Source organism: Pseudomonas sp. zfem004 (assembly GCF_032621715.1).
GTDB classification, from domain to species: domain Bacteria; phylum Pseudomonadota; class Gammaproteobacteria; order Pseudomonadales; family Pseudomonadaceae; genus Aquipseudomonas; species Aquipseudomonas sichuanensis.
Window position 1 is genome coordinate 112,298 of sequence record NZ_JAVYJF010000012.1, and the last position, 44,463, is coordinate 156,760.

At 65.0% G+C, this 44,463-nt stretch carries 44 protein-coding genes; 20 read left to right on the top strand and 24 right to left on the bottom strand.

The window, feature by feature from the left end; all coding sequences use genetic code 11:
- Positions 1-174 precede the first annotated feature (174 nt).
- The gene (locus RTH46_RS14970) at positions 175-528 is read left to right on the top strand and encodes a hypothetical protein (RefSeq protein WP_316905997.1); all 354 of its coding nucleotides are present in this window, start codon (positions 175-177) and stop codon (positions 526-528) included.
- 45 nt (positions 529-573) lie between these two features.
- Here the strand turns inward: RTH46_RS14970 and RTH46_RS14975 are convergent, their stop codons facing one another.
- Positions 574-1,473 (bottom strand): bestrophin family protein, encoded by a 900-nt coding sequence (locus RTH46_RS14975; RefSeq protein ID WP_316905998.1) that lies wholly within the window; start codon positions 1,471-1,473, stop codon positions 574-576.
- Positions 1,474-1,495: 22 nt separating this feature from the next.
- The gene (gene moaA, locus RTH46_RS14980; protein WP_316905999.1) at positions 1,496-2,500 is read right to left on the bottom strand and encodes a GTP 3',8-cyclase MoaA; all 1,005 of its coding nucleotides are present in this window, start codon (positions 2,498-2,500) and stop codon (positions 1,496-1,498) included.
- 315 nt (positions 2,501-2,815) lie between these two features.
- Between moaA and RTH46_RS14985 the strand changes: the two genes are divergently transcribed.
- Positions 2,816-5,146 (top strand): FdhF/YdeP family oxidoreductase, encoded by a 2,331-nt coding sequence (locus RTH46_RS14985; RefSeq protein WP_316906000.1) that lies wholly within the window; start codon positions 2,816-2,818, stop codon positions 5,144-5,146.
- 109 nt (positions 5,147-5,255) lie between these two features.
- On the opposite strand, the gene RTH46_RS14990 is transcribed toward RTH46_RS14985, so the two are convergent.
- The gene (locus RTH46_RS14990; protein WP_110992455.1) at positions 5,256-5,714 is read right to left on the bottom strand and encodes an Lrp/AsnC family transcriptional regulator; all 459 of its coding nucleotides are present in this window, start codon (positions 5,712-5,714) and stop codon (positions 5,256-5,258) included.
- Positions 5,715-5,868: 154 nt separating this feature from the next.
- Here RTH46_RS14990 and RTH46_RS14995 point away from each other — a divergent pair, with 154 nt between their 5' ends.
- Positions 5,869-7,044, top strand: coding sequence for a trans-sulfuration enzyme family protein (locus RTH46_RS14995; protein ID WP_110992456.1), 1,176 nt, complete (start codon positions 5,869-5,871; stop codon positions 7,042-7,044).
- Positions 7,045-7,130: 86 nt separating this feature from the next.
- Here RTH46_RS14995 and RTH46_RS15000 read toward each other — a convergent pair whose 3' ends face one another.
- A complete protein-coding gene (locus RTH46_RS15000; protein ID WP_153787163.1) occupies positions 7,131-7,367 on the bottom strand; it encodes a YdcH family protein in 237 nt (78 codons plus the stop codon).
- Positions 7,368-7,483: 116 nt separating this feature from the next.
- On the opposite strand from RTH46_RS15000, the gene RTH46_RS15005 reads away from it, so the two are divergent.
- The 5 genes from RTH46_RS15005 to RTH46_RS15025 all read left to right on the top strand — a co-directional run bounded on the left by RTH46_RS15005 (position 7,484) and on the right by RTH46_RS15025 (position 12,262).
- Positions 7,484-7,852, top strand: a complete 369-nt coding sequence (locus RTH46_RS15005) for a 5-carboxymethyl-2-hydroxymuconate Delta-isomerase (protein WP_153787162.1) — start codon at positions 7,484-7,486, stop codon at positions 7,850-7,852.
- 160 nt (positions 7,853-8,012) lie between these two features.
- Complete coding sequence (locus RTH46_RS15010) at positions 8,013-9,650, top strand: phosphoethanolamine--lipid A transferase (RefSeq protein ID WP_316906001.1); 1,638 nt, start codon at positions 8,013-8,015, stop codon at positions 9,648-9,650.
- Positions 9,651-9,830: 180 nt separating this feature from the next.
- Complete coding sequence (gene rnd / locus RTH46_RS15015; RefSeq protein ID WP_153787160.1) at positions 9,831-10,964, top strand: ribonuclease D; 1,134 nt, start codon at positions 9,831-9,833, stop codon at positions 10,962-10,964.
- A complete protein-coding gene (locus tag RTH46_RS15020; protein WP_153787159.1) occupies positions 10,961-11,254 on the top strand; it encodes a YcgL domain-containing protein in 294 nt (97 codons plus the stop codon). Before rnd ends, RTH46_RS15020 begins: the two co-directional genes overlap by 4 nt.
- Before the next feature lie 75 nt (positions 11,255-11,329).
- Complete coding sequence (locus RTH46_RS15025) at positions 11,330-12,262, top strand: D-2-hydroxyacid dehydrogenase (protein ID WP_316906002.1); 933 nt, start codon at positions 11,330-11,332, stop codon at positions 12,260-12,262.
- A gap of 132 nt (positions 12,263-12,394) precedes the next feature.
- Here RTH46_RS15025 and RTH46_RS15030 read toward each other — a convergent pair whose 3' ends face one another.
- The gene (locus RTH46_RS15030; protein WP_153787157.1) at positions 12,395-12,988 is read right to left on the bottom strand and encodes a nitroreductase family protein; all 594 of its coding nucleotides are present in this window, start codon (positions 12,986-12,988) and stop codon (positions 12,395-12,397) included.
- 145 nt (positions 12,989-13,133) lie between these two features.
- On the opposite strand from RTH46_RS15030, the gene RTH46_RS15035 reads away from it, so the two are divergent.
- From RTH46_RS15035 to gabP, 3 genes are all read left to right on the top strand, one after another.
- Complete coding sequence (locus tag RTH46_RS15035; RefSeq protein ID WP_153787156.1) at positions 13,134-13,583, top strand: YcgN family cysteine cluster protein; 450 nt, start codon at positions 13,134-13,136, stop codon at positions 13,581-13,583.
- 42 nt (positions 13,584-13,625) lie between these two features.
- Positions 13,626-14,834, top strand: coding sequence for a hypothetical protein (locus RTH46_RS15040; RefSeq protein WP_153787155.1), 1,209 nt, complete (start codon positions 13,626-13,628; stop codon positions 14,832-14,834).
- Positions 14,835-15,154: 320 nt separating this feature from the next.
- Positions 15,155-16,552 carry a GABA permease gene (gabP, locus tag RTH46_RS15045; protein WP_316906003.1) on the top strand — a complete coding sequence of 466 codons (1,398 nt, stop codon included), beginning with the start codon at positions 15,155-15,157 and terminating at the stop codon, positions 16,550-16,552.
- A gap of 118 nt (positions 16,553-16,670) precedes the next feature.
- On the opposite strand, the gene RTH46_RS15050 is transcribed toward gabP, so the two are convergent.
- The 6 genes from RTH46_RS15050 to RTH46_RS15075 form a co-directional block, all read right to left on the bottom strand.
- Positions 16,671-17,711, bottom strand: a complete 1,041-nt coding sequence (locus RTH46_RS15050) for a GlxA family transcriptional regulator (protein ID WP_316906004.1) — start codon at positions 17,709-17,711, stop codon at positions 16,671-16,673.
- A 62-nt stretch (positions 17,712-17,773) separates the two neighbouring features.
- Positions 17,774-18,628, bottom strand: coding sequence for an ABC transporter permease (locus RTH46_RS15055; protein WP_153786672.1), 855 nt, complete (start codon positions 18,626-18,628; stop codon positions 17,774-17,776).
- Positions 18,615-19,466 carry an ABC transporter permease gene (locus tag RTH46_RS15060; protein WP_279847801.1) on the bottom strand — a complete coding sequence of 284 codons (852 nt, stop codon included), beginning with the start codon at positions 19,464-19,466 and terminating at the stop codon, positions 18,615-18,617. The genes RTH46_RS15055 and RTH46_RS15060 overlap by 14 nt, the downstream gene beginning before the upstream one ends.
- Positions 19,463-20,557, bottom strand: coding sequence for a glycine betaine/L-proline ABC transporter ATP-binding protein (locus RTH46_RS15065; RefSeq protein ID WP_316906005.1), 1,095 nt, complete (start codon positions 20,555-20,557; stop codon positions 19,463-19,465). Before RTH46_RS15065 ends, RTH46_RS15060 begins: the two co-directional genes overlap by 4 nt.
- 75 nt (positions 20,558-20,632) lie before the next feature.
- On the bottom strand, positions 20,633-21,484 hold the full coding sequence (locus tag RTH46_RS15070) for a glycine betaine ABC transporter substrate-binding protein (RefSeq protein ID WP_279847800.1): 852 nt from the start codon (positions 21,482-21,484) through the stop codon (positions 20,633-20,635).
- 153 nt (positions 21,485-21,637) lie between these two features.
- Entirely contained in the window at positions 21,638-22,330 is a 693-nt protein-coding gene (locus RTH46_RS15075) for a GntR family transcriptional regulator (protein WP_153786676.1), read from the bottom strand.
- Positions 22,331-22,738: 408 nt separating this feature from the next.
- Between RTH46_RS15075 and RTH46_RS15080 the strand changes: the two genes are divergently transcribed.
- From RTH46_RS15080 to RTH46_RS15100, 5 genes are all read left to right on the top strand, one after another.
- Positions 22,739-23,464, top strand: coding sequence for a GntR family transcriptional regulator (locus tag RTH46_RS15080; RefSeq protein ID WP_110992473.1), 726 nt, complete (start codon positions 22,739-22,741; stop codon positions 23,462-23,464).
- Between the two features lie 88 nt (positions 23,465-23,552).
- Positions 23,553-24,872: an FAD-binding oxidoreductase gene (locus RTH46_RS15085; protein ID WP_316906006.1), complete on the top strand. Its 1,320-nt coding sequence runs from the start codon at positions 23,553-23,555 to the stop codon at positions 24,870-24,872.
- Positions 24,873-25,058: 186 nt separating this feature from the next.
- A complete protein-coding gene (locus RTH46_RS15090) occupies positions 25,059-26,387 on the top strand; it encodes an MFS transporter (protein ID WP_316906007.1) in 1,329 nt (442 codons plus the stop codon).
- A gap of 66 nt (positions 26,388-26,453) precedes the next feature.
- Positions 26,454-27,356, top strand: a complete 903-nt coding sequence (locus tag RTH46_RS15095; protein ID WP_316906008.1) for a dihydrodipicolinate synthase family protein — start codon at positions 26,454-26,456, stop codon at positions 27,354-27,356.
- A gap of 2 nt (positions 27,357-27,358) precedes the next feature.
- The gene (locus RTH46_RS15100) at positions 27,359-28,849 is read left to right on the top strand and encodes an aldehyde dehydrogenase (protein ID WP_153786680.1); all 1,491 of its coding nucleotides are present in this window, start codon (positions 27,359-27,361) and stop codon (positions 28,847-28,849) included.
- A 129-nt stretch (positions 28,850-28,978) separates the two neighbouring features.
- Here the strand turns inward: RTH46_RS15100 and RTH46_RS15105 are convergent, their stop codons facing one another.
- The gene (locus tag RTH46_RS15105; protein ID WP_046856681.1) at positions 28,979-29,449 is read right to left on the bottom strand and encodes an RNA methyltransferase; all 471 of its coding nucleotides are present in this window, start codon (positions 29,447-29,449) and stop codon (positions 28,979-28,981) included.
- A gap of 71 nt (positions 29,450-29,520) precedes the next feature.
- Positions 29,521-29,886, bottom strand: coding sequence for a YajD family HNH nuclease (locus RTH46_RS15110; protein ID WP_110992478.1), 366 nt, complete (start codon positions 29,884-29,886; stop codon positions 29,521-29,523).
- A 132-nt stretch (positions 29,887-30,018) separates the two neighbouring features.
- Between RTH46_RS15110 and RTH46_RS15115 the strand changes: the two genes are divergently transcribed.
- A complete protein-coding gene (locus RTH46_RS15115) occupies positions 30,019-30,297 on the top strand; it encodes a hypothetical protein (RefSeq protein ID WP_279847794.1) in 279 nt (92 codons plus the stop codon).
- On the opposite strand, the gene RTH46_RS15120 is transcribed toward RTH46_RS15115, so the two are convergent.
- The 4 genes from RTH46_RS15120 to cysK all read right to left on the bottom strand — a co-directional run bounded on the left by RTH46_RS15120 (position 30,294) and on the right by cysK (position 35,169).
- Entirely contained in the window at positions 30,294-30,767 is a 474-nt protein-coding gene (locus RTH46_RS15120; protein WP_153786682.1) for a cyclic nucleotide-binding domain-containing protein, read from the bottom strand. The two genes, RTH46_RS15115 and RTH46_RS15120, sit on opposite strands and share 4 nt — an antisense overlap.
- Positions 30,768-30,926: 159 nt before the next feature.
- A complete protein-coding gene (locus tag RTH46_RS15125; protein ID WP_316906009.1) occupies positions 30,927-32,963 on the bottom strand; it encodes a S9 family peptidase in 2,037 nt (678 codons plus the stop codon).
- Positions 32,964-33,091: 128 nt separating this feature from the next.
- A complete protein-coding gene (locus RTH46_RS15130) occupies positions 33,092-34,027 on the bottom strand; it encodes an aspartyl/asparaginyl beta-hydroxylase domain-containing protein (protein WP_316906010.1) in 936 nt (311 codons plus the stop codon).
- A gap of 167 nt (positions 34,028-34,194) precedes the next feature.
- Entirely contained in the window at positions 34,195-35,169 is a 975-nt protein-coding gene (cysK, locus tag RTH46_RS15135; protein ID WP_316906011.1) for a cysteine synthase A, read from the bottom strand.
- A 294-nt stretch (positions 35,170-35,463) separates the two neighbouring features.
- Between cysK and RTH46_RS15140 the strand changes: the two genes are divergently transcribed.
- Positions 35,464-36,309 (top strand): AAA family ATPase, encoded by an 846-nt coding sequence (locus RTH46_RS15140; protein ID WP_110992491.1) that lies wholly within the window; start codon positions 35,464-35,466, stop codon positions 36,307-36,309.
- A gap of 13 nt (positions 36,310-36,322) precedes the next feature.
- Positions 36,323-37,501 (top strand): vWA domain-containing protein, encoded by a 1,179-nt coding sequence (locus RTH46_RS15145; protein ID WP_153786691.1) that lies wholly within the window; start codon positions 36,323-36,325, stop codon positions 37,499-37,501.
- 114 nt (positions 37,502-37,615) lie between these two features.
- Here the strand turns inward: RTH46_RS15145 and RTH46_RS15150 are convergent, their stop codons facing one another.
- The 4 genes from RTH46_RS15150 to RTH46_RS15165 are packed head-to-tail and all read right to left on the bottom strand — an operon-like array spanning position 37,616 to position 41,319.
- The gene (locus RTH46_RS15150; protein ID WP_316906012.1) at positions 37,616-38,554 is read right to left on the bottom strand and encodes a biotin-dependent carboxyltransferase family protein; all 939 of its coding nucleotides are present in this window, start codon (positions 38,552-38,554) and stop codon (positions 37,616-37,618) included.
- Positions 38,551-39,246: a 5-oxoprolinase subunit PxpB gene (gene pxpB / locus RTH46_RS15155; protein WP_153786689.1), complete on the bottom strand. Its 696-nt coding sequence runs from the start codon at positions 39,244-39,246 to the stop codon at positions 38,551-38,553. The genes RTH46_RS15150 and pxpB overlap by 4 nt, the downstream gene beginning before the upstream one ends.
- The gene (locus tag RTH46_RS15160) at positions 39,243-40,022 is read right to left on the bottom strand and encodes a 5-oxoprolinase subunit PxpA (RefSeq protein WP_153786688.1); all 780 of its coding nucleotides are present in this window, start codon (positions 40,020-40,022) and stop codon (positions 39,243-39,245) included. Before RTH46_RS15160 ends, pxpB begins: the two co-directional genes overlap by 4 nt.
- Before the next feature lie 10 nt (positions 40,023-40,032).
- Positions 40,033-41,319: an MFS transporter gene (locus RTH46_RS15165; RefSeq protein ID WP_153786687.1), complete on the bottom strand. Its 1,287-nt coding sequence runs from the start codon at positions 41,317-41,319 to the stop codon at positions 40,033-40,035.
- 128 nt (positions 41,320-41,447) lie between these two features.
- Here RTH46_RS15165 and RTH46_RS15170 point away from each other — a divergent pair, with 128 nt between their 5' ends.
- Positions 41,448-42,359 carry a LysR family transcriptional regulator gene (locus RTH46_RS15170; protein ID WP_316906013.1) on the top strand — a complete coding sequence of 304 codons (912 nt, stop codon included), beginning with the start codon at positions 41,448-41,450 and terminating at the stop codon, positions 42,357-42,359.
- Positions 42,360-42,445: 86 nt separating this feature from the next.
- Here the strand turns inward: RTH46_RS15170 and RTH46_RS15175 are convergent, their stop codons facing one another.
- Genes RTH46_RS15175 through RTH46_RS15185 form a run of 3 tightly spaced genes read right to left on the bottom strand, consistent with a single transcriptional unit; the run spans position 42,446 to position 44,276 of the window.
- Positions 42,446-42,967 carry a DUF2937 family protein gene (locus RTH46_RS15175; protein WP_153786685.1) on the bottom strand — a complete coding sequence of 174 codons (522 nt, stop codon included), beginning with the start codon at positions 42,965-42,967 and terminating at the stop codon, positions 42,446-42,448.
- A gap of 9 nt (positions 42,968-42,976) precedes the next feature.
- On the bottom strand, positions 42,977-43,750 hold the full coding sequence (locus RTH46_RS15180) for a class II glutamine amidotransferase (protein WP_110992483.1): 774 nt from the start codon (positions 43,748-43,750) through the stop codon (positions 42,977-42,979).
- Positions 43,751-43,766: 16 nt separating this feature from the next.
- Positions 43,767-44,276, bottom strand: coding sequence for an MFS transporter (locus RTH46_RS15185; protein ID WP_316906014.1), 510 nt, complete (start codon positions 44,274-44,276; stop codon positions 43,767-43,769).
- Positions 44,277-44,463: the final 187 nt, after the last annotated feature.

Genomic DNA, 44,463 nt, shown 5'->3' on the forward strand with positions numbered 1-44,463 from the left:
TAGGACCATGGTCGACCCGGCAAAGTTGCCTGCCGTTCATACCTTTGTCGCACCAGATGTTGTTGTCCACGGCAATGCCTGTGTTGTGCAACATAGCCGTTGGGCCATGATTTTGCCTTACATCGGCCCCTGAGCGATCATTCACGCTTTCGATTGCCGCTATTGGAGAACCGGATGTCCCGTTCGTGGCCGCTGATTGCCTTGCTGCTGTTCCTGCCGCTGTGGCTGGCCGCCAGTTATGGCGTGCGTTATGGCTTGATGGAAGCGCCCCAATGGGTCGGATTGTGTGCGCAGCCGGGGGAAATCTGGCAGTGCCAAGTGCGCTCGCTGCTGGGGTTGGGCATTCATTTCCAGGTGATCGCCTGGAGCGCGTTGGGGCTGGCGCTGGTCGCCCAGCTGATTGCGGGCCGTCTGGGGTGGTGGCTTGCAGTGCTGGCGCTGGTGTTCGGGTTGCCGGCGCTGGTGCTGTATACCGCGAGCATCGCGGTGTTTGCGGTGGTGCTGGCAGGTCTGCGCCTGGTCAGGTGATTACCGGCTTGCTGGGTCGGGCCTGGAGGGTGGCGGGCTGAAATCTCAACTCAGCACGTGATCCACCGGCTCCAATGCCGGCGGCAAAGGCTCATGCCCCAGCGCCGCCAGCACATCGCGCTCGAGGGTGCGCACCAGCGCATCGGTCGGCAGGTCGTTCTCATCCCGGCCGAACGGGTCTTCCAGCTCGTTGCCGATGGCATCCAGGCCGAAGAACGTGTAGCTGACGATGGTGGTGAACAGCGGCGCCAGCCAGCCCAGCGGTTCGGCCAGGGCGAACGGCAGCAGCAGGCAGAAGATATAGATGGTGCGGTGCAGCAGCAGGGTGTAGGGGAATGGCAGCGGCGTACCCTTGATCCGCTCGCAGGTTGCCTGCACCTCCGAAAGGCCCGCCAGGCGCTGTTCCAGGATGGTGTAACGGAACTCGCTGATCAGCTGTTGCTGCGCCAGCCGCGAACATTGCGCACCGATGTCCTGGAGGATGCCGTTGCACAGATTGTGCGGGGTCAGCGGTGCTTGCTCGGCCAACCAGGGGCGGGCGGCGTGCAGTTCGTCCTCATTGCGCAGCCGGGCATTCAGGGCATGGGCAAAACCGCACAGGCTGCGCAACATCGCCGCGCGCAGTTGCGCATCCTCGATCACCACGCTTTCACGCACGAACGAACGCACCTCGATGATCATCCGCCCCCAGGCCTTGCGCCCTTCCCACCAACGGTCGTAGCAGGCGTTGTTGCGAAAGCTCATGAAGATCGACAGCGACAGCCCGAGCAGGGTGAACGGGGTGGCGCTGACCGGGTAGAACAACGCCGGGTAGTGCCGCTCGATCAGCACGATCAGTGCGGCCAGCAGGGTGACCATCAGGCAGCGCAACGCGATGCGCTTGACGATCGAGCCCCTGAGGGTGAACAGCACGCGCAGCAGGTCGGGGCGGGAGTGGACGATCAAGAGGGGTTCCCGAGGCGGCCGTTCAGCCGCCGGTCATGTTCATGAAACGCAGGATCTGCACCTCGCCACCCACTTCGAAGTGGTGGCGCCAAGGCTTGAGCTGCATGGCCTCGCGGATGGCCTTGTCGAGGCGGGCACTGTCGCTGGGGTGCTGGCGCAGCACCTGCTTGAGGTCCAGCGAGTGCTCGTTGCCCAGGCACAGCAGCAGGCGGCCTTCGACGGTCAGGCGCACGCGGTTGCAGGTGGCGCAGAAGTTGTGGCTGTGGGGCGAGATGAAACCGACCCGGGTGTTCGGCGCTTCGGCCAGGCGCCAGTAGCGGGCCGGGCCTTGGGAGGATTCGGCCGATTCGATCAGTGTGAAGTGCCCGGCCAGGCGCTCGCGCACATCGTCGCTGGAACAGTAGGACTCGCCGCGCTGGTGTTCGCTGATCACCCCCAGGGGCATTTCCTCGATGAACGAGATGTCCAGCTCGCGGTCGATGGCGAAGCGCACCAGGTCGACGATCTCGTCGTCGTTGCGGCCCTTGAGCACCACGGCGTTGAGCTTGGTGCGACGAAAGCCGGCGGCGCGCGCGGCATCGATGCCGGCGATCACCTGCTGCAGGTCACCGGTGCGGGTCAGGGCACGGAAGCGCTCGGGGTCGAGGCTGTCGAGGCTGATGTTCAGGCGCGACACGCCGGCATCGAACAGCGGCTGGGCCAGGCGGCCGAGCTGCGAGCCATTGCTGGTCAGGCACAGTTCACGCAGGCCGGGCAGGGCGGCGATACGTTCGCAGAGCCCGACGATGCCCTGGCGGACCAGGGGTTCACCGCCGGTCAGGCGGATCTTGCGGGTGCCCAGGGCGACGAAGCGTTCGGCCACCTGATAGAGCTCTTCGAGGCTGAGGATCTGCTGGCGCGGCAAAAACTGCATGTCCTCGGCCATGCAGTAGACGCAACGGAAATCGCAACGATCGGTGACCGACATCCGCAGGTAGTCGACCTTGCGGTTGAAACCGTCGATCAGGGCCTGGGGGTTCTGTTCCACGTGGGCGCTCGAAGGGCTGGGGGCTATGCAATCCAAGCTATCGCCTGGGGCCAGACCCGTCAAATCGCTTTCCCTGACCGCTTGATCAATGGCCTCTATCAAGGGCCAGGCAGATGCGCATACGGCATTCTCGTGGGAGCGGGCTTGCCCCGCGAAAGGTCTATTACAGACACCTAAAACCCATGATCGACACGGCCTATCACCCCGTCAGACATTTCGATTGGACGCCCCCACATCACCCTCCATAGGCTGGAAAAAAGCAGCGGGCAACGTGATCCGCCGCACCTTTACCATGCCCGCGTGAGGATTGACCGCATGAGCCAGGACGAACACATCAGGGACTACAAGGGGCCGGCCGCCGGCTGGGGCGCGCTCAAGAGCGTGACCAAGAGCTGGCTGGGCAGCGAGAACGCCTTCAAGAACCTGCGGGCCATGCTCAAGACCAACCAGAACGGCGGCTTCGACTGCCCCGGTTGCGCCTGGGGCGAGTCGCCGGAAAGCGACATGGTCAAGTTCTGCGAGAACGGCGCCAAGGCGGTCAACTGGGAAGCTACCGGCCGCTCGGTGGACCCGGCTTTCTTCGCCAAGTACAGCGTCAGCGCGCTGCTGGAACAGACCGACTACTGGCTTGAGTACCAGGGCCGGCTGACCCACCCGATGCGCTATGACGCGGCCACCGACCACTATGTAGAAACCAGCTGGGACGAGGCCTTCGCCCTGATCGGTCAGCACCTGAACAGCCTCGAGTCGCCCGACCAGGCCGAGTTCTACACCTCGGGCCGGGCCAGCAACGAGGCGGCGTTCCTCTACCAGCTGTTCGTCCGCGCCTACGGCACCAACAACTTCCCTGACTGCTCGAACATGTGCCACGAAGCCAGCGGCGTGGGCATGTCGCAAACCCTCGGCGTGGGCAAGGGCACCGTGGTGTTCCATGACCTGGAGCTGGCCGACGCGATCTTCGTCATCGGCCAGAACCCCGGCACCAACCACCCGCGCATGCTCGAACCGCTGCGCGAGGCGGTCAAGCGCGGTGCCCAGGTGGTGTGCTTCAACCCGCTCAAGGAGCGCGGGCTGGAACGCTTCCAGCACCCGCAGCACCCGCTGGAGATGCTCAGCAATGGCTCCGAGTCCACCAGCACCGCGTACTTCCGCCCGGCGCTGGGCGGGGACATGGCGGCCATGCGCGGTATCGCCAAGTACTTGTTGCAGTGGGAACGCGAAGCGCAGCTCAACGATGAGCCGCCGGTGTTAGACCATGCCTTCATCGCCGAGCACACCAGTGGGGTCGAGGATTACCTGGCCGTGGTCGATGCCACGCCCTGGGCGCATATCGTCGAGCAGTCCGGCCTGACCAAGGCCGAGATCGAGCTGGCGGCACGCATGTATCGCAAGGCCGAACGGGTGATCATGTGCTGGGCCATGGGTGTGACCCAGCACCGCCATTCGGTGGCGACCGTGCAGGAAATCGTCAACCTGCAACTGCTGCGCGGCAACGTCGGCAAGCCCGGCGCCGGCCTGTCACCAGTGCGTGGCCACAGCAACGTGCAGGGCGACCGCACCATGGGCATCGACGAAAAACCCAAGGCGCAACTGCTTGACGCCCTGGAAAAGCGCTTCCAGTTCAAGGTGCCGCGTGCCCATGGCGACAACGCCGTGCTGGCGATCAAGGCCATGGAGGAGGGGCGGGCCAAGGTGTTCGTCGCCCTGGGCGGCAACTTCGCCCAGGCCACCCCGGACACGCCACGCACCCACGCGGCGCTGCGCAACTGCGCGCTGACCGTGCAGATTTCCACCAAGCTCAACCGTTCGCACCTGGTGACCGGGCGCGACGCGCTGATCCTGCCGTGCCTGGGCCGTACCGAGATCGATATCCAGGGCGAGGGCCCGCAGGGGGTGACGGTCGAAGACACCTTCAGCATGGTGCACATCTCCCATGGCCAGCTGAAGCCGCGCTCGCCGCACCTGCGCTCGGAGCCTGCGATCGTTGCCGGCATGGCCAAGGCCACCCTGGGCAACACGCCGATCGACTGGGAATACGCGATTGCCGACTACGGCCGCATCCGCAGCATGATTGCCGATGTGATTCCGGGCTTTGCCGATTTCAACGAGCGCTTGCAGCATCCGGGCGGTTTCCACCTGGGCAACAACGCGGCAGACCGCAGTTTCCGCACCGCCACCGGCAAGGCGTGCTTCACCCCCAGCGCATTGCCCGAGCAGCTGGTCAACGACCAGGTGCTGGCCCGTGGCGACAAGCCCGACCTGATCCTGCAGACCCTGCGCTCCCACGATCAGTACAACACCACCCTGTACGGGCTGGATGACCGCTATCGCGGGGTGTTCGGCCTGCGCGAAGTGGTATTCGTCAACGAGGCCGATATCCGCCGCCTGGGTTTCGAGCCGGGTGAGCAGGTGGACCTGGTGTCGCTGTGGGCGGATGGCCGCGAGCGGCGGGTGTCGGGGTTCCGTCTGGTGGCCTATGACGTGCCCGAGGGGCAGGCGGCGGCGTACTACCCGGAGACCAACCCCTTGGTGCCGTTGGAGAGTTATGGCGACGGCACTTACACGCCGACGTCGAAGTTCGTGGCGATCAAGCTGGAGAAGGCCAGCGCGGGGAACCGGATCGCGGCGTCGAACACCTCTGCGTGATGTTGTGGGAGCGGCGGTGCGCCGCTGCGACTTGCCCCGCGATGGCGATGGTGGGTTCACTGATGTCATCGCGGGGCAAGCCCGCTCCCACGCGATGTGGTCGCGCGCCTCAGCGATGCACCGGATACGCCGTGGTGTACTTCATCTGTTCCATGGCAAAGCTCGAGGTGATGTTCGACAGCCCGTCGGTGCTGGTGATCAGTTTCTTGTAGAAGCGGTCGTAGGCGGCGATGTCGCCCACCACCACCCGCAGCATGTAGTCCCAGTCGCCGGACATGCGGTACACCTCCATCACCTCCTCGAACGCGGTCACCGTGGCGGCGAACTGCGCCAGCCAGGCGCTGTCGTGGCGCTGGGTCTTGAGCTGGACGAACACCGTCAGGCCCAGGCCCAGGCGCTGGGGGTCGAGCAGGGCGACGCGGCCGCGGATATAGCCTTCATCTTCCAGGCGTTTGACCCGCTTCCAGCAGGGGGTGGTGGTCAGGTTGACCGCTTCGGCCAGGTCCTTGAGGGAGATCGAGGCGTCGCGCTGGAGCAGGGTGAGGATGTGCTGGTCGAAACTGTCCATGTCGTTGTTGGGCTCCAGGCGAGAAAAAGTTTCCCGAGATTAGCCGTTGGCGGTGTTGCTTGGAATCGCCATGGCTCGCACAAGGTAAAAATCTTCTGGTTGGCGCCGGTCGGTGGCGCGATATGAGATAGTTGCGCTTTTCCACCCCTAGTCAATGGACCCGACCATGTCCGAAAAGCCGCGCAATTTCGCCACCCGCACCATCCACGCCGGCGAGCAGTCCAGCGTTGCCGACAACGCCATCTTCCCGGCCATCGTCACCTCCAGCTCGTTCATCAAGCGTGGCCTGGACGACAACCCCGAATACGCCTACAGCCGCGTCAGCAACCCCACCCGGCATGCCTATGAGACCTGCGTGGCGGCCCTTGAGGAGGGTGTCGGCGCGGTGGCCTGTGCATCTGGCGTAAGCGCTACGGCCACGGTGCTCGAGCTGTTGTCCAAGGATGCCCACGTGGTGGTGATGAACGGTGTCTACGGCGGCACCTTCCGCCTGCTGGAAGACTACCGCGGGCGCACCTCGGGGCTGACCACCACCTACGTCGACCTCAACGACGTCGAGGCCGTGGCCGCGGCGATTCGCCCGGACACGCAACTGATCTGGATCGAGTCGCCGACCAACCCGCTGCTGCACCTGGTGGATATCAAGGCAGTCTGCGACCTGGCCCGTGCACGCGGCATCATGACCTGCATCGACAACACCTTCTGCTCGCCGTGGAACCAGCAGCCGATCACCTTGGGCGTGGATCTGGTAATGCACTCGGCGAGCAAGTACATCGGTGGCCATTCCGACCTCACCGGCGGCGTGGTGGTGGCGGCCAACGACGAGCTGCTGGGGCGCCTGCGCAAGATCAGCATGGCGGTGGGGGCGATCCAGGGGCCGTTCGATTGCTACCTGGCACTGCGCGGGCTGAAGACCCTCGACGTGCGCATGGAGCGCCAGAGCGCCAACGCCCTGCGCGTGGCGCAGTACCTGGAAGGCCACCCGCAGGTCGAGCAGGTGTATTACCCGGGGCTGGAAAGCCACCCGCAGCATGCGCTGTGCAAGCGCCAGATGCGCACCGGCGGGGCCGTGGTGGCCATTCGCATCAAGGGTGACCGGGCTGCGGTCAACCGCCTGGTCGAGGCGCTGCAGATCTTCGTCCTGGCCGATTCGCTGGGCGGGGTGGAGAGCATGATCAACCATTCCTGGAGCATGTCGCACAACTCGCTCAGCCCAGAGCAGAAGGGCGTGATGGGGATCAGCGAGAACCTGGTGCGGTTGTCGATGGGGATCGAGGATTATCGGGACTTGATCGAGGACCTGGATACGGCGCTCAAAGCATCCGCTTGAGGGCTGCTGACGTCATCGCGGGGCAAGCCCGCTCCCACGCATGTGGGGGCGGGCTTGCCCCGCGATCATTTTGAAAGGTTTACCGTTCAGGACTTGGGCGGATGGATGATCCGTTCGATCTTGTCCTTGATCAGCAGCCGCTCCTTGCGTAACAGGGTGACCTTGTCATCGGCGCTGCCGTTGCCTTCGGCAGCCACCACTTCCTTGTCCTTGGCGTTGTAGTCCTTGTGCAGCTTGTGCAGGTCCTGATTCTTGTCGATCAGGGCCTGGAACTGGTCGGCGCTAACGTGCAGGTCGGCGAGCAAATCGTGCGGAACTGGCATTTCTTCACCTCTTTCAGGGTTGGCGAACGGGCCTGAACCATGAGGATAGTCGCCTTTGCCCCAATGGGGGACTGGAGTAGGCTGTAGCGCATCCTCCCTCAGCCGGAACCTGCGCCATGCCCCACCTGAACCTGGAATACAGCGACAACCTGGGCGAACTCAACGTCGACCTGCTGCTGTTGCGCCTGAATCACGCCCTGGTGGGCAGCGGCCAGTTTGCCGACGAAGCCGACATCAAGAGCCGCGCCCAGGCCTTCGCCAAGTACCGGGTGGGCACGGCACCGGGTGAGCGTGCCTTCGCCCATGTACGCCTGGCGATCCTCAGCGGGCGCTCGGAGCAGGTGAAGCAGCAGTTGTCGGGCAGCCTGCTGGCGGTGTTGCAGGAAGCCATCCCCGCCCAGGCCGGGCTGGATATCCAGCTGTGCGTGGAGGTGCTGGACATCGACCGTGAGCCCTACGCCAAGCTGCGCCTGCCGGCTGAATAAACGCTGAATGAAACTTGTTTAATTGATGAAAGCTGCGTTCCGACCAATTGTTACCAAGTTTTTCACAAAAAATTGATGCTAGCCTTCCTAGAGTTCGGCCAACTTCCCAAGGTGCCCGCCCGGGCACCCTGGCCGCTCATGAACTCTACCTGCGAATGCCATGCTCAACATCAAATCCCTGCGGACTGAATGGGTCACGCTGCTGGCCAGCCTTTACCTGTTGATCGGCCTCAACGCCTTCCTCTGGCAGCACCTGCAAGCCATTGTGCCGCCCGGCATGGTGGGGCTGTGGCTGGGCTTGGCATTCGCCGTGATGATGTTGTTCGCCTTCAATCTCATATTGACCTTGTTGGCATTCAAGTATGTGTTGAAACCGATATTGATCCTGTTGTTCATGAGCGGCGCGGGCGTTGCCTACTTCATGAATCAATATGGCGTGCTGATCGATACCGGCATGTTCCGCAATGTCGCGGAAACCAACGTTACGGAAGTTCGCGACCTGCTGTCGATCAAGTTTGCGCTATATATCGTGCTGCTTGGTGTGCTGCCGTCGCTGTTGGTATGGAAGGCAAAGATCGCCTATCGCCCCTGGTACCGCGAAGTGCTGGGCAAATTGGTGGTGACGGGGGCCTGTGTGGCGGCGCTGGGCTCGGTGGCACTGGTCAACTACCAAGGGCTTGCATCGCTGTTTCGCAACCACCACGAACTGCGCCTGATGCTTACCCCTAGCAATATCGTCGGCGCGTCCATCGGTTATGTCAGCGAACAGTTGGGTACTGCGGCGCGGCCGTTCCAGCCCTACGGCACCGATGCCCGCCGCGATGCCGCCTGGCAGCACCATGAGCGCAAGTCGCTGACCGTGCTGGTGGTGGGTGAAAGTGCACGCGCCGAGAACTTTGGCCTGCTTGGCTATGCCCGCAACACCACGCCGAATTTGGCCAAGCAGCAGGGCCTGTTGAGTTTTACCGATGTGCACTCGTGCGGTACCGAAACCGCCGTGTCTGTGCCGTGCATGTTCTCCGGCATGACCCGCAAGGACTATGACGCCCGCGTGGCCAAGAACCGCGAAGGCCTGCTCGACATCCTCCAGCGCGCCGGCCTGGCCGTGCAGTGGCGTGACAACCAGTCCGGCTGCAAGGGCACCTGCGACCGCGTGCAGTTCATCGACGTGAGCAACCTCACCGACCCGACCCTGTGCGCCAACGGCGAGTGCCACGACGAGATCCTCCTGCAGGGCCTGGGCGAGCTGATCGACAACCTCGACAAGGACACCGTGCTGGTGCTGCACCAGATGGGCAGCCACGGCCCCGAGTACTTCAAACGCTACCCGGCAGGCAGCGAGCCGTTCACCCCGGTGTGCCGCAGCAATGCGCTGAACCAGTGCAGCCAGGCGGAAATCGTCAATGGCTATGACAACACCCTGGCCTATACCGACAAGGTGCTGGGCTCGCTGATCGATACCCTGCGCAGCAAGCAGGACAAGGTCGACACGGCGATGATCTACCTGTCCGACCACGGCGAGTCGCTGGGTGAATACAACCTCTACCTGCACGGCACCCCCTACGTGATGGCGCCAGACCAGCAAAAGCACGTGCCGCTGTTGACCTGGTTCTCCGACAGCTACAAGCAGGACTTCGGCCTGGATACCGACTGCCTGGCCAAGCTGCGCGACGCACCGCTGTCGCAGGACAACCTGTTCCACTCGATGCTCGGCCTGTTGCAGGTACGCACCGAGGTCTACCAGCAGTCGCTGGACATGTTCGCCAGCTGCCGGCCGTGGCTGGCGGCGGGGCGCTGAAGCACGGTGTAAACGCCATCGCGGGGCAAGCCCGCTCCCACGCCAACCCTGGAGAGCGTGGGAGCGGGCTTGCCCCGCGATGGAAAAGCCGGCAACCGCCCGGCACCATGGATGGCGCGAGGTTTCACCCCCAGGGGCCGCGCCGTATATACTGCGCGCCAATGTTAGTGGGAGAGCCTCGTGGCCATCGAAATTCACTGGATCCGTGACGACCAGACCCTGGCCGAGCACTGCCAAAGCTGGCGCGAACTGCCCTTCGTGGCGCTCGACACCGAATTCATGCGGGTCGACACCTTCTACCCGAAAGCCGGCCTGATCCAGGTGGGCGTCGGCGAGCACGCCTACCTCATCGACCCTTTGCTGATCAAGGACTGGCAGCCGCTGGCCGAGCTGCTCGACGACACTGCCGTGGTCAAGGTGCTGCACGCCTGCAGCGAAGACCTCGAAGTGCTGCTGCGCCTGACCGGCAAGCTGCCGCAGCCGCTGTTCGACACCCAACTGGCTGCCGGTTACCTGAACATCGGCTTCTCCATGGGCTACTCGCGCCTGGTGCAGGAAGTCCTGGGGCTTGAACTGCCCAAGGGCGAAACCCGCTCCGACTGGCTGCAGCGCCCGCTGTCCGATACCCAGGTGAGCTACGCCGCCGAGGATGCCGTGCACCTGGCCGAGCTGTTCAGCGCGCTGCGCCCGAAATTGTCCGACGACAAGTACGCCTGGGTCCTCGAGGACGGCGCCGAGCTGGTCGCCGCGCTGCGTCGTGAAGTCGAGCCGGAGACCCTGTACCGCGACGTCAAGCTGGCCTGGAAGCTGGGCCCTCAGCAGTTGGCCGTGCTGCGCGAGCTGTGCGCCTGGCGCGAGCGTGAAGCCCGCAGCCGCGACGTACCGCGCAACCGTATCCTCAAGGAACACTCGTTGTGGCCCATGGCCAAGGGCCAACCCGGCAACCTGCCAGCCCTGGGCAAAATCGAAGAGATGCACCCGCGTACCATCCGCCAGGACGGCGAGTTCCTCATCCAGCTGATCAAGCGCGCCGCCGGCCTGCCCGCCGAACAGTGGCCGCAGCGCCTGCCTGAGCCGCTGCCGATCGAGGCCGCCGGCATTCTCAAGCGCCTGCGTGCCATCGGCCAGGCCGAAGGCGAGCGCCTGCAGATCGCCCCGGAGCTGATGCTGCGCAAGAAGACCCTCGAGGCCCTGCTCAAGAGCGGCTACCCCGACGGCCCCTATCAACTGCCCGATTCGCTGCGCGGCTGGCGTCGCGAGCGTATGGGCCAGGCCCTGCTGGACGACCTGGCAGGCGCCGGAGAAGCTCAATGAAACGTATCTGCTCGATTTACAGAAGCCCACGCAAGAACGGCATGTACCTCTACGCGCTCAAGGCCGACGGCCTGGAACGCATCCCGGAAGGCCTGTTGCCGTTCTTCGGCACGCCGGTGCATGCCTTCGACCTGGTGCTGACCCCGGAGCGCAAGCTGGCCCGCGAGGACATCGTGAAAGTGCTGGAGAACCTCGACAGCCAGGGTTACCACCTGCAGATGCCGCCGCCGGACGAGGAGTACATCGAACACCTGCCCGAAGAGTTGCTGCGCCGCAACGACCCGGTCTGATTCGGGCGCGCTCACCCTCATAGCTGCGGCCCGCCTGGCGGGCCGCTTTCGTTGTTTGCCAAGGTTGTGTTTCACATGCGCGTACTGATCGCTGAACAGGATCATGCCAACTACGCCCGCCTGCTCGGTGAGGCGGCACCGGACCTGGAGGTCCTGACCAGCGGCGACTCCGCCGAGCTGGCGCGCTTCGCCGCCGACTGCCCGGTGTGGCTGGGCCAGCCGGACCTGCTGGCCAGCCTGCTGCGCCAGGGCCATAAACCCGAGTGGATGCAATCGACCTGGGCGGGCATCACCCCGCTGCTGGCCGATGCGCTGCCGCGCGACTACCGCCTGACCCGGGCGGTGGGCATCTTCGGCCAGGTGATGGCCGAGTACATGCTCACCTACATGCTGGTGCACGAGCGCGAAGTGTTGTCGCGCCTGGTCAGCCAGGTCGAGCGGCGCTGGGACGACCGCCCCGGGCGCAGCCTGGAAGGGCGCCGGGTACTGGTCGTCGGCACGGGCGACATCGGCCAGCGGGTCGCCGAGTTCCTCGTGCCCTTTGGCGTGACCCTGTACGGCGTGGCCAGCACTGCGCGCGAGCAGGCACCCTTCGTCGAGGTGGTCGGGCTCGACCAGTTGCCGCGCATGGTCGGGCAGGCCGATTACGTGCTCAACCTGCTGCCCGATACCCCGGCTACCCACGATCTCTATGACGCGGCGCTGTTCAAATGCTTCCAGCCCAGCGCATTGTTCATCAACGCCGGGCGTGGCGCGGCGGTGGTCGATGCGGACCTGGTCGCGGCGCTCAAGGAAGGCCATCTGGCCGGTGCGGTGATCGATGTTTGCCGGCAGGAGCCGTTGCCTCAACGGCACCCGTTCTGGACGGCCTGGGGGCTGCTGCTGACCGGGCACAGCTCGGCGCCGACCTCGCCACCGGCGATGGTGCGCTTGTTCGTCGAGAATGTGCGGGCCTATGCAGCGGGGCAGGGGTTGCGCGGCGAAGTGGATTTCGCTCGGGGGTATTGATTCATCTTTAACCTGTCCCGGCCTCTTCGCGGGTAAACCCGCTCCCACAGGTCCTTCACTGCCCTCAAGAACAGTGAGGGTCCTGTGGGAGCGGGTTTACCCGCGAAGAGGCCAGGGCAGCCAGCAGAAGGCTTACAGGCTGAACTCACCCTCAGCCGCCAACTCGCTCAGCGGCCGGCGCGGGCTCGGTACTTCGCGGGCCTGCAGGCCCTCGGCCAGGGTCGCCTTGTCGCCCAGCTTGCCGATCGCCACCATCGCGTGCAGCGCGTAGCCTTCGGGGATCTTCAGCTCGCTGCGGGCCAGGTCCTGGTCGAAACCGGCCATGCCATGGGTGTGCCAGCCGCTGATGCTGGCCTGCAGCGCCAGGTGGCCCCAGGCGGAGCCGGTGTCGAAGGTGTGCCACAGCGCCGGCTTTTCTTCCTCGGAGCCCGGTGCGGCGAAGGTGGTCTTGGAAATCACCAGCACCAGCGCCGAAGCCTGCTGCGCCCAGCTGCGGTTGAACTCGTTGAGGATGCCCAGGTAGCGCTCCCAGCTCGGCGTGTCGCGGCGCGCATAGAGGAAGCGCCAAGGCTGCGAGTTGTAGGCCGACGGCGCCCAGCGCGCGGCTTCAAGGAAGCTCAGCAGGGTTTCCTGGCTGATCGGCTCGGCGGTGAAGGCGCGAGGCGACCAGCGGTTGATGAACTGCTCGTTGATGGCGTAGTCGGCGATACGAGGGGTGGCGCTCATGGCTGCTCCTGCAGTGGGCGGGGTAAAGACCGCACGCTACTGCGTCCGGCAAGCACTGACAAGCGGTCTGGCGTTGCCGCCGGACAGCCTCTAGACTGGCGCCGCCGCGCGCCGCGGATTCAAGTTGATTGCAGGAATACGTGTGATGATCGCCGACACCGCGCCCTTCTGGCGGCGCAAGACCCTCGAACAACTCGACCCGCGCGAGTGGGAGTCGCTGTGCGACGGCTGCGGCCTGTGCTGCCTGCAGAAGCTCGAGGACGAAGAAGACAACAGCGTCTATTACACGAGCATCGCCTGCAAACTGCTCGACCTCACCACCTGCCAGTGCAGCGACTACCCCAACCGCTTCGCCCAGGTGCCCGACTGCATCCAGCTCACCCCGGGCAAGGCCGACCAGTTCAAGTGGCTGCCGCCCACCTGCGGTTACCGCCTGGTCAGCGAGGGCAAGGACCTGCCGGCCTGGCATCACCTGGTCTGCGGCGACCGCGAGCAAGTCCACGAGCAGCGTATTTCCCGGTCCGGACGCATGCTCAGTGAAAACGATGTGGATGAAGACGACTGGGAAGATCACCTGATTTTCCGCGCTGGTTGAATCGCCCGGGCTTTCGCCTCTGGGGAACAAGGAGTTTTCTGTATGCGTCGCCCGCTGTTGCTGCTGCTTGGCCTGCTGGCCAGTTCCCAGGTACTGGCGAAGAAAGTCGACCTCGATTACCAGGTGCGCCTGCTGCCCCAGAGCGGCCAGGCCGAAGTGCGCCTGACCCTGGCCGACGGTAGCGTGGTACGCAGCCTGGACTTTGACCTGGGCCAGGGCGGCGCCTACAGCGACTTCCTCGCCGACGGCCAGTGGCAGGCCCAGGGCGGGCGCGGCGTGTGGCGCCCGGCCCCAGGCAAGACCAGCCTCAGCTACCGGGTGCTGCTCGATCAGGCGCAGCCTGGTGCCAGCCATGAGGCCCGTATTACCGCGCAGTGGGCGCTGCTGCGCGGCGAGCAACTGGTGCCGCCGGCGCGCCTTGACCAGCAGGACGGCACCGAACTGGTGGCGCGCCTGACCTTCGAATTGCCCGCAGGCTGGAAGAGCGTGGAAACCGCCTGGCCGCGCATCGGCCGGCAGAAATTCCGTATCGACGATGTTTCGCGCCTGTTCGACCGGCCCACGGGCTGGATGCTCGCCGGCAACCTCGGCAGCCGCCGTGCGCGCCTTGGCGAGACCGAGGTCACCGTGGCCGCGCCGCAGGGGCAGGGCATGCGCCGCATGGATACGCTGACCCTGCTGACCTTCGTCTGGCCGCAGCTGCAGGCGGTGTTCCCGCGCAACCCGCCCAAGCTGCTGCTGGTCGGCGCCCGGGACGGCATGTGGCGCGGCGCCCTGGCCGGGCACAACTCGCTGTACCTGTACAGCGGCGCCGCGCTGATCAATGACAGCGGCACCAGCCCTCTGCTGCGCGAGGTGGTGCAGTTGTTTGCGCAGATCAACGACCGCGATGGCAGCGACTGGCTCGGCGAGAGCCTCACCGACTACTACGCCACCGAACTGCTGCGCCGGGCCGGTGGCATCAGCGATGACCGCTACCAGGCCTTGCAGGCCCGCCTGCACAAGCAGGGCGCCAAGGTGACCCAGCTCAAGGGCGCCAAGGCCGACGCCGCGCAGGTCGCCCGTGGGGTGTTGCTGTTGCAGGCGTTGGACCGCGAGATCCGCCTGCACAACCACGACAAGCGCTCCCTGGACGATGTCGCGCGGGCGCTGATGCGCCTGTCCAGCGTGAGCACCGAAGAGTTCGTGCAGATCAGCGAGAACGTGCTCGGGCGCCAGTCCGAGGTGTTGCAGAGCAAGCTGTTGCGCTAGATCAGATTACGTTTGCCTGTACCGGCCTCTTCGCGGGTAAACCCGCTCCCACAGGGGGCGCGACTGGCTACTGGTTTAATGAGCTGGCGCGCTCTCTGTGGGAGCGGGCTTGCCCCGCGAACACGGGCGCAGCCCGTGCCAGACTCCGCACTGTCCCCCTTCGATCCCACCGCACAACCGCTCTGGCATGACCTTCCTGGCCAAGTCCAGGTCCGCCTCGGGCAATCTGTCCCGCTGGCGCTCGCTTAGCTTGGATTGGCGCCAGGCCCTCTACATCCCGGCCTGGCGCGCTCCCATAACAACTCCAAGAAGGGATCAGGATGACCAATCCAAGCGCGGGACATGCCGGCGGCCAGCTGGCGCAAGGTTTCAAACCCAGGCACGTAACCATGCTGTCGATCGCCGGGGTGATCGGCGCCGGGCTGTTCGTTGGCTCGGGGCACGCCATCGCCGCAGCCGGCCCGGCGGCCATCGTCGCCTATGCCCTGGCCGGCACCCTGGTGGTGCTGGTGATGCGCATGCTCGGCGAAATGGCGGTGGCCAGCCCCGACACCGGCTCGTTCTCCACCTACGCCGACCGCGCCATCGGCCGCTGGGCGGGCTTTACCATCGGCTGGCTGTACTGGTGGTTCTGGGTGCTGGTGATCCCCATCGAGGCCATCGCCGCCGGGGTGGTGCTGAACAACTGGTTCCCGCACATCGAACCCTGGTTCTTCGCCCTGGCGATGACGGTGCTGCTGACCTTCACCAACCTGTTCAGCGTGGCCAAGTACGGCGAGTTCGAGTTCTGGTTCGCCATGCTCAAGGTCATCGCCATCATTGCCTTCATCGCCCTCGGCGCGTTTGCCCTGGCCGGGGCCTTGCCCGCGCGCGAGGTCAGTGGCCTGGCGCGGTTGATGAGCGAGCATGGCGGCTTCATGCCCAACGGCTGGACGGCGATCATCGGCGCCTTGCTCACCACCATGTTCAGCTACCTGGGCACGGAAGCGGTGACCATCGCCGCCTCCGAATCCTCGGACCCGGCGCGCAACATCGCCAAGGCCACCCGTTCGGTGATCTGGCGCATCAGCGTGTTCTATCTGCTGTCGATCTTCGTGATCATCTCGGTGGTGCCGTGGAACGACCCACTGCTGCCGGTGCAGGGCTCGTACCAGCGGGCGCTGGAGATCATGCAGATCCCCTACGCCAAGCTGCTGGTGGACATGGTGGTGCTGGTGGCGGTGGCCAGCTGCCTGAACTCGTCGATCTACATTTCCTCGCGCATGCTGTTCTCGCTGGCCAAGCGCGGCGACGCACCGGCGGCCATTGGCCGTACGTCCAAGGTCGGGGTACCGCGGGCGGCGGTGATCGGCAGTACGCTGATCGGCATGCTCACCACCGTGGTCAATTACTTCGCGCCGTCCGAGGTGTTTGCCTTCCTGCTGGCCAGCTCGGGCTCCATCGCGCTGCTGGTGTACCTGGCGATCGCCTGCTCGCAGTTGCGCATGCGGGCGTTGCTTGAGCGGCAGAGCCAGCAGATCGCCTTCAAGATGTGGCTGTACCCCTGGCTGACCTGGGCGGTGATCGGTTTCATCGTGTTTGCGTTGGGGGTGATGTTCGTGATGCCGCAGCATCGCTTGGAGGTGTCGTTGACCCTTGGGTTGGCGGTGGTGATTCTGCTGGTTGGGGTAGTCAAGCAGCGGCGGCATGCCTTGGCGCCGATAGCGCGCCCGGCGTGACGCCCATCGCGGGGCAAGTCGCAGCGGCGCACCGCCGCTCCCACGTGCTCCCAAGCCAATTTTTGGGGGCGGAGCGTGGGAGCGGCGGTGCGCCGCTGCGACTTGCCCCGCGATGCTTTCAAGTGTTTTCGCGCTTGGGCGCTTTCACACAGCCAAACCGCTTCTCCCGCGAAGGGCTGTAGCCAAAGAACGACGCATAGCACTTGCTGAAATGGCTGGCCGAGACGAACCCGCAGGCCACCGCCACATCCAGGATCGGCAGGTCGGAATACTGCAGCAGCCGTCGGCTTTCGGTAATCCGCAGCTCCAGGTAATAACGCACCGGCGTGGTGCCCAGTTGATGCTGGAACAACCGCCCGATCTGGCGCTTGGAGCGGCCCACATAGTCGGCCAGTTGGTCCTGGCTCAACGGCTCTTCAAGATTCGCGCTCATCAGGTTGATCGCCTCGCGCAGGGGCTCGCTGATGTTGGCCTGCGGCGCCGGCGTGGCGCGCTTGTAGCGTGACGCCTCGAAGGCCAGGATCGCGCCGATGCCTTCGGCCAGCTCGCTGCCACGCAGACGGCCGAGCCATTCCTGCACCATGCCGAATGCCCCGCCGGGGCTGGCGGCGCTGAGGCGGTCGCGGTCAACCACGAAACTGTCGCTCGAAACCTGGCTGTGCCGGGCGATCTCGGCCACCGCGCCGCGATGCTCCGGGTGCACGGCGCAGCGGTGGCCGTCGAGCAGCCCGGCCTGGCCGAGGAACCAGGCACCGTTCCACAGCCCGCCCAGGGCCACGCCTTTGCGTGCCAGGGCCTGCAGCAGGCCGGCCAGTTCCGCTGATGCCGTCAGCGCGGTGCGCAGCCCGCCACACACCACGAACAGGTCCAGCGGCTGTTCCAGGCTGTGGGCCATGGCCCCGGCGGGGCAGATGACGATGCCCAGGTCGCTGGTGACCGAGCTGCCATCCAGGCTGAAGGTCGTACTTGCGCAGGCGTCGGGCTGGATCAGGTTGGCAGTGACCAGCGTGTCCAGGGCCTGGGTAAAGGCCGGCAGGGAAAAGTGCTCCAGCAGCAGAAAACCCACGCGGGCCTGCTGGCCGGTGGGCTGTACTGCGTTGCCGGTGAACCGTGAGTTGTGCCCTTGCAGGGCGCTGCTGAAGTGTCGTGTCGGGAGCAACGGGTGTTTCTCTTGCTGGCAGGTTGAAAGACGGCGGGCACTGTCGCCCGCCGCGTGTAGGTTCAATGGGCGGGCAGGGCTCCCCGGCGTCGTTGCAGCAGGCCGCGGGACAAGCGGTCGAGCAGCAGCGCCACGGCCACGATGGCCAACCCCGCGCGCAGGCCCAGACCCATTTCCATGCGGGTCAAGCCGCGGGTCACTTCCGCGCCCAGGCCGCCGGCACCGACCAGCCCGGCCAGCACCACCATGGCCAGCGACAGCAGGATGCACTGGTTGAGGCCCACCAGCAGGGTGGGCAGGGCGCTGGGCAGTTCGATCTTGAGCAGGATGGTGCGTGGCGTGGCGCCGGTGGCCTGGCCGAGTTCGAGCAGGTCCTTGGGCACCTGGCGAAAGCCCAGGCTGGTCAGGCGCAGCATCGGCGGGATGCCATAGATGATGGTGGCGATGATCGCCGGCACCTTGCCCAGGCTGAAGATGATCACGGCCGGGATCAGGTACACCCAGGGCGGCACGGTCTGCATGATGTTCAGCAGCGGGCCGATGGCGTTGTCGAAGCGCTTGACCCGCGCCGCCAGGATGCCCAGCGGGAAGGCGATGGCCACGGCGATCAGCACCGCTACCGAGACCAGGGCGATGGTCTGCATCGACGCGGTCCAGAAACCGCTGCCCCAGCAGAAGCCCAGCAGCACGCCGGCCAGCAGCGCATTGCGCAGGCTGATGAACAGCGCGGTGAGCCCGCACACCATGGCGATCAGTGCCCAGGCCGGCGGCAGCAGCAGCGCCGCTTCGATGGCGCCGAGCACCGTTTCGACGAAGTGGCTGATGGCGACGAACAGGCCGTGCAGGTTGGCGTTGAGCCAGTCGAACACGGGGGCCAGGTAGGCGCCGGGGGAAAGGTTCAGCTCAGTGAGTGTCATGGCCGGTCTCCTGGCGGGTGCCGCTCTGGGCGAGGCGGTCGAGGATCAGGGTCAGCACCACGATGGCGATGGCGGCGTTGATCGAACGGGCGATGTCCAGGGTGCGGATGGCGGTGTAGATCACTTCGCCCAGCCCGCCGGAGCCGACGATGCCGGCGATCACCACCATGCCGAAGGCCATCATCAGGCTCTGGTTGATGCCGGTCATGATGCTCGGCAGGGCGAACGGCAGGCGGATCTTGACGAACTGCTGCCAGCCGGTGGTGCCGCTGGCATGGCCCAGCTCGATGAACACCTTGGGCGTCATGCGGATGCCCAACGCGGTCAGGCGCACCACCGGCGGCACGGCGACGATGAAGGTGGCCACCAGTGCGGTGCCGGCGCCATAGCCGAGCAGGGCGATGGCCGGCAGCAGGTAGATGTACGGCGGCAGGGTCTGGATCAGGTCCATCACCGGTTCGCTGATGCGGTACAGGGTGGGGGACAGGCCGGCGGCCACGCCGCAGGGGATGCCCACCAGCAGCGCCAGGCTGGTGGCGGTCAACACCAGCGCCAGGGTGCTCATGGTCTGCGGCCACAGCCCCATCAGCGCGCACAGCAGCAGCGCAGCCAGGGTGCCGAGGGCAAAGCGCCGCCCGGCCAGGCGCCAGGCCAGCAGGGCGAACAGCACGGCGACGACATAGAAGGGCGCCAGGGTGGTCACGGCCAGCACCGCTTCGTACAGCGCCTTGAGCACGTCGTTGACTGCGTCGAACAGCTGCGAGGCGTTGTCCGACAGCCACATCAGGCCGTTGTCGACGGTTTCGTCGAAGGCAGCGGCAAAGTCGGCGGGGTTCATGCCGAGCCCTCCCGCGAGGTGGGCACCGCGTGCAGCGGGGTTTCCGGCGGCACGCCCTGCACCGCGCGCAGCAGGGCGCGCTGGCTGATCACGCCCACCAGCACGCCGTTGTCGCGGATACCCACGGCATCCTGCCCCGAGCGGATCAGCAGGTTGATCAGGGTGTCCAGGTCGCTGTCGGGGCTGGCGCATTCCAGGTGGTCGAGGCTCTCGCCACGGGGCGGCGGCTGCATGATCGAATGGGCCTTGACCAGGTGCAGGCGCGAGATGCCGGCGACGAACTCGGCCACGTAGTCGTCGGCCGGGCTGAGCACGATGTCCTCGGCGGTGCCTTCCTGGATGATCACCCCGTCTTTCATGATGGCGATGCGGTCGCCGATGCGGATCGCTTCCTCCAGGTCGTGGGTGATGAACACCGCCGACTTGCCCAGCGACTTGGTCAGTTGGCGGAATTCGTCCTGCAACTGGCGGCGGATCAGCGGGTCGAGGGCGCTGAACGGCTCGTCCATGAGGATCACTTCCGGGTCGGAGGCGATGGCCCGGGCCAGGCCGACGCGCTGCTGCATGCCGCCGGACAGTTCTGCCGGGTAGCGATTGGCCCAGTCGCTCAGGCCCACCTTGGCCAGCGCACGGCCGGCCACCTCATGGCGCTCGGCCTTGCCCACGCCTTGCACTTCAAGGCCGAAGGCGGCGTTTTCCAGCACCGTGCGGTGCGGCAACAGAGCGACGCTCTGGAACACCATGCCGATGTGTTTGGCGCGCACGTCGCGCAGGGCGGCGGCATCGAGCCTGGCGATATCCCGGCCCTTGACCAGCACTTCGCCGCTGGTGGGGGTGATGAGCCGGTTGAGCAGGCGGATCAGCGTGGACTTGCCACTGCCGGACAGGCCCATGATGCAGAAGATCTCACCGCGGCGGACCTGCAGGCTGACGTTCGAGACGCCCACCACGCAGCCGTATTCCTGGAGGATCTGGGTCTTGCTCAGGCCGCGCTCGCGGTAGGCCTGCAGGGCGGCCGGCGCGCGGTCGCCGAAGATCTTCCAGACGCCGCGGCAATCGACCAGTGTTTCAACAGCATGTTCAGTATTCATAGGTGCACCCGAACCAGAGTCTTCTGGTGTGTTCTTGTTTCAAGTTCGGCAGTGGCGAAAAGGCTGTGGCGTGAATCAGTATTTTTTGATGTTTTCCCAGCGCTTGAGCAGGTCGGCATGTTTGTCGGCCCAGTCCTTGACCGCGTCGTCCATGGTCTTGCCATCCTTCACCGCGCCGTTGATGGCGGTGATGTCGGCCAGGGGCACATAGACGCTGGCGATCACTTCACGGGCCTGAGGATTGGCGGCGGAGAAACCTTTCTGGCCGACCCAGTAGTAGCCCTGGGGTGGGGCGAAGGCGCCTTTGGGGTCCTTGAGGAACTTGATGTCGTATTTCTGCGCCATCCAGGACGGCTCCCACAGGGTCACGGCCACCCATTCCTTACGGTCGACGGCCGACTTGAGCGCGGCAGTCATGGCCGCGGTGCTGCCTTCGAGCAGGTTGAGCTTGAGGTCGTAGGCCTTCACCGCGTTGGCGGCTTCGTTCATCAGGCCCGAACCGGGCTCGATGCCGACGATCTTGTTGCCGAACTTGTCGGCGTTTTCATTGAGCTGCTCGATCGAGTCGATGGTCACGTACTTGGGCACGGCAATGGCCTGGTACAGGCCGTGGGATACCGGCGAGATCTTCTCCAGGCGGTTCTTGTTCTTGTTCCAGTAGTCCTGGGCCACGTAGTCGATCTGCGAGGCGAGGATCTGCACATCGCCCTTGCCCAGTGCTGCGTAGGCGATGCCCCATTCGGAGAACGAGGTCACTTCGACCTTGTAGCCGGCGTCTTCCAGGACTTTCTTGGTGATGCCGGTGATGGGCGTGAGGTCTTCCCAGGACAGGGTGCCCATCTTGATGACCTTGTCGTCGGCGTGGGCCTGGCACAGGCCGAGGCCAACCAGGGTCAGTGCGCAAAGCGCCTTGCGGATACGGTTCATGTGGTGCTCCTTCGAGGTGTCGTATGGGCTTTGGAGGCCCTTATGTGTTGTTGTCGTTGTTGAATTTCACCTGCGCAGGTCCGCCGCCGGGCCGAAGCCCGCCAGGGGTGCGTACTACCAAGTCCGTTGTTCGCCGGGCACCGCCCGGAGCGCTCAGGGGCCGCCGATGCCGCTGGCCAGGTCGTCGACCAGCCCTTGCGGGGCGATGTACAGCTGCATGTTGCAGCGCGACAGTTCCCAGTGTTCGAACACCAGGTCGACCACCGCGCCTTCGTCATGCCGGTCGAAGGCCTCGATGAAACCGTCGTGGTGTTCCACGGCCAGGGCCAGGTGGCGCTCCATCTCGCTGTTGCGCGGGCGGAAGAAAGTGTGGCCGATGCGTGCGTGGTCGATCAGCAGGCGGCCGAGGCTGGGTTCCAGGTAAGGGTTGCCCGACATCTGGCCCATGATTTCGTGGAAGCGGTTGTTGGCCACCACCATGGTGCGGGCGTCGTGCTCGGCACTGGCACGGCGGAAACGCTCCTGGGTGGCGCGCAGGTCGCGCAGCTGGCCCGGCTTGTAGTTGTGCACCGCCAGGCGGCCAATGGCGGCGTAGACCATGGGCGCGACCAGGAAGAAGTTGCGCAGGGTCGAGTGGTTCATCGGCGCCACCCGGGCGCCACGGTTTTCCTGGATGTCGAGGTAGCCTTCGCCGGCCAGGCGGCGGAACACCTCGCGGACCGGGGTTCGCGACAGGCCGTAGCGCTCGCTCAGGCCCAGTTCGTCGAGCACCTGGTCGGGGTCCAGCTCCATGGTCAGGATCTGGTTTTTCAGATCCTCGTACAGATCGTTCTTGCCGCTTCTCATGAAGACCCCCGCTGCGCTGACACCCGGAGTGATGGCTGTTTTGCAGCAGACTCGCACGGGATCGGAGGGCGGTCAATCGCATTGTATTCTTTCTGTATACTTAAAAAATTCAGCAAGAATACTCAGCGACCCAAGCTATTCATGGGCTTGCGTGCGGGAGGGTGGGTGATCACCGGGCGCAAAATCGTCGTTGATGGGCATGATTTTGTCGTCGATGGATAAGCGCCTGCCTTCAGGCCCGTTCCAGCGCGGGTAAACAGCGGATGTGGTCAAATACCCACAGCGCGCAACGGGTGTTTTCGACACTTCAACCGCTCATCGAAAAAGCTGTAGACACATTGTCTAACGCTACCCTATAGTCATTATACAAATTGTAGACACAGACCTATGACAAGCAAAAAGGCCTCCATGAAAGCCAACGTCGATGTCCAACCCACCACTGGCGATGCGCCGCTCGACCGCAAGGGTGTCCTCGCCGACGCCCTGCGCCGGCGCATCCTCAGCATGGAGTTGGCGCCGGGCGCGGTGGTCGATGAACTGGCGATGTGCGAAGAGTTCGGCCTGTCGCGGCCACCGGTGCGCGAGCTGCTGCGCCAGATCGCGGCCGAGGGCTACATCGAGCTGGAGGCCAACCGCGCCCCCCGTGTGGCGGCAATGAACCACGACTCGCTGCACAGCTTCTTTTTGGCCGCGCCGCTGATCTACATCGCCACCACGCAGCTGGCGGCGACCCATGCCACCGCGCAGGAAATCGAAGGTTTGAAGGCGATCCAGGCCCAGTTCCGCCAGGCCATCGAAACCCAGGACGTGGAAAACCGCGTGCTCTACAACGATGCCTTCCACCTGGAAATCGGCAAGATGGCGCACAACGACTACCTGATGCCGAGCCTGCGCCGGTTGCTGATCGACCATACCCGCCTGGGCAAGATCTTCTACCGCCATCCGACCACCGATGACATGCAGCGCGACCTCGAGCTGGCCTGCACCCAACACGATCAGATGATCGAGGCGATCGAACGCCGCGATCCGGAAACCGCCGGGCAGCTGGTGCGCGAGCACTTCGAGCTGTCCCGTCGCCGCATGGCCGAATACGCGGCGCCCCAGGGAATGGAAGTGGCACTGGCCTTGACGTGAAACTCACCGCCACCCCATCACCCGGCAGGAGGCCGGCAGGGCGGGCGTGATGAGGAACAGAAGCTAAAAACAACATCTGGTTCCTGAAATGACAAAGATCACCTCGTTGCCCGCCGACGACAGTACGTGCGGTTGGTATCACCTGAGCAAAGGGCGGCGCATCAAGGCGCCGCACAGCGGCCACAGCACGGCGCGCTGGGTTGTGGTCGGTGCCGGTTTCACCGGCCTTGCCGCGGCACGCCAGCTGGCGCTGAACTTCCCCGACGAGCAGATCGTGCTGCTGGAGGCTCAGGAGGTTGGCTTCGGCTCGTCCGGGCGTAACGCCGGGTTCGCCATCGATCTGCCCCACGATATCGGCGCCGACGACTACATCGGCGACATCGGCGTGGCCCGCACGACGCTCAAGCTCAACCTCAGTGGTCAGTCGTATCTCAAGGAACTGGTGGAGCGCTACCAGATCGATTGCCAGATGAAGCACTGCGGCAAGTACCAGGCCGCCGTCGAGCCCCGCGGCATTGCCGTGCTCGAAGCCTACCGCCGTGGCCTGGACAAGCTCGACCAGCCGTACCAGATGATCGAGGCCAGCGAACTGCCCGAGCACATCGGCACCCACTTCTATCGCAAGGCCCTGTTCACCCCGGGCACCTCGCTGATCCAGCCGTCGGCGCTGGTCAAGGGTCTGGCCGACAACCTGCCGGCCAACGTCACCCTGTACGAGCGCACGCCGATCACCGAGGTCGAGTACGGCAACAAGACCGTGCTGCGCCACGCCAACGGCTCGATCACCACCGACAAGCTGGTGCTGACCACCAACGCCTTCGGCATGAGTTTCGGCTTCCTCAAGGGCCGCATGCTGCCGGTGTTCACCTATGCCAGCCTGACCCGGCCGATGACGGCCGAAGAACAGGCGCGCCTGGGCGGCAAGCCTTACTGGGGCGTGATCCCCGCCGACCCGTTCGGCACCACGGTGCGGCGCACCCCGGACAACCGCCTGCTGATCCGCAACAGTTTCAGTTTCAATCCCGACGGCCGGGCCAACGGCAAGTACCTGGAGCGCTTTGCCTTGCGCCATCGCGATTCGTTCGAGCGGCGTTTCCCGATGTTGTCCGGCATGCCGTTCGAATACACCTGGGGTGGCGCGCTGGCCATGTCGCGCAACCACATGGGTTACTTCGGCGAGTTGGCGCCCAATGTATACGGCGCCCTGTGCTGCAACGGCCTGGGTGTGACCCGCGGCACGGCCACCGGCAAGTTGCTGGCCGACTGGCTGGCGGGCGAAAAGAACGAACTGATCGACTTTGTGCGCAATGCCCCAGGGCCGTGCGCCAACCCGCCGGCGCCCTTGGTGTCGCTGGGCCTGAACCTCAACCTGAAGTGGGGCCAGTACCGGGCCGGGCAAGAAAGTTGAATTGAATTAAAGCGTTGTAACTGACGGTTTATTTGCTGGGTCATCGCGACCCGGCCTGCGGTTTCTATTGCGTGCTGTTTTCCGCCCGAAGTGCAACTTCGGGTTCACGGTGCTGAAGTTTCTTTCAGCGGCGCGGGTTCGCTCGGGCGGAATTCAGGGTGCGTTTGATGGTGGCAGGAGAAAATAATGACAACTAACAATGTATCTATCGAAGATGTACCGCTTAATCGCTTTCACCAATTGCTCACCTTGCGTTCGGGCGGCGGCTCGTTCGTCGACGGTTATGTACTGAGCATCATTGGCGTGGCCATGGTGCAGATGGCCGCCGGCCTTGCCCTGAGCAGTTTCTGGCAAGGCATGATCGCCGCCTCGGCGCTGATCGGGATCTTCTTTGGCGGTTTCCTCGGCGGTTGGTTGACCGACCGCTTTGGCCGCAAGCGCGTGTTCTTCGTGGGGCCGGTGCTGTTCATCCTGGCCTCGGTCAGCCAGTACTGGGTCGAGTCCGGGCTGGTGCTGTTCCTGCTGCGCTTCGTGGTGGGCATTGCGGTGGGTATCGAGTACCCGGTGGCCACTTCGCTGCTGGTGGAGTTCCTGCCCAAGAAGAACCGCGGCCCGCGCCTGGCCACCCTGACCATCCTCTGGTTCGCCGGTGCTGCGTTCGCCTACATCCTCGGTGATTTCCTGCTGCGCAATGGCGGTGACGATGCCTGGCGCTTGGTGCTGGCCAGCCCGGCACTGATCGGCGCACTGCTGTTCCTGATCCGCCTGGGCACCCCCGAGTCGCCGCGCTGGCTGCTCAGCAAGGGCCGCGCCAGTGAAGCCGAAGCGGTGATCAAGGGCGTCTACGGCAGTGGTTTCTCGCTGCGCAACCTGCCCGAGGAGCCAGAGCAGAAGAAGCTGTCGTTCCTCAGCCTGCTGCACTCGGGCTATGGCAAACGCATGATGTTCGTCGCCGTGTTCTGGTCCTGCTCGGTGATCCCGGTGTTCGCCGTGTACGCCTTCGCCCCCAAGGTGCTGGGCGCGCTCAACCTCAAGGGCGACTGGGCTTCGTTCGGCTCGGTGGCGATCACCTTGCTGTTCGTGGTCGGCTGCATCATCGCCACGCGCCTGATCAACAGCATGGGCCGGCGCAACATGCTGATCCACAGCTTTTTCTGGTCGGGCCTGGCCCTGCTGGGGCTGGGGGTGTTCCACGCTGGATCCGAAGTGCTGATCCTCGGCCTGTTCGGCGCCTACGCCTTGTTCATCGGCGGTGCCCAGGTGCTGCAGCTGGTCTACCCGAACGAGCTGTTCCCCACCGAAATCCGCGCCAACGCGGTGGGCGTCGGTACCTCGCTGTCGCGCGTCGGCGCGGCGGTCGGCACCTGGCTGGTGCCCATGGTGCTGGATAGCCACGGCATCGCCTTCACCATGTATGCCGCGGCCGCCGTCACCCTGATCGGGCTGGTGGTGTCCTTCGCCCTGGCCCCGGAAACCCGCTCGCTGAACCTGCAGCAGGCAGCGTCGCTGGCTTGATTCGTCACACCGCGCCGGGTGTGACCGGCGCGGCCTGAAACCTTGCGTTCACTGGAGAACCTCATCGTGAAATTCGAAGGCATCTACACCCCGGCAATCACCCCCCTGGCCGCCGACGGCTCGATCGACAAGGCAGCCTTTGCCGATGTTCTGGAATACCTGGTCGAGTCGAAGATCCACGGCGTGATCATTGGTGGCTCCACCGGCGAGTACTACGCCCACACCACCCAGGAGCGCGTCGAACTGGCCGCCCAGGCCAAGGACGTGCTCAATGGCCGCCTGCCGCTGATCGTCGGCACCGGTGGCATCCGCACCGAAGACGCGGTGGCCTTCGCCAGCCACGCCAAAGAGATCAAGGCCGATGCGCTGCTGGTCGGCACCCCGCCGTACGCGCTGCCGACCCAGCAGGAAATCGCCCTGCATGTGAAAGCGGTCGACGCCGCCGCCGGCCTGCCGATCATGCTCTACAACTACCCGGGCCGCATGAGCGTGAGCATGGGCGAGGAATTCTTCGACGCCGTGGCCGACGTGAAGAACATCGTCGCCATCAAGGAAAGCTCCGGCGACATGGCCCAGCTGCACCGCCTGGCCATCCAGCGCCCGAACATCCAGCTGTCGTGCGGCTGGGACGACCAGGCCCTGGAGTTCTTCGCCTGGGGTGCGAAAAGCTGGGTCTGCGCAGGCTCCAACTTCATCCCGCGCGAGCACGTGGCCCTCTACGAGGCCTGCGTGATCGAGAAGAACTTCGACAAGGGCCGCAAGATCATGGCCGCCATGATGCCGCTGATGGACTTCCTCGAAGGTGGCAAGTTCGTCCAGGCAATCAAGAACGGCGTGGCCCTCAACGGCCTGAAGACCGGCGGCGTGCGCAAGCCGCTGTACGACCTGGACGCTGGCGAAAAGCAAGAGCTGGGGCGGGTGGTCACTGAACTCAAGCGCAACATCGCCCAGATCACCGGAGGTGCCTGAAAATGGCTGACTTGCTGAGCAAGGATCAATACGCGGCCATCGCCGCCGACCTGCAACTGCGCACCAAGGCGTTCATCGACGGTGAGTTCCGCGATGCCATCTCGGGCCGCACCTTCGTCACCAGCAACCCGGCCACCGGCAAGCAGTTGGCTGAAGTCGCCGCCTGCGATGTCAACGACGTCGATGTGGCTGTTGCGGCAGCCAAGCGCGTGTTCGAAGCGGGCACCTGGTCGAAGATGCAGCCGAACGACCGCAAGCACGTGCTGCAGAAGTTCGCCCAACTGCTCGAAGACAACGCCCACGAGCTGGCGGTGCTGGAAGCGCTGGACAGCGGCAAGCCGGTCAGCGAGTGCCAGACCGTCGATGTGCCGGAAACCATCCACACCATCCGCTGGCATGCCGAGCTGATCGACAAGATCTACGACGCCACCGCCCCGACCGGCAACGCTGCCGTGACCATGGTGGTGCGTGAAGCCATCGGCGTGGTCGGCCTGGTGCTGCCGTGGAACTTCCCGCTGCTGATGCTGGCCTGGAAGATCGCCCCGTCGCTGGCTGCCGGTTGCTCGATCGTGGTCAAGCCGGCCAAGGAAACCACCCTCAGCGCCCTGCGCGTGGCAGAGCTGGCCCATGAAGCCGGTATCCCGGCCGGTGTGTTCAACCTGGTGCCTGGCGGTGGCCGTGAAGTGGGCGAGGCCATTGGCCGGCACATGGACATCCCGATGGTCAGCTTCACCGGCTCCACCGACACTGGCCGGCTGTTCCTGAAGTACGCCGCCGAGTCCAACCTCAAGCGCATCGTGCTGGAGCTGGGTGGCAAGAACCCGGCCGTGGTCATGAACGACTGCGAAGACCTGGACGAGGTGGCTCAGTTCGTTACTGCCGGCGCGTTCTGGAACATGGGCGAGAACTGCTCGGCGTCCTCGCGCCTGATCGTCCACAAGGACGTCAAGGACGAGCTGCTGAGCCTGATCGGCAAGCACCTGAAGGACTGGAAACTGGGTGATCCGCTGGACCCGGACAACCGCCTGGGCGCGATGGTCAGCAAATCGCACTTCGAGAAGGTCAAGTCGTACCTGGAGTACGCCGCAGAGCAGAAACTCAAGGTTGTCCAGGGTGGCGAGACCGAGCAGGGCGTGTTCGTGCAGCCGACCATCGTCGATGGCGTGGCCCGCGACAACAAACTGTTCGTCGAGGAGATCTTTGGCCCGGTGCTGAGCGTGACCAGCTTCGAGACCATTGACGAAGCCATCGAACTGGCCAACGACACGGTCTACGGCCTGGCCGCCTCGGCCTACACCGGCAGCCTGCGCAATGCGCTGCGTCTGTCGCGGGAGATCCGCGCGGGTGTGGTGACGGTGAACTGCTTCGGCGAAGGTGACGTCACCACGCCGTTCGGTGGTTACAAGGAGTCTGGCTTTGGTGGTCGCGACAAGTCCATCTGGGCCCACGACCAGTACACGGAGCTCAAGACCATCTGGATCAACGCTTCGTAAAAGAGCAGTACCGGTGCTGTTCTGACGGAGTTCGGCACCGCCACTGGCCTCATCGCCGGCAAGCCGGCTCCCACAAGGTCCACGAAAACCCTGTGGGAGCCGGCTTGCCGGCGATAGGGCCAGACCTGCCTACTTGAACTTAGGCCCCGAACGGGTATTCAAGCCCTTGGCCATGCGGTCATACAGCACCACATTCACCGTCGCCGCCAGGTTCATGCAGCCCTGGGTCGGAATATAGATGGTCTCCTCGCACCACCCCCGCACATCCTCGCTCAGCGAGCCATCCTCAGGCCCGAAGATGTAGATCGCCCGATCCGGGTGGGTGTACTCCGGCAGCGGCCTGGCACCGTCCACCAGCTCCACCGCCACCGGCGTGCAACCCAGCGGGATGATGCGCTGCAGGTCGTCGATGCCGATCAGCGGAATGTCGTAGTGCACGCGCTTGGTGTCGGTGACGAAGTCGCGGGCGCGCTCGTAGCGCTTGCCGGTGTAGAACACCGAATTGACCCCATAACAGCCTGCCGCACGCATCACCGAACCGACGTTCTCGGCGGATTTGGGGTTGAACAGGCCGATGCAGCTGTACCGTTTGTTCGCCACGAGTCGGGCCCTTCGCAAAAAAGAGCGCGATTATACGGGGTCGCCGACGCGGTGGGGGCGGGAATCGACGTTCAGTCTTTTTTCAGCAGGCTCGCCAGCCCGGCGAACGGGTTATGGGTGGCCACGGCGGTTTTCGGCGAGCTCAGCGAGCCTTCGCTGAAATACTGCTGGTCGGTGTAGCGCGAGTGCTCGTTGTCGTGGCAGTACAGGCACAGCAGTTCCCAGTTCGAGCCGTCCTGGGGGTTGTTGTCGTGGTTGTGGTCACGGTGGTGCACGGTCAGTTCCGACAGGCGCTTGCCGGAAAACTCGCGGGTGCAGCGGCCGCACACGTGGGGGTACATCTTCAGCGCCTTGTCGCGGTAGCCCATTTCCTTGTCGCGCTTGGCGTCGGCGAGGATGCGGTCGAGGCGGGCGGTGGCAGCGGAGGTGGAGCTCATGGTGTTACCTTTTTTCTGATCAGGCGAATGACGGTTATAGCGTCGAGTCTAGCGCGCCTGTGGCGTCAGCGGACAGGCAAAAACGCAAGGTTCGGCCTAGCCTGTAGCAAGGTTCCCGACAGGAGGTGGCAGATGTTGCATGCGATCCTCGCCGCGCTGCTGAGCGCCGCCACCCCCATGGCCGATGCCGCCGGCCAGCAGGCCGGCCCCCTTACGCCCGCGCCTGGTGCGCCCGGCACCGCGACCCCTACACCGTATCCGCAGATCACCCCGAGCACGCCGCCCAAGGCCGGCGCCAACCGCCCCGGTGCACCGCTGTTACCGCCCATGCCGGTGCCTGGGCCGCCGAAGGACCAGCCATTGCCTGGGCTGAACCAGGACCCGCCGAAAACTCCAGGGAAGGGCGACTAGACCTGGCGTGCCAGGCTTTGCCCGTCCTGCATGCGCAAGCGCTTGGACAACGCCACCGCCAGGGCGCGGATGATGCGTGCGGCGATGCGCGGCGCGTCCATCAGCATTTTTTCCAGTGAGTCCTTGCCCAGGGTGAGCAATTGGCAATCGCTGGCCGCGACGCAGGTGGCCGAGCGCCGCTCACCGTCGAGCACGGCCATTTCGCCGAAGGCACGGCCCTTGCGCAGGGTGGCGATCTCCACCAGGGCGCCGCTGGCGTCGGTCTTGCGCACCGAGACCACGCCGCGGTGCAGGATGCACATGAACGTGCCGGCATCGCCTTCGCTGAAAATGGTCTGGCCTTCGGTGATGCTGGTGAGGCTGAAATAGCCGGCGGCGGCAAGGTAGTCGCCGGGTTGCAGGGTGTCGAACTGGCCGCAGTCCATGAGCATGTCGCGGATTTCGGCGTTGAGGTGGGATTGGTCGGGCATGTGTTGTTCTTCTTCGAATGTCTTGATCCCTGTGGGAGCGGGTTTACCCGCGAATGCTGCAGTGGCTTCACTGACGCTTTCGCGGGTGAACCCGCTCCCACAAGGGCCGTTTCACCTTCATGTCGGGTGACCGAACCCTATGACAACCAAAAACGCGTTTTACACCACACCCAGCTCATTGAAGACGAACGCATATTCCAGCGCCACGTCGCGCAGCCCCTGGTAACGCCCGCTCATGCCGCCGTGGCCGGCGCCCATTTCGGTCTTGAGCAGCAGCAGGTTGCTGTCGGTCTTGCGCGTGCGCAGGCGCGCCACCCACTTGGCCGCTTCCCAGTACTGCACGCGGCTGTCGTTGTAGCCGGCGATCACCAGCATGGCCGGGTAGGCCTGTGCCTTGACGTTCTCGTAAGGCGCGTAGGCCTTGATCCGTTCGTAGATCTCGGGCTCTTCGGGGTTGCCCCATTCGTCGTACTCGGTGACGGTCAGCGGCAGCTCCGGGTCGAGCATGGTGTTGAGCACGTCGACGAACGGCACTTCGGCGATGGCGCAGCGGAACAGCTCCGGGCGCAGGTTGAGCACCGCGCCCATCAGCAGCCCGCCGGCGCTGCCGCCGCTGATGGCCAGGCGCTCGCGGGCGGTGATGCCCTCGCTGATCAGGTGCTCGGCGCAGGCGATGAAGTCGTCGAAGCTGTTGTGCTTGTGTTCCTGCTTGCCGGCCCGGTACCAGGCTTCGCCCAGCTCGCCGCCGCCGCGCACATGGGCGATGGCGAAGGCCACGCCGCGCTCCAGCAGGCTCAGGCGGGCATGGGAGAACCAGGGGTCGAGGCTTTCGCCGTAGGCGCCGTAGCCGTACAGATAGAGAGGCACGGTCTTGCCCAGGTCGGCGCGGCGGCGCACCAGGCTGATCGGCACGCGGGTGCCGTCCTTGGCCACTGTCCACAGGCGCTGGCTGACATAGTCGTCGGCATCGAAAGCGCCCAGCACCGGGGTCTGCTTGAGCACGGCCTGCTCACCCGTGGCCAGCTCCAGCTGGCGCACCTGGGCCGGGCGGTTGAGGGCCTCGTAGCGCAGGCGGATGCGCGTGCTGGCGAACTCCAGGCTGTCCTGCACGTAGAGGCTGTAGGCCGCGTCCGGCAGCTCCACGCGGTAGGCCGGCAAGCCTTGCGGGCGCACCTCGATGATCGGCAGGCCACCTTCGCGCAGGCTCAGGCTCAGGGCCGAAGCGTTGAGGCTCACGCCTTCGAGCATGATGTCGTCGCGGTGTGCGACCAGCAGCTGCCAGTCGGCGCGGGTCGGTACCTGGTCGGCCGGGGCGTGGTACAGGGCGAAGTTGATGCCGTCCTGGTTGCTGCGGATGAACCAGCGCCACTGGCCGTCGAGCTGGCCGTGGTCGGGGAAGTACTCGTGGCCTTCGACCCGTGGCGCCAGGCAGGTGAACGCGGCCTGCGGCGTGGCGGCGTCCAGCACCCAGGCCTCACTGGTGGTCTTGCTGTTGAGCAGCAGCACCAGCTGGCGTTCGGAGCTGGCGCGGTAGCAGTGCAGGAAGAAGCGCCCGTCGGGCTCTTCGAACACAGTGGCGGCATCAGCCTCGCCGAGGGTGTGGCGGCGCAGGCGCCAGGGGCGGTGGGTGTCGTCCAGTTCGGCGAAGAACAGCGTCTGGCTGTCGTTGGCCCAGGTCATGCTGCCGTCGCAATCGTCGAAGGGCAGGGTGGTCAGCGCGCCGTTGGCCAGGTCCTTGACGTACAGGGTGTAGATCTCGTCGCCGCTGGTGTCGAGGCTGTAGGCCAGCAGGCGGTGGTCGGGGCTGATGTTGAATGCGCCGAGGGCCAGGAAGCCGCCATTGGCCAGGGCGTTGGGGTCGAGCAGCAGTTCTTCGCGGCTTTCATCCACCGTGTTGCTGTCATCCGCCGGGCGCGGGCAGCGGTAGTGGCGCGGGTACTCGTCGCCGGCGGTGGTGCGGGTGTAGTACAGGTACGGGCCCCAGGGCGAGGGTAGCGACAGGTCGGTCTCGAGGATACGGCCCTTGATTTCTTCGAACAGTTGCTCGCGCAAGCTGGCCTGGTCGGCCAGGCAGGCCTCCTGATAGGCGTTTTCCGCGTTCAGGTAGGCCAGTACTTCGGGGGTGTCGCGGTCTTGCAGCCAGGCGTAGGGGTCGGTGCCGGGGGCCTGGTGGGCGACGGGGGGCATGATTGGCATTCGGTGTCTCAATGATTGAAGGCAGCCTGTGCCGGCCATTTCGCGGGTAAACCCGCTCCCACAGGTAATGCGCAATCCCTGTGGGAGCGGGTTTACCCGCGAAAGGGCCGGCGCAGACTACAACCGCATCAGAACAACCAGTGATACAGCGCGTAAGCAACTACCACCGCCAGCACCGGCCGCAGCACGCGGTAAGCCTTGGGGTTGGCGCGCTTGAACTGCTTCACGCGGGAGCTGATCACATTGCTGAAACGCTTGCTCCAGGCATACGCCTGGTTGATCCCGCCCACGCGCTCGTCATCGGTGTTCTGCGGTGCGGTGGCACGGCCGAGGAAGGCGCTGACCTTGCGGTTGATGCGGGTCATCAGCGGGCTGTTGAGCGGGCGCTCGACATCGCAGAACAGAATCACCCGGGTCATCTCGGTCTCGTTCTTCACCCAGTGCACGAAGGTCTCGTCGAACATGACGTCCTCGCCATCGCGCCAGGCGTAAGGCTGGCCGTCGACGTAGATGCGGCAATTGTCCGAGTTGGGAGTGGACAGGCCCAGGTGATAGCGCAGCGAACCGGCAAACGGGTCACGGTGCGGGTTCAGGTGGCTGCCGCCGGGCAGCAGGGCAAACATCGCACCTTTGACATTAGGAATGCTGTTGACCAGTTCGACGGTCTTGGGGCACAACGCCTCAGCCGACGGCAGCGCCTTGTCGTACCACTTGAGGTAGAACCGCTTCCAGCCCTTCTTGAAGAACGAGCCGAAACCGGCATCGTTGTCTTTTTCCGCGGCTTTGATGTAACCCTCGTCGAACAGGCGCATGGCCTCTTCGCGGATGGTTTGCCAGTTGTCCTTGAGCACGTCCAGTTCAGGGAAGCGCTGGCGGTCGAGGTACGGCTTGGAAGGCACGCCGGAGAACAGGTACATCAGGCTGTTGTACGGGGCGAACAGCGCCGAATGGTTGACGAACTGGCGCAACACCGGCAGACGCGCCTTGCCGCGCAGGTGTACGAACAGCACGCTGCCGAAAAAGACCAGCAATACACCGGCCTTGGCGACAAAGGAAAAGGTCATGCAACACTCCTTGGAGGGGAAATCTGGCCATCCCCGAATAGCCGGACATCATAACCCCCTCCGGGGGAGCTGCAAGCTCCTAGCTGTAAGCGGCAAGCTGATCTGCGTCAACTCAGGCTTTGATCTTGCCGCTTTGATCTTGCCGCTTGAAGCTTGCAACTTGCTGCTTACTGCTGGTTTTCCTGGTCGCTGAACATGTCGCTGAACAGCATGCTGGACAGGTAGCGCTCGCCGGAGTCGGGCAGGATTACGACGATGGTCTTACCCTGCATTTCCGGCTTCTCGGCCAGGCGCACCGCCGCCACCATCGCCGCGCCACACGAGATGCCACAAAGGATGCCCTCTTCCTGCATCAGACGAATGGCCATGGCCTTGGACTCCTCCTCGGTAACCGTCTCCACCTGGTCGACGATCGACAGGTCGAGGTTCTTCGGCACGAAACCGGCGCCTATGCCCTGGATCTTGTGCGGGGTGGGCTTGAGTTCCTCACCGGCCAGGGTCTGGCTGATCAGCGGCGAGTTCACCGGTTCCACCGCCACCGACAGGATCGCCTTGCCCTGGGTGTGCTTGATGTAGCGCGACACCCCGGTGATGGTGCCACCGGTGCCGACGCCGGCCACCAGCACATCGACCGCGCCATCGGTGTCGTTCCAGATTTCCGGGCCAGTGGTTTTCTCGTGGATGGCCGGGTTGGCCGGGTTGTCGAACTGGCCCGGCAGGAAGTGCTGCGCGGGGTTAGAGGCGACGATCTCGTTGGCCTTCTCGATGGCGCCCTTCATGCCCTTGGCCTTGTCGGTCAGGACCAACTCGGCGCCCAGCGCCTTGAGCACCTTGCGCCGCTCCAGGCTCATCGAGTCCGGCATGGTCAGGATCAGCTTGTAGCCGCGGGCGGCGGCCACGAAGGCCAGGCCGATGCCGGTATTGCCCGAGGTGGGCTCGACGATGGTCATGCCCGGCTTGAGCTTGCCGCTGCTCTCGGCGTCCCAGATCATGTTCGCGCCGATCCGGCACTTCACCGAGTAGCCAGGGTTGCGCCCTTCGGTCTTGGCCAGGATGGTCACGCCGCGCGGGGCGATGCGGTTGATCTGCACCAGCGGCGTGTTGCCGATGGAGTGGGCGTTGTCTGCGTAGATACGGCTCATGACAGGTGTCCTTGAACATGAAACAGCAGGGAAAAACATCAGGGTAAGCCTGCAACGGGGGAGCGTAAAGCCTGATCGCGCTTGCCGGGCGGCCGGTCGTGACGGACCATTCAGGGACTGAATACCGGGTCTGCGTTTGCAGGCGTCGGGGCTGGGGTTATAGTCGTCGCCAACAATCAGCGCTTGTCCGCAGCGGCCTCTTCGCGGGTAAACCCGCTCCCACAGGCAATGCAGTCGCTTGTGGGAGCGGGTTTACCCGCGAAGAGGCCCTCGAAGCCCTCAGAGGATCGGTTCATGAAGTTCGAAGGCACCCGCGACTACGTCGCCACAGACGACCTGAAACTGGCGGTCAACGCGGCCATCACCCTGGAGCGCCCGCTGCTGGTCAAGGGTGAGCCCGGCACCGGCAAGACCATGCTCGCCGAGCAACTGGCCGCCTCGTTCGGTGCGCGCCTGATCACCTGGCACATCAAGTCGACCACCAAGGCCCACCAGGGCCTCTACGAATACGACGCGGTCAGCCGCCTGCGCGACTCGCAGTTGGGCACCGACAAAGTCCACGATGTGCGCAACTACCTGAAAAAGGGCAAGTTGTGGGAAGCCTTCGAGGCCGAGGAGCGGGTGATCCTGCTGATCGACGAGATCGACAAGGCCGACATCGAGTTCCCCAACGACCTGCTGCAAGAGCTCGACAAGATGGAGTTCTACGTCTACGAGACCGACGAGACCATCAAGGCCAAGCAGCGCCCGATCATCATCATCACCTCCAACAACGAAAAAGAGCTGCCCGACGCCTTCCTGCGCCGCTGCTTCTTCCACTACATCGCCTTCCCCGACCGCGACACCCTGCAGCGCATCGTCGATGTGCACTACCCGAAGATCAGCGAATCGTTGGTCAGCGAGGCGCTGGACGTGTTCTTCGACGTGCGCAAGGTGCCGGGCCTGAAGAAAAAGCCCTCCACCTCCGAACTGGTCGACTGGCTCAAGCTGCTGATGGCCGACAACATCGGCGAAGCGGTGCTGCGTGAACGCGACCCGACCAAGGCCATCCCGCCGCTGGCCGGGGCCCTGGTCAAGAACGAGCAGGACGTGCAACTGCTCGAGCGCCTGGCCTTCATGAGCCGGCGCGGCAACCGCTGACAGGAGCCGGGCCATGCTGCTCAACCTGTTCAATGAAATGCGCGCGGCCAAGGTGCCGGTGTCGGTGCGCGAGCTGCTCGACCTGCACCACGCCCTGCAGAAGGGTGTGGTGTTCGCCGACATGGACGCGTTCTACTACCTGGCCCGGGCCATCCTGGTGAAGGACGAACGCCATTTCGACAAGTTCGACCGCGCGTTCGCCGCCTACTTCAAAGGCCTGGACAACCTCGACCGGCACATCGAGGCGCTGATCCCCGAAGACTGGCTGCGCAAGGAGTTCGAGCGCTCGCTGAGCGACGAGGAACGCGCGCAGATCCAGTCCCTGGGCGGCCTGGACAAGCTGATCGAGGAATTCAAGAAACGCCTCGAAGAGCAAAAGGAACGCCACGCCGGCGGCAACAAGTGGATCGGCACCGGCGGCACCAGCCCGTTCGGCTCGGGCGGTTTCAACCCCGAGGGCATCCGCGTCGGCGAGGCCGGCAAGCGCCAGGGCAAGGCGGTGAAGGTATGGGACCAGCGCGAGTACAAGAACCTCGACGACCAGGTCGAGCTGGGCACCCGCAACATCAAGCTGGCGCTGCGCCGCCTGCGCAAGTTCGCCCGTGAAGGCGCCGCCGAAGAGCTGGACATCGACGGCACCATCGACCACACCGCCCGTGACGCGGGGCTGTTGAACATCCAGATGCGCCCCGAACGGCGCAACACCGTTAAGCTGCTGTTGCTGTTCGACATCGGCGGCTCGATGGATGCCCATGTGAAGGTGTGCGAAGAGCTGTTCTCGGCCTGCAAGACCGAGTTCAAGCACCTGGAGTACTACTACTTCCACAACTGCGTCTACGAGTCGGTGTGGAAGAACAACCTGCGCCGCACCTCGGAGCGTTTCGCCACCTTCGACCTGCTGCACAAGTACGGCGACGATTACAAAGTGATCTTCGTCGGCGACGCCGCCATGGCCCCCTACGAGATCACCCAGCCGGGCGGCAGCGTCGAGCACTGGAACGAAGAAGCCGGGTATGTGTGGATTCAGCGCTTCATGGAGAAGTTCAAGAAGATCATCTGGATCAACCCGTACCCCAAGCAGGCCTGGGAGTACACGGCGTCGACCCATCTGGTGCGCGACCTGATCGAGGACAAGATGTATCCGCTGACCTTGCAGGGGTTGGAAGACGGGATGCGTTACCTGTCCAAGTGATGTTGCCTGCTCTGGCCTATTCGCGGGTAAACCCGCTCCCACAGGAATAGCGCTGCTCTTGAGGGCTGTGTCGAACTTGTGGGAGCGGGTTTACCCGCGAAAGGGCCAGCAGCTTCACCGCCAACGGTGCAGGTATAGCTGCTGCTCCCGCCACGCCTCATCCTGCACCACCGCCCTGAACCGCACCGAAGCCCCCGGCATGCACTGCGCCAGTTGCGCCAGCGCCAGCGGCGTCAACGCGCCCAGCCGCGGATAGCCACCAATGGTCTGCCGGTCATTGAGCAGCACGATCGGCTGCCCGTCCGGCGGTACCTGCACCGCGCCCAGCGGGATGCCCTCGGAAATCATCGGCGCCCCCTGATAAACCAGCTGCGGCCCGAGCAGGCGGATGCCCATGCGGTCGGCGCGACTGTCCAAGGTCCAGTCGCGGTTGAACGCCTCGAACAGGCTGGTACCGCCGAAATCGCCGATCTGCGCACCCATCACCAGATCCAATACCGGCTTGTCGGCGTACGCCGGGCGCAGCTCGTGTGGCACGTGGGAGCGGCGGTGCGCCGCTGCGACTTGCCCCGCGATAGCTGCACCTGCTCGCAGCACCTCCCCCTTCAACAGCGCCCGGCCCTGGCCGTCCAGGCCACCCAAAGCCTCCCGTACTACCGTGGCACAACTGCCCAGCACCGCCTCGGCGGTGAAACCGCCGGGCGCCGCCAGATAAGCCCGCACGCCCTCGCGCGGCTGACGCAAGCTCAGACACTGCCCCTTGCCCAGCCTGAAACTGCACCAAGGCGCCACAGGCTGGTCATCGATACGCGCATCCAGATCAGCCCCGGCCAGCGCCAGCACGCAATCCTGCTCGGCGACCACGCTGAAACCGCCCAGGGCGATCTCGACCACGGCGCTGTCCAGGTCATTACCCAGCAGCCAGTTGGCCCAACGCATGGCCACCCAATCCAACGCCCCGCCCTGGGTCACCCCCAGGTGCCGCACACCGAAACGCCCGGCATCCTGCAACAGGCACAGCGCGGTGCTGGCCTCGATTCTCAACTGGCTCATGCCTGGGCCTCCAACGGGCTGTCGTCACCGCCCAGGTTGATGAATTCAGCCCGATCAACGGCCACGAATCGCACCCGATCGCCCGGCTGCAGCAGGCTGTAGCCTTCGCGCTCACGGTCGAACAAGCGCACCGGGGTGCGCCCGATCAGGTTCCAGCCGCCCGGCGATACCGCAGGGTAAGCGGCCGTCTGGCGCTCGGCGATGCCCACGCTGCCCGCCGCCACGCGCTTGCGCGGGGTGCTCAGGCGCGGGCTGGCCAGGCGCTCGTCGACCAAGCCCATGAAGCCGAAGCCGGGGGCGAAACCCAAGGCGAATACCGGATAGTCGCGACCGCTGTGCAGGCCGATCACCTCGGTTTCACTCAGCCCGCTGCGGGCGGCCAGCACTGGCAATTCTGGGCCGACGCTTGCGTGGTACCACACCGGGATCTCGTGGCGCCGCCCGGCGGTGCCGGGATCCGGCTGCAACCCTTCGAATGCTTGCACAATGCGCTGGCGCGCCTCGCTCGGCGCCAGGTCGAACTGCACCATCAGCGTGGTATAGGACGGCACCAGGTCGATCAGTTGCGCGCCGAACACCGCCCGCAGGCGCTGGCTGGCGGCGAGGATCCAGGGCATGTTGGCCTCATCGATACGCTCGAACAGGCGCACCATCAGGCTATCGAACGCCACCACCTCGATACGCGGCGTCATGGCAGCTCCAGCGCGTCGAGGGCCTGGCGGATCTGGCGCACGGCAGCCACCGAGCTGTCGTTGTCGCCATGCACGCACAGGGTGCTGGCATTAAGGCGCACGGCGCTGCCGTCATCGGCCACCAGTGCTTCACCCCGGGCCAGGCGCAATGCCTGCTCGACCACCAGCGCCGGCTCGTGGTGCACCGCGCCCGGCAGGCGCCGCGACACCAGGTGACCGCTGGCGGTGTAGGCACGGTCGGCGAAGGCTTCGAACCACAGCGGCACACCGATTTCGTCGCCCAGGGCCTGGGCGGCGCTGTTGTCAGCGGTGGCCATCAGCATCAGCGGCAGATTGCTGTCGTAGGCGGCCACGGCTTCAAGCACCGCACGCAGCTTTTGCGGGTCGGCCATCATGTCGTTGTACAGCGCTCCATGGGGCTTGATGTAGGCCACCCGGCCGCCCTGCACCTTGCAGATGCCGTCCAGCGCGCCGATCTGGTAGTGCAGCAGGTCACGGATCTCCTCGCTGCTGCAGGCCATGGAGCGGCGACCGAAGCCCACCAGGTCCGGGTAGGCCGGGTGCGCGCCAACGGTCACGCCATGCTCCAGCGCCAGGGCCACGGTACGGCGCATGATGCTCGGGTCGCCGGCGTGGTAGCCGCAGGCGATGTTGGCGCAGTCGATGTACGGCATTACCTCGGCATCCAGGCCCATGCGCCAGCTGCCGAAACTCTCGCCCATGTCGCAATTGAGTAGCAGGCGCTTCACTTGGCTGTTTCCCGTGTCGATGTTCATGCTGCCTACCTTAGCGTGCCTGCAGTTGTTTGCCGCGGGTTTCCGGCAGGCTCAGCGCCGCCAGGATCACCACGCCGTAGGACACCGCGGCGAAGGCGCCAATGCCAAGACCCAGCGGTACCTTCTGGCTGAGCAGGCCGATCAGCAGCGGGAACAATGCCGCGAAGACCTTGCCGATGTTGTAGCAGAAGCCCTGCCCCGAGCCGCGGATGCGGGTGGGGAACAGTTCGGTGAGGAAGGCGCCCATGCCGCTGAAGATGCCCGAGGCGAAGAAGCCCAACGGCAGGCCCAGCCACAGCATCACGTCATTGCTGACCGGCAGCTGGGTGTAGAGCAGCACGATGATGAACGAACCCACGGCGAACAGGATGAAGTTCTTCTTGCGCCCCAGCAGGTCGGACAGGTACGCGCTGACCACGTAGCCGATGTAGGAGCCGACGATCACCGTGGCCAGGTAGCCGCCGGTGCCGAGCACGCTCAGGCCGCGCTCGTTCTTGAGGAAAGTCGGCAGCCACGAGGTGATGGCGTAGTAACCGCCGAGCGCGCCGGTGGTCAGCAGCGAAGCGCGCACGGTAATCCAGAGCATGCCGGGGGCGAAGATCTCGTAGAAGTGCGAGGGCTCGGCAGCGCGTTCGGCGGCCTTGGCTTCGCGGTAGACCTCCGGATCTTTGACCAGGCGGCGCACGAAGATCACGAACAGCGCCGGCAGCAGGCCGAGCAGGAACAGCGCGCGCCAGGCTTGTTCAGGTGGCAACCAGGAGAACAGCAGCGCATAGAGGATGGCGGTCAGGCCCCAGCCGATGGCCCAGCCCGACTGCACCATGCCCACCGCCTTGCCGCGGTCCTGGGCGCGGATCACCTCGCCGATCAGCACCGCGCCGGCAGTCCATTCGCCGCCAAAGCCGAAGCCCATCAGGGTGCGGGCGATCAGCAGCTGCTCGTAGTTCTGGGCGAAGCCGCAGAGGAAGGTGAAGAAAGCGAACCACAGCACCGTCAGTTGCAGGGTGCGTACCCGGCCGATACGGTCGGAGAGGATGCCGGCGATCCAGCCGCCCAGGGCCGAGGCGATCAGCGTGCTGGTGTGGATCAACCCGGCCTCGGTGGTGCTGATGCCCCAGAGCATGATCAGGGTGGGCACGACGAAACTGAGCATCTGGGTGTCCATGCCATCCAGGCCATAGCCGATCTTGCAGCTCCAGAAGGTGCGTCGTTGCTGGGAGTCGATGTCGCGGTACCAGGCGAAGGGGCCGCTCGAGGATCGGGCGGGGGCCTGCTGCTGCACGCCGGTCGGGTTCATGTATGCCTCGGCTTGTTGGTATTGTTTTACGGGCGACGTCGAGGTCGCGGCCTGACTGCCATGTTCAGAGCCAACGCCTCCAGCGTCCAACGAGAAAATCCGCCGGTCTGGAACAAGAAAAACTGATCATGAACCTTCGTTTCCTCGAAACCTTCGTCTGGGTCGCCCGGCTCAAGAGCTTTCGCCTCACCGCCGAGAAGCTGTTCACCACCCAGGCCTCGGTGTCCAGCCGCATCGCCGCGCTGGAGGCCGACCTTGGGGTGAAGCTGCTGTTGCGCGACTCGCGCGGGGTCAGCCTGACGCCCGAGGGCAGCAAGGTGCTCGAATACGCCGAGCGCATGCTCGACACCGCCAAGGCCATGAAGCAGTCGCTGGACAGCGACCGCGCCAAGACCGGGCGGATTCGCCTGGGGGTGATGGACACGGTGATCCACACCTGGATGAGCGCGCTGGTGGCGGAGCTGACCGAGCGCTACCCGCAGGTGGAGATCGAACTGGTGGCCGACACCGCGCTGAACCTGCGCGAGCAGCTGCACAAGGGCTTTCTCGACGTGATCCTGCAGACCGACCTGCTGCGCGAGCCGTCGATCCGCAGCCTGGACCTGGCGCGTTATCCCATGGGCTGGATCGTTGCCGCCGGCTCCATCCACCACCGTGACTATGCGTCGCTGGCTGAGCTGGGCCGCGAACGCATCGTCACCTTCTCGAAGAATTCACGGCCTCACCAGGAGGTGCTCAGCCTGTTGCAGGGAGCCGGGGCCGAGGCGCCGCGGTTGAACTGCGTGAACTCGGTGGCGGCCATCACCCGCTTGCTGCGCGATGGCTTCGGCATTGGCGCGCTGCCGCCGGCGCTGGTGGACAGCGAGTTGAGCCGGGGTGAACTGGTGCTGCTGGAGGGGTTGCAGCCACCGCCGAGCCTGGAGCTGGTGGTGGCCTGGCAGACCGGGGTGGCGCTGGTGGACGAGGTGGTGGGGGTTTGCCGGCAGGTGCTGGAGCGCTATGCGCGGGATGTGGGGGGGCAGCGGATCGTGTTGGTCTGAAGGGCCCAATCGCGGGGCAAGCCCGCTCCCACGCCTTGAACTGGCAGCGTGGGAGCGGGCTTGCCCCGCGATAGGGCCGGCGAGGACTAGCGCCAGCTCTCTTTGACCACCTTGCGCCGCCCCCCCAGGATCACCCAGCCGACCACCAGCAACAGGCTCTCGACCACGAACGCCAGCACGAACCCGGCGCCAATCCCCCAGCCGATCGCCTCGGGCACCAGCAGGATCTGGTAGCTGTAGCCCTTGAGCGTCTCTTCACGCAGCGCCGGTTCCGGCTGCACCAGCACATGCCAGCTGCGGCTCACCCACGAGCCCTGCAGCGCCTGCCACTCGTGCTCCAGCAGCTGGTTGCGGATCAGCAGGCTTTCGATGCTGTTGGCATCGCTGTTGAACACCGGGTCATCGCTGCTGCGGTAATGCTGCACCAGCGCCTGCAGGTCGCCGTTGAAGAAACGCTGGGCGGTCTGGCGGAAGCCGTCGAGCGCCTGACGCGATTCCAGCAGGTGCGCCTCGACCCGCTGGCTGTAGTCCTTGACCAGCCCGGGCACCTGGATACCGGCCAGCAGGCCGAAGGTGAACAACAGCAAACGCAGGTAGCTTCTGAACATGGAGCGTCCTTAGCTCTGGCCGTGGGCGACGCACTCACCATGGCGCCACAGGGCCCATTGGCCCGGCTCGTAGCGGTTCCAGGTCTCGTTCTCGGTCAGGGCTTCGGTGGCGATTACCGTGACCACGTCGTTGGGAGTGGTTTGCGTGTGGAAATCGACGATCAGGTCGACATCCTTCAAGCGCGCGGCGCCGAACGGGGCGCGGCGGGTGATGTGCACCAGCTTGGTGGAGCAGAAACAGAACAGCCAGTCGCCGTCACTGAGCAGGCAGTTGAACACGCCCTTGCCACGGTATTCGGCGCAGGCTTCGACCAGCACCGGCACCAGCTGCTCGACCTCGACCGGCTCGGGGAACGCCTCGCGCACGCGGTTGAGCAGGTCGCAGAAGGCCGCTTCGCTGTCGGTGTCGCCGATCGGCCGATAGAAGGTGCGTTGGCCACTGAACTCGCCCAACTGGCCATTGTGCGCGAAGCACCAGTTGCGGCCCCACAGTTCGCGCACGAACGGATGGGTGTTGGACAAGCACACCCGGCCGACGTTGGCCTGGCGAATATGGCCGATGACCACTTCGCTCTTGATCGGGTAGCGCTGCACCAGGTTGGCCACCTCCGACTCGCTGCTCGCCGCCGGGTCCTGAAACAGGCGCAGGCCGCGCCCTTCGTAGAAACCGATGCCCCAGCCGTCGCGGTGCGGGCCGGTGCGGCCACCGCGCTGCATCAGGCCGGTGAAGCTGAAGACGATATCGGTGGGGACATTGGCACTCATGCCCAGCAGTTCGCACATGTTCGCGGCTCCTGGTTTACAGACGGGGTTCTACGCGGCCCTGGCCCGGGCCGGAACGGCGCACGGGAGCAGGGGCCAGTTCATCGCGGTAACGGTCGTTGCGGTCGGCGGCCACCGGGGCCAGGGCCGGCGCCTCGTCATCTTCCTTGGCCTGGCGCTGGGCCGCGGCCTCACGCTGGGCACGGCGCTCGCCGGCGCGTTTTTCCAGCGGCCAGCGGATCAGCACGAAGACCAGGTACAGGGCGAAGGCGATCATGCCGTACATGGCCAGGTCCGAGGCGGCGCGCCAGGCGTTGTTGCCGACCTTGAAGGCCAGGTCCAGCGCGGTGATGGCAATGGCCGGGGCGAAGCTGTCCTTGACCGGGTCGACGATGGTCGGGCTGAACAGCAGCACGGCGACGATCACCCGCAGCGGCTCGCGCAGCCAGCGCCACATCCAGCCGGTGAGCTTGCAGGCCACCAGCAGGCAACCCAGGGCGGCGACGGCGTAGAGGCCCCAGGCCAACAGATAGTCGTGTTCGGTCATGGTGTTCGTGCATGCCAGGCAAAGAGACGCCTATGATAAACACTTTTACCGGCGCAGGCGCCCCCTCTCCCATTCAGGAACCGCGCCGGCTGCTTCGCGGGTAAACCCGCTCCCACAGGGATTGCGCATTACCTGTGGGAGCGGGTTTACCCGCGAAATGGCCGGCACAGGCTGCCTTCAATCATTG

What these genes read in the sequence shown, in the direction of transcription:
- RTH46_RS14970 (WP_316905997.1), top strand. Translation starts at nt 175, where the DNA reads ATGTCCCGTTCGTGGCCGCTGATTGCCTTGCTGCTGTTCCTGCCGCTG.
- RTH46_RS14985 (WP_316906000.1), top strand. Translation starts at nt 2,816, where the DNA reads ATGAGCCAGGACGAACACATCAGGGACTACAAGGGGCCGGCCGCCGGC.
- RTH46_RS14990 (WP_110992455.1), bottom strand. Translation starts at nt 5,714, where the DNA reads ATGGACAGTTTCGACCAGCACATCCTCACCCTGCTCCAGCGCGACGCC.
- RTH46_RS14995 (WP_110992456.1), top strand. Translation starts at nt 5,869, where the DNA reads ATGGACCCGACCATGTCCGAAAAGCCGCGCAATTTCGCCACCCGCACC.
- RTH46_RS15000 (WP_153787163.1), bottom strand. Translation starts at nt 7,367, where the DNA reads ATGCCAGTTCCGCACGATTTGCTCGCCGACCTGCACGTTAGCGCCGAC.
- RTH46_RS15005 (WP_153787162.1), top strand. Translation starts at nt 7,484, where the DNA reads ATGCCCCACCTGAACCTGGAATACAGCGACAACCTGGGCGAACTCAAC.
- RTH46_RS15010 (WP_316906001.1), top strand. Translation starts at nt 8,013, where the DNA reads ATGCTCAACATCAAATCCCTGCGGACTGAATGGGTCACGCTGCTGGCC.
- RTH46_RS15020 (WP_153787159.1), top strand. Translation starts at nt 10,961, where the DNA reads ATGAAACGTATCTGCTCGATTTACAGAAGCCCACGCAAGAACGGCATG.
- RTH46_RS15025 (WP_316906002.1), top strand. Translation starts at nt 11,330, where the DNA reads ATGCGCGTACTGATCGCTGAACAGGATCATGCCAACTACGCCCGCCTG.
- RTH46_RS15030 (WP_153787157.1), bottom strand. Translation starts at nt 12,988, where the DNA reads ATGAGCGCCACCCCTCGTATCGCCGACTACGCCATCAACGAGCAGTTC.
- RTH46_RS15035 (WP_153787156.1), top strand. Translation starts at nt 13,134, where the DNA reads ATGATCGCCGACACCGCGCCCTTCTGGCGGCGCAAGACCCTCGAACAA.
- RTH46_RS15040 (WP_153787155.1), top strand. Translation starts at nt 13,626, where the DNA reads ATGCGTCGCCCGCTGTTGCTGCTGCTTGGCCTGCTGGCCAGTTCCCAG.
- gabP (WP_316906003.1), top strand. Translation starts at nt 15,155, where the DNA reads ATGACCAATCCAAGCGCGGGACATGCCGGCGGCCAGCTGGCGCAAGGT.
- RTH46_RS15055 (WP_153786672.1), bottom strand. Translation starts at nt 18,628, where the DNA reads ATGACACTCACTGAGCTGAACCTTTCCCCCGGCGCCTACCTGGCCCCC.
- RTH46_RS15060 (WP_279847801.1), bottom strand. Translation starts at nt 19,466, where the DNA reads ATGAACCCCGCCGACTTTGCCGCTGCCTTCGACGAAACCGTCGACAAC.
- RTH46_RS15065 (WP_316906005.1), bottom strand. Translation starts at nt 20,557, where the DNA reads ATGAATACTGAACATGCTGTTGAAACACTGGTCGATTGCCGCGGCGTC.
- RTH46_RS15070 (WP_279847800.1), bottom strand. Translation starts at nt 21,484, where the DNA reads ATGAACCGTATCCGCAAGGCGCTTTGCGCACTGACCCTGGTTGGCCTC.
- RTH46_RS15075 (WP_153786676.1), bottom strand. Translation starts at nt 22,330, where the DNA reads ATGAGAAGCGGCAAGAACGATCTGTACGAGGATCTGAAAAACCAGATC.
- RTH46_RS15080 (WP_110992473.1), top strand. Translation starts at nt 22,739, where the DNA reads ATGAAAGCCAACGTCGATGTCCAACCCACCACTGGCGATGCGCCGCTC.
- RTH46_RS15085 (WP_316906006.1), top strand. Translation starts at nt 23,553, where the DNA reads ATGACAAAGATCACCTCGTTGCCCGCCGACGACAGTACGTGCGGTTGG.
- RTH46_RS15090 (WP_316906007.1), top strand. Translation starts at nt 25,059, where the DNA reads ATGACAACTAACAATGTATCTATCGAAGATGTACCGCTTAATCGCTTT.
- RTH46_RS15100 (WP_153786680.1), top strand. Translation starts at nt 27,359, where the DNA reads ATGGCTGACTTGCTGAGCAAGGATCAATACGCGGCCATCGCCGCCGAC.
- RTH46_RS15110 (WP_110992478.1), bottom strand. Translation starts at nt 29,886, where the DNA reads ATGAGCTCCACCTCCGCTGCCACCGCCCGCCTCGACCGCATCCTCGCC.
- RTH46_RS15115 (WP_279847794.1), top strand. Translation starts at nt 30,019, where the DNA reads ATGTTGCATGCGATCCTCGCCGCGCTGCTGAGCGCCGCCACCCCCATG.
- RTH46_RS15120 (WP_153786682.1), bottom strand. Translation starts at nt 30,767, where the DNA reads ATGCCCGACCAATCCCACCTCAACGCCGAAATCCGCGACATGCTCATG.
- RTH46_RS15125 (WP_316906009.1), bottom strand. Translation starts at nt 32,963, where the DNA reads ATGCCAATCATGCCCCCCGTCGCCCACCAGGCCCCCGGCACCGACCCC.
- RTH46_RS15130 (WP_316906010.1), bottom strand. Translation starts at nt 34,027, where the DNA reads ATGACCTTTTCCTTTGTCGCCAAGGCCGGTGTATTGCTGGTCTTTTTC.
- cysK (WP_316906011.1), bottom strand. Translation starts at nt 35,169, where the DNA reads ATGAGCCGTATCTACGCAGACAACGCCCACTCCATCGGCAACACGCCG.
- RTH46_RS15140 (WP_110992491.1), top strand. Translation starts at nt 35,464, where the DNA reads ATGAAGTTCGAAGGCACCCGCGACTACGTCGCCACAGACGACCTGAAA.
- RTH46_RS15145 (WP_153786691.1), top strand. Translation starts at nt 36,323, where the DNA reads ATGCTGCTCAACCTGTTCAATGAAATGCGCGCGGCCAAGGTGCCGGTG.
- RTH46_RS15150 (WP_316906012.1), bottom strand. Translation starts at nt 38,554, where the DNA reads ATGAGCCAGTTGAGAATCGAGGCCAGCACCGCGCTGTGCCTGTTGCAG.
- pxpB (WP_153786689.1), bottom strand. Translation starts at nt 39,246, where the DNA reads ATGACGCCGCGTATCGAGGTGGTGGCGTTCGATAGCCTGATGGTGCGC.
- RTH46_RS15160 (WP_153786688.1), bottom strand. Translation starts at nt 40,022, where the DNA reads ATGAACATCGACACGGGAAACAGCCAAGTGAAGCGCCTGCTACTCAAT.
- RTH46_RS15165 (WP_153786687.1), bottom strand. Translation starts at nt 41,319, where the DNA reads ATGAACCCGACCGGCGTGCAGCAGCAGGCCCCCGCCCGATCCTCGAGC.
- RTH46_RS15170 (WP_316906013.1), top strand. Translation starts at nt 41,448, where the DNA reads ATGAACCTTCGTTTCCTCGAAACCTTCGTCTGGGTCGCCCGGCTCAAG.
- RTH46_RS15175 (WP_153786685.1), bottom strand. Translation starts at nt 42,967, where the DNA reads ATGTTCAGAAGCTACCTGCGTTTGCTGTTGTTCACCTTCGGCCTGCTG.
- RTH46_RS15180 (WP_110992483.1), bottom strand. Translation starts at nt 43,750, where the DNA reads ATGTGCGAACTGCTGGGCATGAGTGCCAATGTCCCCACCGATATCGTC.
- RTH46_RS15185 (WP_316906014.1), bottom strand. Translation starts at nt 44,276, where the DNA reads ATGACCGAACACGACTATCTGTTGGCCTGGGGCCTCTACGCCGTCGCC.